The sequence below is a fragment of the Duganella sp. OV510 genome (assembly GCF_900100205.1).
GTDB lineage: Bacteria > Pseudomonadota > Gammaproteobacteria > Burkholderiales > Burkholderiaceae_D > Rugamonas.
On sequence record NZ_FNEQ01000008.1, the window covers coordinates 1 to 55,512 of the forward strand.

General features: G+C 59.5%; 60 protein-coding genes (1 of these 60 only partly in view). 23 read left to right on the top strand and 37 right to left on the bottom strand.

Going from position 1 to position 55,512, the window contains the following annotated elements:
- Positions 1–90 precede the first annotated feature (90 nt).
- The gene (locus tag BLS51_RS29505) at positions 91–525 is read right to left on the bottom strand and encodes a hypothetical protein (protein ID WP_139168739.1); all 435 of its coding nucleotides are present in this window, start codon (positions 523–525) and stop codon (positions 91–93) included.
- Positions 526–720: 195 nt separating this feature from the next.
- Here BLS51_RS29505 and BLS51_RS20145 point away from each other — a divergent pair, with 195 nt between their 5' ends.
- The 3 genes from BLS51_RS20145 (at position 721) to BLS51_RS20155 (ending at position 5,710) form a co-directional block, all read left to right on the top strand.
- The gene (locus BLS51_RS20145; RefSeq protein ID WP_139168740.1) at positions 721–1,941 is read left to right on the top strand and encodes a helix-turn-helix domain-containing protein; all 1,221 of its coding nucleotides are present in this window, start codon (positions 721–723) and stop codon (positions 1,939–1,941) included.
- Positions 1,942–2,280: 339 nt separating this feature from the next.
- On the top strand, positions 2,281–3,456 hold the full coding sequence (locus BLS51_RS20150) for a hypothetical protein (RefSeq protein ID WP_139168741.1): 1,176 nt from the start codon (positions 2,281–2,283) through the stop codon (positions 3,454–3,456).
- Position 3,457: 1 nt separating this feature from the next.
- Positions 3,458–5,710: a hypothetical protein gene (locus tag BLS51_RS20155; RefSeq protein ID WP_090187363.1), complete on the top strand. Its 2,253-nt coding sequence runs from the start codon at positions 3,458–3,460 to the stop codon at positions 5,708–5,710.
- Here BLS51_RS20155 and tnpB (BLS51_RS30630) read toward each other — a convergent pair.
- Positions 5,635–5,817 carry an IS66 family insertion sequence element accessory protein TnpB gene (tnpB, locus tag BLS51_RS30630; RefSeq protein WP_090188424.1) on the bottom strand — a complete coding sequence of 61 codons (183 nt, stop codon included), beginning with the start codon at positions 5,815–5,817 and terminating at the stop codon, positions 5,635–5,637. The genes BLS51_RS20155 and tnpB (BLS51_RS30630) overlap by 76 nt on opposite strands.
- Positions 5,818–5,967: 150 nt before the next feature.
- Complete coding sequence (locus BLS51_RS20165) at positions 5,968–6,855, bottom strand: AraC family transcriptional regulator (protein WP_090187368.1); 888 nt, start codon at positions 6,853–6,855, stop codon at positions 5,968–5,970.
- A gap of 139 nt (positions 6,856–6,994) precedes the next feature.
- Between BLS51_RS20165 and BLS51_RS20170 the strand changes: the two genes are divergently transcribed.
- From BLS51_RS20170 to BLS51_RS20190, 5 genes are all read left to right on the top strand, one after another.
- Positions 6,995–7,738, top strand: coding sequence for an SDR family NAD(P)-dependent oxidoreductase (locus BLS51_RS20170; RefSeq protein ID WP_090187372.1), 744 nt, complete (start codon positions 6,995–6,997; stop codon positions 7,736–7,738).
- A 16-nt stretch (positions 7,739–7,754) separates the two neighbouring features.
- Entirely contained in the window at positions 7,755–8,150 is a 396-nt protein-coding gene (locus BLS51_RS20175; RefSeq protein ID WP_090187376.1) for a VOC family protein, read from the top strand.
- 1 nt (position 8,151) lies between these two features.
- Complete coding sequence (locus BLS51_RS20180; protein WP_090187381.1) at positions 8,152–9,135, top strand: saccharopine dehydrogenase family protein; 984 nt, start codon at positions 8,152–8,154, stop codon at positions 9,133–9,135.
- Positions 9,136–9,144: 9 nt separating this feature from the next.
- Positions 9,145–9,471, top strand: coding sequence for a nuclear transport factor 2 family protein (locus BLS51_RS20185; protein ID WP_090187384.1), 327 nt, complete (start codon positions 9,145–9,147; stop codon positions 9,469–9,471).
- A 92-nt stretch (positions 9,472–9,563) separates the two neighbouring features.
- A complete protein-coding gene (locus tag BLS51_RS20190; protein ID WP_090187389.1) occupies positions 9,564–10,034 on the top strand; it encodes a nuclear transport factor 2 family protein in 471 nt (156 codons plus the stop codon).
- 80 nt (positions 10,035–10,114) lie between these two features.
- Here the strand turns inward: BLS51_RS20190 and BLS51_RS20195 are convergent, their stop codons facing one another.
- The 18 genes from BLS51_RS20195 to BLS51_RS20290 all read right to left on the bottom strand — a co-directional run bounded on the left by BLS51_RS20195 (position 10,115) and on the right by BLS51_RS20290 (position 20,667).
- Entirely contained in the window at positions 10,115–11,677 is a 1,563-nt protein-coding gene (locus BLS51_RS20195; RefSeq protein ID WP_090187394.1) for an IS66 family transposase, read from the bottom strand.
- A complete protein-coding gene (gene tnpB, locus BLS51_RS20200) occupies positions 11,652–12,053 on the bottom strand; it encodes an IS66 family insertion sequence element accessory protein TnpB (protein WP_373994344.1) in 402 nt (133 codons plus the stop codon). Before tnpB (BLS51_RS20200) ends, BLS51_RS20195 begins: the two co-directional genes overlap by 26 nt.
- Complete coding sequence (locus BLS51_RS20205) at positions 12,050–12,424, bottom strand: IS66-like element accessory protein TnpA (protein ID WP_090187397.1); 375 nt, start codon at positions 12,422–12,424, stop codon at positions 12,050–12,052. Before BLS51_RS20205 ends, tnpB (BLS51_RS20200) begins: the two co-directional genes overlap by 4 nt.
- A gap of 79 nt (positions 12,425–12,503) precedes the next feature.
- Positions 12,504–12,599 carry a hypothetical protein gene (locus BLS51_RS30635; protein WP_373994345.1) on the bottom strand — a complete coding sequence of 32 codons (96 nt, stop codon included), beginning with the start codon at positions 12,597–12,599 and terminating at the stop codon, positions 12,504–12,506.
- 571 nt (positions 12,600–13,170) lie between these two features.
- Positions 13,171–13,479, bottom strand: coding sequence for a hypothetical protein (locus tag BLS51_RS20215; protein WP_090187400.1), 309 nt, complete (start codon positions 13,477–13,479; stop codon positions 13,171–13,173).
- Positions 13,480–13,494: 15 nt separating this feature from the next.
- Entirely contained in the window at positions 13,495–13,923 is a 429-nt protein-coding gene (locus BLS51_RS20220; RefSeq protein ID WP_175472637.1) for a hypothetical protein, read from the bottom strand.
- Positions 13,924–14,252: 329 nt separating this feature from the next.
- A complete protein-coding gene (locus BLS51_RS20230; protein ID WP_090187406.1) occupies positions 14,253–14,987 on the bottom strand; it encodes a phospholipase D-like domain-containing protein in 735 nt (244 codons plus the stop codon).
- 27 nt (positions 14,988–15,014) lie between these two features.
- The gene (locus BLS51_RS20235) at positions 15,015–15,362 is read right to left on the bottom strand and encodes a hypothetical protein (RefSeq protein ID WP_090187409.1); all 348 of its coding nucleotides are present in this window, start codon (positions 15,360–15,362) and stop codon (positions 15,015–15,017) included.
- A 248-nt stretch (positions 15,363–15,610) separates the two neighbouring features.
- On the bottom strand, positions 15,611–15,838 hold the full coding sequence (locus BLS51_RS20240; protein WP_090187412.1) for a hypothetical protein: 228 nt from the start codon (positions 15,836–15,838) through the stop codon (positions 15,611–15,613).
- A 38-nt stretch (positions 15,839–15,876) separates the two neighbouring features.
- Entirely contained in the window at positions 15,877–16,080 is a 204-nt protein-coding gene (locus BLS51_RS20245) for a hypothetical protein (protein WP_090187414.1), read from the bottom strand.
- A 796-nt stretch (positions 16,081–16,876) separates the two neighbouring features.
- A complete protein-coding gene (locus BLS51_RS20255; RefSeq protein ID WP_090187417.1) occupies positions 16,877–17,344 on the bottom strand; it encodes a hypothetical protein in 468 nt (155 codons plus the stop codon).
- A gap of 19 nt (positions 17,345–17,363) precedes the next feature.
- Complete coding sequence (locus BLS51_RS20260) at positions 17,364–17,693, bottom strand: hypothetical protein (RefSeq protein ID WP_090187420.1); 330 nt, start codon at positions 17,691–17,693, stop codon at positions 17,364–17,366.
- 81 nt (positions 17,694–17,774) lie between these two features.
- Positions 17,775–18,005, bottom strand: coding sequence for a hypothetical protein (locus BLS51_RS20265; RefSeq protein ID WP_139168742.1), 231 nt, complete (start codon positions 18,003–18,005; stop codon positions 17,775–17,777).
- 8 nt (positions 18,006–18,013) lie between these two features.
- Positions 18,014–18,211 carry a hypothetical protein gene (locus tag BLS51_RS20270; RefSeq protein WP_090187426.1) on the bottom strand — a complete coding sequence of 66 codons (198 nt, stop codon included), beginning with the start codon at positions 18,209–18,211 and terminating at the stop codon, positions 18,014–18,016.
- A gap of 20 nt (positions 18,212–18,231) precedes the next feature.
- Positions 18,232–18,582: a hypothetical protein gene (locus BLS51_RS20275; protein WP_090187429.1), complete on the bottom strand. Its 351-nt coding sequence runs from the start codon at positions 18,580–18,582 to the stop codon at positions 18,232–18,234.
- A gap of 19 nt (positions 18,583–18,601) precedes the next feature.
- Positions 18,602–18,949 carry a hypothetical protein gene (locus BLS51_RS29510; RefSeq protein WP_139168743.1) on the bottom strand — a complete coding sequence of 116 codons (348 nt, stop codon included), beginning with the start codon at positions 18,947–18,949 and terminating at the stop codon, positions 18,602–18,604.
- Positions 18,950–19,309: 360 nt separating this feature from the next.
- Positions 19,310–19,537: a hypothetical protein gene (locus tag BLS51_RS20285; protein WP_090187436.1), complete on the bottom strand. Its 228-nt coding sequence runs from the start codon at positions 19,535–19,537 to the stop codon at positions 19,310–19,312.
- Between the two features lie 458 nt (positions 19,538–19,995).
- Positions 19,996–20,667: a tyrosine-type recombinase/integrase gene (locus BLS51_RS20290; protein ID WP_090187439.1), complete on the bottom strand. Its 672-nt coding sequence runs from the start codon at positions 20,665–20,667 to the stop codon at positions 19,996–19,998.
- A gap of 441 nt (positions 20,668–21,108) precedes the next feature.
- On the opposite strand from BLS51_RS20290, the gene BLS51_RS30640 reads away from it, so the two are divergent.
- A complete protein-coding gene (locus BLS51_RS30640) occupies positions 21,109–21,303 on the top strand; it encodes a TRAFAC clade GTPase domain-containing protein (protein ID WP_373994352.1) in 195 nt (64 codons plus the stop codon).
- A 690-nt stretch (positions 21,304–21,993) separates the two neighbouring features.
- On the opposite strand, the gene agaR is transcribed toward BLS51_RS30640, so the two are convergent.
- Positions 21,994–22,761: a transcriptional repressor AgaR gene (gene agaR, locus BLS51_RS20305; RefSeq protein ID WP_090187450.1), complete on the bottom strand. Its 768-nt coding sequence runs from the start codon at positions 22,759–22,761 to the stop codon at positions 21,994–21,996.
- 340 nt (positions 22,762–23,101) lie between these two features.
- Between agaR and BLS51_RS20310 the strand changes: the two genes are divergently transcribed.
- The 3 genes from BLS51_RS20310 to BLS51_RS20320 all read left to right on the top strand — a co-directional run bounded on the left by BLS51_RS20310 (position 23,102) and on the right by BLS51_RS20320 (position 29,622).
- Entirely contained in the window at positions 23,102–25,024 is a 1,923-nt protein-coding gene (locus tag BLS51_RS20310) for an NPCBM/NEW2 domain-containing protein (RefSeq protein ID WP_090187453.1), read from the top strand.
- A gap of 380 nt (positions 25,025–25,404) precedes the next feature.
- The gene (locus tag BLS51_RS20315) at positions 25,405–28,245 is read left to right on the top strand and encodes a TonB-dependent receptor (RefSeq protein ID WP_090187456.1); all 2,841 of its coding nucleotides are present in this window, start codon (positions 25,405–25,407) and stop codon (positions 28,243–28,245) included.
- A gap of 213 nt (positions 28,246–28,458) precedes the next feature.
- Positions 28,459–29,622, top strand: a complete 1,164-nt coding sequence (locus BLS51_RS20320) for an aldose epimerase family protein (RefSeq protein ID WP_090187460.1) — start codon at positions 28,459–28,461, stop codon at positions 29,620–29,622.
- On the opposite strand, the gene BLS51_RS20325 is transcribed toward BLS51_RS20320, so the two are convergent.
- The 4 genes from BLS51_RS20325 to BLS51_RS20340 form a co-directional block, all read right to left on the bottom strand.
- Complete coding sequence (locus BLS51_RS20325; RefSeq protein WP_139168744.1) at positions 29,607–29,867, bottom strand: hypothetical protein; 261 nt, start codon at positions 29,865–29,867, stop codon at positions 29,607–29,609. The genes BLS51_RS20320 and BLS51_RS20325 overlap by 16 nt on opposite strands.
- Before the next feature lie 84 nt (positions 29,868–29,951).
- Complete coding sequence (locus BLS51_RS20330) at positions 29,952–31,061, bottom strand: serine hydrolase domain-containing protein (RefSeq protein ID WP_217636471.1); 1,110 nt, start codon at positions 31,059–31,061, stop codon at positions 29,952–29,954.
- A 54-nt stretch (positions 31,062–31,115) separates the two neighbouring features.
- Positions 31,116–31,517, bottom strand: coding sequence for a hypothetical protein (locus BLS51_RS20335; RefSeq protein ID WP_090187469.1), 402 nt, complete (start codon positions 31,515–31,517; stop codon positions 31,116–31,118).
- A gap of 77 nt (positions 31,518–31,594) precedes the next feature.
- Entirely contained in the window at positions 31,595–31,960 is a 366-nt protein-coding gene (locus BLS51_RS20340) for an Arc family DNA-binding protein (RefSeq protein ID WP_090187472.1), read from the bottom strand.
- A gap of 273 nt (positions 31,961–32,233) precedes the next feature.
- On the opposite strand from BLS51_RS20340, the gene BLS51_RS20345 reads away from it, so the two are divergent.
- Complete coding sequence (locus tag BLS51_RS20345; protein WP_090187476.1) at positions 32,234–34,927, top strand: hypothetical protein; 2,694 nt, start codon at positions 32,234–32,236, stop codon at positions 34,925–34,927.
- A 12-nt stretch (positions 34,928–34,939) separates the two neighbouring features.
- Positions 34,940–35,539, top strand: coding sequence for a hypothetical protein (locus BLS51_RS20350; RefSeq protein ID WP_090187480.1), 600 nt, complete (start codon positions 34,940–34,942; stop codon positions 35,537–35,539).
- Here BLS51_RS20350 and BLS51_RS20355 read toward each other — a convergent pair.
- Positions 35,477–36,058: a hypothetical protein gene (locus BLS51_RS20355; protein ID WP_229207659.1), complete on the bottom strand. Its 582-nt coding sequence runs from the start codon at positions 36,056–36,058 to the stop codon at positions 35,477–35,479. The genes BLS51_RS20350 and BLS51_RS20355 overlap by 63 nt on opposite strands.
- Before the next feature lie 85 nt (positions 36,059–36,143).
- Here BLS51_RS20355 and BLS51_RS29765 point away from each other — a divergent pair, with 85 nt between their 5' ends.
- Complete coding sequence (locus tag BLS51_RS29765; protein ID WP_175472638.1) at positions 36,144–36,287, top strand: hypothetical protein; 144 nt, start codon at positions 36,144–36,146, stop codon at positions 36,285–36,287.
- On the opposite strand, the gene BLS51_RS20360 is transcribed toward BLS51_RS29765, so the two are convergent.
- The 4 genes from BLS51_RS20360 to BLS51_RS20375 all read right to left on the bottom strand — a co-directional run bounded on the left by BLS51_RS20360 (position 36,284) and on the right by BLS51_RS20375 (position 38,629).
- A complete protein-coding gene (locus tag BLS51_RS20360) occupies positions 36,284–36,946 on the bottom strand; it encodes a DUF2459 domain-containing protein (protein WP_090187483.1) in 663 nt (220 codons plus the stop codon). The genes BLS51_RS29765 and BLS51_RS20360 overlap by 4 nt on opposite strands.
- 65 nt (positions 36,947–37,011) lie before the next feature.
- Positions 37,012–37,275: a TFIIB-type zinc ribbon-containing protein gene (locus BLS51_RS20365; protein ID WP_090187486.1), complete on the bottom strand. Its 264-nt coding sequence runs from the start codon at positions 37,273–37,275 to the stop codon at positions 37,012–37,014.
- A 17-nt stretch (positions 37,276–37,292) separates the two neighbouring features.
- Positions 37,293–37,667: a tellurite resistance TerB family protein gene (locus BLS51_RS20370; RefSeq protein WP_090187489.1), complete on the bottom strand. Its 375-nt coding sequence runs from the start codon at positions 37,665–37,667 to the stop codon at positions 37,293–37,295.
- Positions 37,667–38,629, bottom strand: coding sequence for a TerC family protein (locus tag BLS51_RS20375; protein ID WP_090187492.1), 963 nt, complete (start codon positions 38,627–38,629; stop codon positions 37,667–37,669). The genes BLS51_RS20370 and BLS51_RS20375 overlap by 1 nt, the downstream gene beginning before the upstream one ends.
- A gap of 114 nt (positions 38,630–38,743) precedes the next feature.
- On the opposite strand from BLS51_RS20375, the gene nhaR reads away from it, so the two are divergent.
- Entirely contained in the window at positions 38,744–39,670 is a 927-nt protein-coding gene (nhaR, locus tag BLS51_RS20380; RefSeq protein ID WP_090187495.1) for a transcriptional activator NhaR, read from the top strand.
- Between the two features lie 57 nt (positions 39,671–39,727).
- Complete coding sequence (locus BLS51_RS20385; protein ID WP_090187498.1) at positions 39,728–40,825, top strand: calcium:cation antiporter; 1,098 nt, start codon at positions 39,728–39,730, stop codon at positions 40,823–40,825.
- Here BLS51_RS20385 and BLS51_RS20390 read toward each other — a convergent pair whose 3' ends face one another.
- A complete protein-coding gene (locus BLS51_RS20390) occupies positions 40,826–42,850 on the bottom strand; it encodes a glycoside hydrolase family 43 protein (RefSeq protein ID WP_217636472.1) in 2,025 nt (674 codons plus the stop codon).
- Positions 42,851–42,968: 118 nt separating this feature from the next.
- Between BLS51_RS20390 and BLS51_RS20395 the strand changes: the two genes are divergently transcribed.
- Entirely contained in the window at positions 42,969–43,973 is a 1,005-nt protein-coding gene (locus tag BLS51_RS20395; RefSeq protein WP_090187505.1) for a LacI family DNA-binding transcriptional regulator, read from the top strand.
- Here the strand turns inward: BLS51_RS20395 and BLS51_RS20400 are convergent.
- Complete coding sequence (locus BLS51_RS20400) at positions 43,970–45,511, bottom strand: cryptochrome/photolyase family protein (protein ID WP_090187510.1); 1,542 nt, start codon at positions 45,509–45,511, stop codon at positions 43,970–43,972. The two genes, BLS51_RS20395 and BLS51_RS20400, sit on opposite strands and share 4 nt — an antisense overlap.
- Positions 45,508–46,431, bottom strand: coding sequence for a MerR family transcriptional regulator (locus tag BLS51_RS20405; protein WP_090187514.1), 924 nt, complete (start codon positions 46,429–46,431; stop codon positions 45,508–45,510). The genes BLS51_RS20400 and BLS51_RS20405 overlap by 4 nt, the downstream gene beginning before the upstream one ends.
- Positions 46,432–46,525: 94 nt before the next feature.
- On the opposite strand from BLS51_RS20405, the gene BLS51_RS20410 reads away from it, so the two are divergent.
- The 5 genes from BLS51_RS20410 (at position 46,526) to BLS51_RS20430 (ending at position 51,488) form a co-directional block, all read left to right on the top strand.
- Complete coding sequence (locus tag BLS51_RS20410) at positions 46,526–46,978, top strand: hypothetical protein (protein WP_139168745.1); 453 nt, start codon at positions 46,526–46,528, stop codon at positions 46,976–46,978.
- A gap of 66 nt (positions 46,979–47,044) precedes the next feature.
- The gene (locus BLS51_RS20415; RefSeq protein ID WP_373994346.1) at positions 47,045–47,329 is read left to right on the top strand and encodes a DUF3649 domain-containing protein; all 285 of its coding nucleotides are present in this window, start codon (positions 47,045–47,047) and stop codon (positions 47,327–47,329) included.
- Positions 47,326–48,930, top strand: a complete 1,605-nt coding sequence (locus BLS51_RS20420) for a PepSY-associated TM helix domain-containing protein (protein ID WP_090187522.1) — start codon at positions 47,326–47,328, stop codon at positions 48,928–48,930. The genes BLS51_RS20415 and BLS51_RS20420 overlap by 4 nt, the downstream gene beginning before the upstream one ends.
- Entirely contained in the window at positions 48,927–49,304 is a 378-nt protein-coding gene (locus tag BLS51_RS20425; RefSeq protein ID WP_090187525.1) for a DUF3325 domain-containing protein, read from the top strand. Before BLS51_RS20420 ends, BLS51_RS20425 begins: the two co-directional genes overlap by 4 nt.
- Positions 49,305–49,331: 27 nt before the next feature.
- Complete coding sequence (locus BLS51_RS20430) at positions 49,332–51,488, top strand: TonB-dependent siderophore receptor (RefSeq protein ID WP_090187528.1); 2,157 nt, start codon at positions 49,332–49,334, stop codon at positions 51,486–51,488.
- Here BLS51_RS20430 and BLS51_RS20435 read toward each other — a convergent pair whose 3' ends face one another.
- The 3 genes in view from BLS51_RS20435 to BLS51_RS20445 are tightly spaced (at most 9 nt apart) and all read right to left on the bottom strand, a layout consistent with a single transcriptional unit that may run on beyond the window.
- The gene (locus BLS51_RS20435) at positions 51,489–52,766 is read right to left on the bottom strand and encodes a M20/M25/M40 family metallo-hydrolase (RefSeq protein WP_090187532.1); all 1,278 of its coding nucleotides are present in this window, start codon (positions 52,764–52,766) and stop codon (positions 51,489–51,491) included.
- 9 nt (positions 52,767–52,775) lie between these two features.
- A complete protein-coding gene (locus tag BLS51_RS20440) occupies positions 52,776–54,980 on the bottom strand; it encodes a hybrid sensor histidine kinase/response regulator (protein WP_090187535.1) in 2,205 nt (734 codons plus the stop codon).
- Positions 54,981–54,985: 5 nt separating this feature from the next.
- On the bottom strand, positions 54,986–55,512 hold the 3' portion of the coding sequence (locus BLS51_RS20445) for a pyridoxal phosphate-dependent aminotransferase (protein ID WP_090187538.1). It continues 628 nt past the right edge of the window; only the last 527 of its 1,155 coding nucleotides appear in the window; its start codon lies beyond the right edge, outside the window; the stop codon is at positions 54,986–54,988.

Genomic DNA, 55,512 nt, shown 5'->3' on the forward strand with positions numbered 1-55,512 from the left:
AACTGGATACGGCCGCATCAGTTCAACCAGGGACTGGCACCGGCCGTCGTCGAAGAAAAACTTAACATAGTGTCCGGGATGGGTTGACCACTACACTGGGATCAAGATGACTTCTTGGTTCCACGTCACCGCACACCTGAGTAGCACCGTCTTGGTCAGCTCAGGCAACAGATTTCGGCACTCGGGTGGCACGGCATAAATCTCTTTTTCCCTTTTTAGTTCGATAATGCTGGTCAGGAATGTCCACTCATTCGATTCATGCACCTTAAAAAACTCATCCTTGCCCGGCTTACGAATCTGCACGCGGTTCAACACTTCGGTAACACCAAATTTGGCGCCAAAACTAGGAGCTAGGCGCAGCCTATTGATATCTAGTTTGTTGATTGAACGACTGGGGGGCGCAATCGCAGGTTCGTAGCGGGAACTGAGCACTTCGTTAGGGCCGGTCGTGCCCGCTAAAACTCGCTGATTTAATTGCTGAGGGATTGTGGTGTATCCTTCTGAGGGTTTTTTTCGTTGATCCATGGTGATATCTATATAGGTTGATGTGTATTCGCGACAGTAAGGTGTAAAAAATATTTACCGCTGCGGGATGGACACAACTGTAGGGGGTTTCGAAGAGATGGATCAGCGGCGAAATTACGAGATCAGTAAACTTTTTAGGAATCGATGGTGCAAGAGATACGGACACAGTCAGCTGCGCATGGTGTTCTGAAGGCAATGGAAAAGCCGCGCAAGCCCTTCATTTCCTACATGGCACAAGTTAATGATTTTTCGACTATGCTTGCGTACGAAACCAGTGCCAGTTCCACCGCTCATGGCTACATCAAAGATGCGATCGCTAGACTCGATCAAGCGGTTATATCGCAGGCCGGGACAGCAAAGCCTGTGGCATTTATTGAGTCTGGCATTGGTGGCCATGGAGTTATCTTCGGCAATCGGTCGGTTTGGTCTGTCGTGACAAAGTTCTTGGACCCTGCACTTAAAAGGCTCTATGCCGAAATCTCTCTCTTAGAGCGATCTGAGGATTTTTCGCTCACGCCGATTTCTCTAAAAGATCGATTGGTTTCAAGGGATTCTGCGCGCCATATTGCGAACATGCTACTAGCGCACCAGAAATTTATGGCAAGGCTCTTTGAAGATACTGCGTGCAATGACAACCTAAACTTAATCAATAGGCATGGTGATAGTTTCCATGCTGTCGCATCGATCCTCGATGGTGTGCGTAACATTGTTGGAAGAGGACCAGCGCACAACGATGACTTGATTTCTTGGTGCCAATTTTGCTTTCGTCGAGCGGGCGTGAAGGGTTTGTACTGTACTGTTCACTCAGCAAATGATGGGGTGGGTGGACATACTGAATATGACGCCGGGAAACGAATTCGCGCGCTTGGCGACGGAGAATTTGCGCAGCCTTGGGCAGTCATCAGGTCGAAGAGGCGAGTGATGCTGGACAGCTTTAGACTGGTCTCTAGTCCTGAGGACATCACCGCTTGGGAACTTGAAGGAACCGGCGAGCCATGCATGAATGTTACTCGCGACCTTCGAGATTTTATGTTTCAAACCAAGCATGGGAGCTGGATTAGTATTGCAAAACACTGGGATGCCTTCCTGCTCCAATTTTGTCCTGCGGTCGCAAAAGTGTTGGAGGCAGATGCCAGTAGTTTCCTCTCCTGGCATGCTTTTGTTGAGCACGCTCTACGGCGCCTCGACAATCGATTCGAGGGTACTGTCGAGCCGTTCTGGATCTTTTACATGCTGAAGGAAGCTGATGATTGGCTCAGTGCTGAGTCCAAGTTCAGAGACGCGCGACGAACTGATAAAGCCGCAGAAATCTTTCGGTTACATGCCGAAGGTTTGAAGCAGGTGCAAATCGCCGAGAAGTTGAGTCTCTCGAAAGGGTATGTGTCCCGAATATTGAAAAGTGGACCTGGAACGTAACAGAGGAACTCAGCCGGTTAGAGCCACAACATATATTTATAGAAGACATATAAGACAGGCGGGTGTTATAGGACTTAACCGCCGGTGGTTAAAATTTTTGACAGCAGCTGCCTGTTCTCAGGGACGTCAAGGCCGGCGAACGTGGCCCTTCTTACGCGTTAGCCGCCAGGTTTTTCAAACCAGTGGGCCAGCTTCGCGCATGTAAGGTGAAAAGTGCATGCATAATGGAAATCTTTTGACTGTTTGGATAGATAAATGGACAATGGGCCCAAATCGTGAGTCTGTTCTCATTCGCAACCATACATTTCGCTTAGCGACATATCGACGATTACCGACAAGATGCTGCGCTTCCCAAGTAAAACCGCTCCGCTAATACTTGAAGACTTTCTCCGCGAAATTCGGTTGGATGAGGCCGCCTCGCTAAGCTTGCCGATTAAGCTCGATATGGGGGGCGCTCTGGGCGCGGCAAACCTAGCAGTCCAAATTGTTGCAACCTGGGCTCGTACACGCTCTGCCAGCACGACGCTCAATCTTAATCGGGCGTTTGCTGAGAATGAAGCGACTCGAGCGCGCTTCGCTTCTACCTTGCCAGGGATGGCGGCACTGTACTTCGCTGAGTCGGTAGAGTGCGAACAACGCACGATGGACCGGTTCCATGCGCTAACCGCAGTCGTGCCTTACGTCGAGGCCATGCAGCAGGAAGATTACGCGAATACACTGCGCGGTATCGGCGCGGCGCTTTGCTGCTTCGCTGGCGCTCGAAACGAGTTCCTGAAGCCGCTCTACGCTGTACCCGCACCGCAAGGGGTCAATTCAGAATCGGTCTTTCGCGTTCTCATCCCGCGCATGCTCGAAGCGCTCAACAGCGGCCGAACCTTCGCAATCAACGAGGGGCAGTTGGACTATCTGAGCGCCATGGTGTATCAGCTCTTTTTAAATTCAGACCAGCACGGGGCCTATGACATCCGAGGTGGCAGATACAAAGTTGGGATGCGAGGAATTTCTGCACGCCTGACTTCGCTTCAGGACCTTCCTACTATTGTCGCCAATGCCGGCGATGATCCACACCTACGTTCCTACCTGTCACGCGCTGCGTCAAAGTCAGCCATGCCGGCTGCCAAGACGATCAAGTCCGCCCATCAACAGATGCAAATTTTGGAAATTTCAGTCTTCGACACGGGACCTGGACTGGCGCTGCGGTGGTTAGGAGACAAAAAAGGGGCAACAAGATATGACGACTTCTCTCTCGATGAAGAATTAGAAGCAGTCCAAACCTGCTTTGAGAAACATACTTCAACTAAGGCGGGTAATCTGTACGGGCAAGGACTTCCCGTTGCGTTACGTGCTTTGCAGCAGCTCAAAGCATTCATGACACTCAGAACCGGCCGCCTTAGTTTGTATCAGGACTTCTCCCACTCCAAGACGGCGGACTTCGTCCCGCAGCGTCGTTTCCAGGGCAAGGACCTTGCTGAGATTGCTGGTGCAACTTACACCATCTGGTTTAGGGTGAGATAGTATGCTGGGAAACGCAGGTTACTTCCGATATCAGTTCCCGGCCGTCGTTTCGGTTGGCGAATTGCGCTTTAACGTCATCTATAAGCCACCGGGCGTGGTCCGCAGCGATGTCCTTGAAGACTTGGTCATCGACGTCTGTGGTGGGCCGTTAGTTCCGGATGCGTTGGTTTTTGTGAGCTTGTTCGAGGACGACTACGGTTCACTGCCACAAGTGCTACGTGGACCTGGCGGACACGCGGCCCGCACTCGGTTAGCACACCGCATCCCACTGGTGTGTACGACGTTCTCCCTGATCACTGGTGCGGTCGTCGCCGAGGTAATCAATGATGGATTTGCTCAACAGGTCCGTAAGAACATCACCGACGAGGTCAAACGCCAGTTTGATGCTATTTTAAAGGCTGGACTACCGGCCGCGTTCCCAGAAGAGCATGTCCTACTTTCTGCGCCTCCAGGGTACTCCTACCAAAAGCCGTCGGGCGCTAGGTATGACACCTTCCTCAAGCCAGAGATGGGCTTGACGACCTCTGCAGCAGTCGGCTTTGTTGCCCTGCATCTGTTTAACGAATTCTTTGGTGGGCGACTCGCTCGGTTGAAGCAGCTTCGCACCATCTACGTGGATACCATGGCAATCGCGCCGCTAGCATACGGGATTCGGGAGCTGATTGTACTTAGTGGCCATCGCGTGATGGCATCGATAGAGAGCTTTCACTCATATGAGGGTTTCGACAGCGTCGCACGACCATTGCGCGGCACGTCCATTTGCCTGATTTCCGCGTCCTCGTCCATGGCCCTGCATCGACGCTGGGTCAACGAGAAACTGGTTGATCATTCCGATGTCGTGACGCTTTTGACGTTTGAAGCGGCGCCCAACCAGACACCGCCTGGCGCGTTGTTGGCCATTCCACGACCGGGGAGTAGGGCATCAGAAGGCCCTCCCCAGTTGGTGATCCGCATCAAGGGTGAGACGTTTCAGGCGATTCAGGAGCCGGACAAGAAAGTGTTGTTGCGCGAGCAGATCCACGGGGCGAGGAAAGAAGTCAAACTATTCCGTGAACTGGCGGGAAAAGGCATCTTCGACCTTTGGCGTCGCCCTGGATCCGCAAATTCGAAAATACGTGCACTGTACGTCGATGGCACAGTTCTCCTGCAGCACAAACAATTCCAGGATTGGCTAGCACTGCATTTACCGCGTCGGGTCCGGGCATCGACCACTCAGATCATATATCAGTCCGATGCTGCCTCGCGTACCATGGCTGAATACGTCGCTGGATACTGCGCCAACATACTGCATTTGAAGCCCACTCCTGCCACGCTTGATGCTGCGGCCCTTAACAGTATTCGAGAAATCACATCCGACAATCTGATCATTTGCGCTGCGGTTGTAGGGAAGGGATCGCAATTGCTGGATATCAGCCGAAATCTGCGTGATATTCACGATGGCTCTCGTCTCTACATGATTGGTTTTCAAGTCACCGAAACGCGCAGTGAGTTGGTCAGCTTGCCCGCGAATTTGCGTCACGACGGTGTGCTGCCGCACGAAGTGAGCCGATTCGGAGAGGCGGCTATCGGCACGCAACTCGCGGCTAGCTACCATTTAGAGCGAAAGCGTCTATTCCCCGGGGATCAAGATCGCCGCACGATGCCTGACCAATTAAGGGAGCGAAGCGAGCGATTGGGTGAAACTTTGCCCATCCAGTCGCAAGCGTTGCTTCCGCACGGCGCCAATGTTGACCAAGCGATGCAAATCAGGGAAGGGTGGGCATTCTGGGCCGGCGGCAAGTATCAACCCGGTCCTTACCACGCAGAAGTCTGTGCGACGACAGCAGTTTTGCTGCAGCGCGCACGAGAAGATACGAAGACTGTCCCCGAAGAGCACAGTCTGGGAAGCCGAACGTTCCGCCATGTGGTACTTGATCCAGAAAATTTCGCGCGGTTCAACGATGGCATCCTTCAAGCGGCGTTGCTGCGATGCGCGTTCGCTTCCGAGCTGGACTTTCGAGCGGACCTGGCAGCCTCTGACTTTATGAAGTCGCTGATCATCCGAGCGCTGCAACGTTCTCCTACAACTGATGGTGAAGCGGTCTTGGAGTTTATTGCCGCGCTTGCCAGCCAGAAGTTGCAGCTGATGCCCGATCACCAGGCAGAAGTCTATGCGGTGGCCGAACGGGAAACCCACGCTTACCCCGCATTGCATGGCGTAGTGCTGCATTTATTACACGGTCCTAAAAACTCAAGTGGTAGTTCACCGATTTGAAGATGAAGGTGTTTTGGCGCGCTAGCTTGTGGCCAGACGAAGCGCCCGCGCTCAAACCGCTTGGCTAACAGGCACTGGTCATCATCTGTCCACCACAGTAAATTGATGAGGTCGCTGCGTCGCCCTCGGTGTAAGCGTCAGCCCTGTACCGTCTTGATCCGACCGAAAAATTGCTTTCCGGGAAGCTTCTAGGGCAAGCTTCTTAAGTCGCCGAATCGATGAAGCGTTCGGCCTGTCCACGATGGTCAGCACAGTCACTATGCACCCCGGAGTTTCTGCGTGGCTTTTAGAATATCCCTGGAAGGCGGCAGGCCGAACAGGCGAGCATATTCCCGGCTGAACTGATTCGGGCTTTCGTAGCCGACGCTGAATGCGATCGACGTCGCGCTGCCTTGGCCGGCGATCAGTTGTGAACGCGCGTGTAACAAGCGGATGCGCTTCTGATATTGCAGCGGGCTCAACGATGTCACCGCTTTGAAATGACGATGGAATGCTGAAACGCTTAATGCCGCCATCTCAGCCAGTGCGTCCACCCTCATCTGTTCGGTAAAGTTGCGACGTATCCAATTGATGGCAACACCGATACGCGCGAGCGCCGTGTCCGGCGATGCGATGTCTCGCAGCATCCAGCCGAGCGGCCCCTGAAGCACGCGGAATAATATTTCCCGTTCATAACAAGGCGCGAGCACCGCGATCTCGTCAGGTCGTTCGATTAGCCTGAGCATTCGAATCCAAGCATCGAGAAGCTCGCCACTGACCGGCGCAACCGAAAATCCTGATCCGAACAGCGTGCCGCAGACCTCAGACGGCAAGTCGCGGATTAACGCCGCGACGATAGCGGAGTCGAGAGTCAGGCTCACTGCAAGATACGGCTCGCCCGTGGCGGCGGGATGAACTGACCCGACGGCGGGAAGATCCACGGACATGACGAAGTAGGTTGCCGGATCATAGTGAAAGCTCCGGTCACCAACGGTCATGGTCTTGGATCCCGTGAGAATCAGGTTGACCATAGGAGCATAGACGGCGGCGAGCATATGCTCCGGGATTTCACCCTGGACCATTGCGACACGCGGGATACCGGTTTCCGTGCGTTTGTTCTCGGCCCTGGAGGCCAGCGCTCTCAGTTCTTGCAATTGCTGTTCCATCGTCCGACATTAACAGATCTTCGCCCAGACATGCAATGCGAAAGCAGAAATAGGCAAGCTTGGAGGAAGATTGGGTGAGTGCGGCGTCGGCGGCACTCGTATCATTGCCCTCACCATACAGACACACAGGAGAGTCGTAATGAAGATTGTCATCGTGACCGGGAGCAGCCGTGGCCTTGGCGCCAGCACCGCACTCGAATGCGCCAAGCGTGGAATGGGCGTGATCGTCACCTACAACAGTAATCCAGAAAAGGCGGAACAGGTCGTGAAAGACATCACCGGGATCGGTGCGAAGGCGGTCGCTCTGAAACTCGACGTTGGTGACAGTCGATCGTTTCCCGATTTCCGAAAATCGGTTTCTGCACAGCTCAACGACGTGTGGAACAGGGAGACCTTCGACTTCCTTGTCAACAACGCTGGGTACGGGCTGTATGCGCCGATCTCGGAGGTAACCGAGGAGCAATTCGAAGGCTTGTTTAACGTCCACCTCAAGGGGCCGTTCTTCCTGACACAGACGCTGCTGCCGCTCATCGAAGTCGGCGGCCACGTGATCAACGTCACCAGCGCCACCAGCCGCGTTGCCACTGCGGGCGTGGCGCCTTACGCCGCCTTCAAAGGCGGTCTGCAGGTTCTAACGCGCTACATGGCCAAGGAATTCGGCGAACGCCGAATTCGGGCGAACTCGATCGCGCCGGGCGCGATCCGCACTGAGCTTGGCGGTGGATTGAGCGAGGATTTCGAGGCGATGCTTGCGGATCAGACGGCGCTCGGCAGGGTTGGTGAGCCGCAAGAGGTCGGTGGCGTCATCGCCGCCTTACTGTCCGAGGAGAACCGCTGGATCAACGCCCAAAACATCGAAGTAGCGGGCGGCTACATTATCTGAATCAGGAGAAAGCATCATGCTCGACCACGTCTTCATATCCGTCAGCGATATTGATCGCTCGATCGACTTCTATGAAAAGGCACTCGCACCGCTTGGGATTGCCCATGCGCTTGATTACGACGGCCGGCAAGGCCCTGCCGGCCACCCCGATCTCAAGGGGTTCGGCGCGAGCGGTCGCGTGTTCTTCTGGCTGCGAGAAGGTACGGTAGAGGGCCGCGCCGCGCATGTGGGTTTCGTCGCGAATGACAAGAGCGCGGTCGATGCGGCCTTCGCGGCGTCAATGGCTGCAGGTGCCACCGAAATCCATCCGCCCGGACCGCAGCTTCACTATGACCCGCGCTACTACGCGGCTCAGGTTCGCGACCCGGACGGCTATAGCCTGGAATTCGTCTACAAGGAATGGCAGCATTAATATGAAGAAACTGATGATTTATGGCGCGACGGGCTACACCGGTCGCATGGCGGCGGAACGCGCCTCGGCAGCGGGCACGCCGCTCATCCTGGCAGGACGCAACGAGGCTGCGCTCGTATCGCTCGCCACAAGCCTCGATGTCGAATACCGGGTCTTCCCGCTCAAAGACATTGCCGTGATTGATCGATCACTGCGCGGCGTCGCCGTCCTCCTCAATTGCGCGGGGCCATTCGTCAGGACCGCCGATGTCCTGATGAGAGCCGGCATTCGCAATGGCGTGCATTATCTGGACGTCGCTGCGGAACTTGACGGCTATCGACTGGCCGAAGTGCTCGACGTCAAGGCCAGAGCTGCAGGTGTGATGCTTCTGCCAGGCAGCGGTGGCAGCGTTGCGATGCTTGGTTGCCTTGCCGGGCACACCGTTGCGAGAACGAGTAATCCATTGAGCCTTAGCGTGGCCATGCATGTCGCGGGTGGTCTATCGAGAGGCTCAGCCGTCAGCGCAATGGGAAGCGTCACCGCCGAAACGCTAGCACGCGCCGACGGCACGCTCGTTGCCCAAACTGCCGGAACGATCCGGAAACTCGACTTCGGCAAGGGGCCCGTCGACTGCTTCCAGGTGACGCTTCCCGATCTCATCACGATCTGGCGCTCGACCAACATTCCTAATATTGCAGCGTTCGTCCACCTGTCAGGTATCGGATTTCCACAAGGTGATCTCTTGGCGCTTCCCGATGGACCGAGTGAGCAGGAACGGTTGGCCAATCGGTATCAGGCCGTTGTCGAAGTCACCAGTTCCGACGGCAATGTCGTGCGATCGGTTCTCGATACGGTCAACGGCTACACGTTCACGGCAAGCGCTGCGGCGGAGGCAGGCCGCCGCGTTCTCGCCGGTGAGAATCGTCCGGGCTTCCAGACCCCTGCGATGCTGTTCGGCAACGGCTTTGCCGGGACGATCGCTGACACCACCATCGTCGACTTCTGAGGAGCAACCATGGAGAAGCTCGTTGCTACATTCATACAAACCGTCAACGCCTTCGACGTCGAAGGCGCGTTAGCCATGTTTAAGTCCGATGCAGTCATCGACGACGTTTCGGTTGGGCGCGCCTTCGTCGGCGCCGATGGGATTCGCCTTTACCTTGAGCAGTTCTTCGTAGGTTATAAAACCGTCAGCAAACTTCTGTCGCTGGAGCCGCTGGACGATTTCGCAGCAATTGTTCGCGTCGATTTCACCGGCGACTTTGGCCACGAGACCGGGTCTCTGAGAATCAAAATTAGCTCTGACGGTCTGATCGAACGCATCAAGGCCAATCTCGACTAACGACCACAGAAAACACCAAATTGCGCTTGCAAGAGCGCGAATGCCGGAGATGGCTTCACTTTGCAAGCCTCCGGAACACCAAGGGAATACTTATGACCATATCACCATCTCTCACCAACGAGGCCGCAGACAAGCTTGCGGTCGTCGACGCCCTCTATCGTTTTGCCGCTGGCATCGATCTTCGCGACAAGAGCCTTCTGTCGTCCGCTCTTGCAGAAAACGCTGTATCGGACTTTGGTCCGGCTGCGGCCAAAGCCGGGTTTGAATATCCGGTTATCGAGGGCCGGGATATTATTGTTGCGACCCTTACAGCGTCTCTCTCGAAATTGGATACGACGCACTCTGTGACGAATCCGCGTGTCACTATCAACGGTGACACGGCGCGCTTGGACGCACTTGTGGAAGCCCAGCATGTCTCCCGGGATGATCATACCCTCAGCTATCTCATGAAGAACCGTTACGATGTCGAGCTTGTAAGGATGGGCGACGGCTGGGTCATCACGCGTAACACGGTCGACAACGTCTGGCGTTCTGGAGATATTTCTGTTCTTTCTGCCATATAGACGTAGCCGCACTCCCAGCGCTGTCTTGATCGGCCGAGCGAAAAGCCAGATGATGCTCGCACAACGCTGGGAAGCGGAATTTAGCCGGCGAGCTTGGCGGCACAGTTCCAAGGTAGAAAGACGTGCACCCGGTTGACGGGATGCTCTGCGATGCGCTCTAGCACGTGGCGCAGCCAAGCTTCGGGGTCAACCCCGTTCAGCTTGGCGGTGCCGATCAGCGAGTAAACCGCTGCGGCCCGCTCGCCGCCACTGTCGGCGCCGGCGAACAAGTAGTTGCGGCGGCCGATGGCAATGCCGCGTAGCGCCCGTTCGGCTGCCGAGTTGTCGATCTCGATGGCGCCATCATCGCAGTAGCGTGTCAGTGCCGGCCACAGATTGAGCGAGTACAGAATGGCTGCCGAGGCATCGGATTTGCGCGACAGCTTCTCAAGCGCGGCGCGTAGCCAGCGTTCAAGGTCGTCGAGCAAGGGTCTGGCCCTGGTTTGCCTGGCTTGTCGTCGTTGATCGGGAGGCTTGCCTCGGATATCGGCCTCGATGACGTAGAGCTCGGCGATTCTGCGTAGCGCTTCCGTCGTGAGCGCCGAAGGCCGCGCTTCATGCAGGTCATAGAATTTGCGCCGGGCATGAGCCCAGCATGCGGCTTCGTGGATCGCGCCGTTTTCGTAAAGCGCGTTGAAACCGGCATAGGCATCGGCTTGCAGCACGCCACTGAAACCAGTCAGGTGGGTTTGTGGATGGACGCCTTTGCGATCCGGCGAGTAGGCGAACCAGACAGCGGCTGGCGCCGTGTCGCCGCTTGGCCGGTCATCGCGCACGTACGTCCACAGCCGCGCAGTTTTAGTTTTGCCATTGCCCGGAGCGAGCACCGGGATCGGCGTGTCGTCGGCATGCAACTTGGTGGCGGCCAGCACGTGGCGCCGGATGGCATCGACCAACGGGCGCAACAAGGCGCTGGCGGCACCAACCCAGCTTGCCAGCAGTGCGCGATCCAGATCCACGCCTTCCCGTGCATAGATCACGCTCTGGCGGTAGAGCGGCAAGTGGTCGGCGAACTTCGCCACCAGGACATGTGCCAGCAAACCGGGGCCGGCGATGCCGCGTTCGATCGGGCGGCTCGGCGCCGGCGCTTGCACGATGGCGTCGCAGCAGCTGCAAGCAAGCTTGGGGCGCACATGGCGAATTACTCGGAAACTGGCCGGTACATATTCGAGCTGTTCGGCCACGTCCTCACCCAAAAAGCGCAGTCCACCACCGCAAGACGGGCACGCGTCGGCGGCGGGCAGATGGACCTTTTCATCGCGAGGAAGGTGGTCAGGCAGCGGCTTGCGTACAGGCTTGTTGCGTGGCGCCCGGTCAGTTTCAGGTATCGCCTTCACCACTTCGCCTTCATCGGCTTGCAGACCTTCCAGTTGCAGTTCCAGCTGCTCGATCTGGTGGTCCAGTTTCTCGGACTTGCGGCCGAACTGCATGCGCCGCAGCTTGGCGATCCACAGCTTGAGATGCTCGATCTCGGCGGCGCGCGTGTTCAACTGCGCTTCCAGCCCTGCGACTTGGTCATCGCGCTCTTGAACGCGACGTTCGCTTGCCAATAGCAATGCCTTCAGGGCAGCGATATCGTCAGGGAGGTCGGCGGCAGTGAGCATGAAGCAAGTTTACGCGAGGCCGATGACGTTTACAAGGCCGACGTCGGCCGCCAGGTGCGCTCTGGTCGGCGCCAGTCGATTCCCTCCAACAGCATGAAAGCTGGGCTTGCGTCAGTGCCACGCTACCGCTGTCGGCCTGCGGCCAGACGAAGCGTCCCCGCTCAAGACGCTTGGCCAGCAAGCACAGGCCATCGCCAGTCCACCACAGCACCTTAATCATGTCGCCGCGCCGGCCACGGAACACGAAGACGTGGCCGCTGAAAGGATCTTCGGCCAGCGCAGTCTCCACCTTGGCCGCCAGCCCGTTCATGCCAGCGCGCATATCGGTGATGCCGGCGGCGAGCCAGATCCGGGTGCTGGCAGGAAGGCCAATCATGCGCGCAGGCTTTGCAGTACCAGCCGCAGCAACGCCGCGTCCGCGCCGGCGCAGACTCGCACAGTGGCATCGGCAATGGTGATCTCGATAGCACCCCCGCGAGCGGCGCCGCTGGCCGGCTTTGCTGCCGGTGAAGACGGCTTCAGCAATACCGGCAGCAGCTTGGTTTCACTCGTGGCCGGCCCGGTCAGCAGGCCGGCGCGCAGGTCGCGCCGCCATTTGAACAGCATGTTGGTGTTGATGCCATGATCCTGGGCCAGTTTCGATACCGAAACGACAGGCTCGCATGCCGCCACCGCGAGTCGATGTTTAAACTCGGGCGAATAGTTTGGCCGTCCTCTACGATTGCCCGACTCCACTTCAGTGTCCACAGTAGTTCCCGCTAAAAAAGTAACGGGAACTACTTTGGCAGATGCTACTCGCTATGAACAGACGGTGCAGGGCCGACGCTTACCCCTCGGTGCGCAAAAACACGTTATCGCTGAACGGATCGTCCTCCAGCGCCGTCTGCACTTTCGCAGCTAGGCCATTGAAGCCGGAGCGCATGTCTGTGATGCCGGGCGGCGAGCCAGACTTTATTGCCGGCGGGGAGGCCGATCATCGCAGCACCCGGTCCAACACCTGCGCCAATATGGACCTTCGATCCGAACGCGGACCTCGCCCAACTCAAACACGATATTGCCGCCGACATCGGAGCTGCTATTGCTCGGTGCAGGCCGTTGGCGCCAACACCACCGGCAACAGGTCATCGTCTCGCATCAATGCAGGTACGCCAAGGCGTCCTTGTTGATACAGCCGACGCCAGCTGATGACTCGGTTATTGATTTGCACGAACTTTTGACCCAACCTCAGTCATAGATTTGCATCGCCGGATGCGCCATGCAAATAGGTGCGCAGAGCATCCCTCGCCAAGATTGGCGGCTAGAAGGTGGGTCAATCATGCCGGGTCAAATCGGCGCGCAAACGAACATACAGGGTATCTTCCCGGCTACTTGATGTACGTTGGTGGTGGTCCGTATTTAGCCAGCAGTTCGGGCTTGCGATCTGCGGGGGCAAAGATATGCGTCGGCGCCTGCAACTCGCTATGGCATTTTTGGCAGTACCCCAGCGCCTTGCTTTATCGAGAGCAGAACCTGGCCCACGCCGCTTCAAATTTCGGTTGAGTGCCATCGTCAATCAAGACCGTTCCCTTGGATACTATGAAGCGCCGAAACCCTACATAGGCTCCAAAACTATTTTTACCATTGAACTCGCCGCAGCTCATCGTGGAATCTTCCGGAGAGGTGCGCTCGTTCCTGAACTTGAGTGAGTCCGTGTCCTTGCTTATCGCACGTAACTTGGCTCGGGCGCTGGGCTGATCTGCGCCGACAGCGATACCAGTGATGCCGAGGAAAAAGACAGTCGCAATCAGGGATGGAATTTTCATACTATTTTCCGTGGTCTATGCCAGAAAGCCGTAGAGCTGCGCGTTCAGCCGCACGCTACAAGCAGTAAATCGATCCGCCGCGTCGTTAATCATTTCTACTGACCAGGCTGCGCCATGTCGGAACAATCGCTGACCACCATCGGTATCGGTGCCTGGCTTACCGTGCATCAGTTCGTTGCGGTCTTCGACCAATGCCTCAAAATCTTTAGCTGCGGCCAAGAGGTCCGCTTGGTGAGTGGACGACGGCATCCCCTCTGCGAGCTTCACAAAACGCTTAGCAATTGCCCCCGCTGTCTTGGCAGGCAGGGTATTGATAGCGCCGGGTGCTATACGCTCGCAACACCAAACGGCGTTCCATTCAAGGGTGGCAAACGCGTAAGTGGCTAAGCCGATAGCATGCACGTAGACATCATCTACCGGCACTCTAAGTCGATCATCTCTCATGATTTTCCTTGATCCTAACGTCGCTGACTAGCGGGTTGGTAAGGAAGCTGAGGCGTTGTAACTCCAGCTTGCGCACACTCTTTCGAGCGAATAGACATCCACTCGTCGTACTTAGCGCGGTTTGACGCTTTGCCATATGCGTCTCCGGTAAGATCAGCCATTGCGCACCGATCCATCTGGTCCTTAGATTCATCGTACTTTTGCGCAAAATGTCGCGCATCGGATTCCGGTCCATAGTTCCAAAACGCCAGCGCTGCAATCGCCACTAACGCGAGTAGTGCGAACGAGATCATATTGTTTTTCGACAGCATAGATTTCCTAAGTATCGTTCATACAATCGGGGAAGCGCTGTTCCAAAGCAGTTCATACGCGCCAATTTTCAGGTCTGCCGTTTCGTCCGCTTTTATAATTTCTGCAGGCGATCGCTTAGCGAAATCTTTTAGCGACTGCGTCAGGGTCCACGCGAACTTTTCATCGATGAAGATTGCCCTGTCATGGAGTGTGCGCGCCGGAGAAAGGCGAACACTGAGCGGTCGAGTCTGCGCATACTGAGTTGTCCATTTAACTGATGCTGGCCGCAACGTGGGCTTGCACGCTGTTTCATCAGCAAGCAATCTGAGTGTCACCCCGTCCGGTACCGCGAGTCCAAATTCAGTAAGCGCTGTCTCGTCCATGTACGGGTCCACAATAAAAACATCCCTTTTCGCGGTTTGGAAGATCTTGGACAGTGCTGCATAGGCATCAAAACTGCTGCCGACCGGGATAAAAGAGCCGGCCGCTGCACTTGGGACTTTCAGTTCGCAGTGCGCCAGAGCTCTATGTAAAATGGTAAAGACCTGTTCGAGTCCATTGCTATAGACACCTGCTGGTATATTCTTGACCGCCGTGGTGTACTCGATTGCATCCATTCCTGTTGCTACTCCGACCTCAGTAACCAGAGCATGGCCTCTTGCGAGCCATTGCTGGCCTGCTGGCGTCGAGAACTGCTTACGGTCATTGATATCAGGCGCTGTTTCGAGAAGGCGTCCAAGTTGTGTGTAAAGGTACTGGTAATCCTTGCTCATCAATTGTTTTCCTATTTCATTACGATATTACTTCAGCCGATTCTTGAACCAATAGATGTCCAACAGCACCCATGTTCCATCTATGTTCTTCTGAATTACGCAACTAAAATCGGAGCGTAACATCGCACCGTAGCTATTTTGGGAGTCCACCCAAGAAATCGAATCCCAAACATTCGGTTTTCCCTTCCAGCGTTTATCTGTGGAAAGCTGAGCAGCTGCCTCTGCAACTGGCTCAAACCTCGCGGTCGCCGGCGACTTCAACTCGCGAAGTGCGAAGTCCTGACACGCCGCTTTAGCTGCTTGGTGATCATCCGCCCATGCCGTCGACGCGATTAGTAAGAGCAGAAGGACGACGAGCGGTCGTGCCTGATTCATATAGATTTTCCTATTTAGTCTTCTGCGAACGCCGCTCTATCTTAAACATCAAAATAGCATTTGCAACCTTCACCGAAAATATTGCGTAGCCTATCGCCAGACCTGCCACCGATAGCCAAAATTTCAGAGCACTCAAATTCGTTGGTTCGACGCTAGCAACATGCAGCAGGTATGTGCCTAAAACCGCACCTACGAGAGTTCCCAAAGCGTCCAAAACTGCCTTTGCAAATGCGCTCACAATTATCCTACTAGGTAGGATTGTTGAAGGGCTTGCGTTGGTCGCTGCCTGGCAACTGAACTTTAAACGGCACCTTTTTAGCATCCAACATCACCTGTACCGCTTGCCACTCCAGATCGGACAGAAGGCATTCGAATACATGCTCTCGGCCGGGAGTCGGGCCGCCGGCTCCGATTAGAGCATACGGCTGATAGTCCAGAGCGACGGCATAGGGTAGCTCTAAAGCGATTAGCGACATGGCTTTTCCTTATAAACCGTTTATACGGTATTTTCCGGTTACAGCCGCTTCGGCTCCATACGAATTTGCTCAAGCGGCGACTTAACCACATTGCGCAGTATTCGCGCCTGGCGGCGAGCTTCTAATTCATCGGCGGCACCAGGTACTCCAAAGCGCACCTTTTGACGGAGTAGCTTTATTTGCTTGAGATCTTCACGAGATTTCAACATTGCTTTCCGTTGTTCAGTCATTTTCTTGCTCATGGTTTTCCTATTCATCCCTTGATTGCAAAAATCCGGAGAAGTCCAGTGATAAATCGCTGTGGATAAATTTACCGGTGACCCGTACCTCAGATTGAGTGTGGTCTTCCACGGTGAATTCGACTCTCGCTCGAGCGTCGACTTTTAACGCACTGCCGTCCTCGCATGTTAACCCTATCCAGGGCGAACGATAACTACGGCCCGACAACAATTCCGCAACGCCCAACAAGCGGGTTGTCAACTGGCCTGGTGCTGTACTGACCAAATCGAAAAGAACCGTGTGAGAATCGATGAAATCAAACCGGCTTACAACCGATCCAGTTCGGAGGGTTTCGTACGAAATCGCCCCGCGATATCGCAACTGTTTTTGAGCCATATTTATCCTCGCTAGCCAACATCGCGCTGGCCATCTCAATGCATCAAGCCCATCAATGCGGGCCGTGGGTGCTGCTGTGTACAGATTTTCCTATTGGTGCAAACTACCGTGCACATCCGGGTTGTAACTCGGCCTCAACCCGGCATCCTTTGCAGCCGTGAACTGCTTCAGCATTCGTTTGTAGCGCAAAAGCTGGAGGTAGGCTTGAGAGAATTTATCGAAGCCGTGTCCCAGCTCATCGACATCGCGCTTGCGCCCTCAATACCAGCCTGCAAGTGCAGCTTGCGGAAGAGCTGGCTGAGGCTGTCGCACGAATAGCTGATCGCACCCGTTCCGGTACGCCTTGGCGTCAATTTGTACGGCTCGCCTTCGTCAGTTAGAAAAATCGGGGCGTCTGGGTCCAAACTTCTGTACGCAGTTTTCCTAGAAGAAGACTTTTTTGGTGACTTCCCATTCTCGCTTTAATAGTTCTCGTCCCAGCCTAACCGAGTTGTCGGCGAGAGCACGCCAGCTGGTACCTGGCAAAGCACCGGGATCCAGCAACTTCCACAAGCTGGTCAGAAATTCTTTGTCATCATCTTCAAATTTGTTTTTGCGAGGATTTATTCGCAATTCGATTCGATGTAGGATGATTCTTGCCTCGTTAGACAACTTCTCCGAAGCAGGGGCCAGTTGCTGGCGTTTGTCATGAGGAGCTTCGTTAAGTTCGTTTCGTGCAGTCATCCAACGATCCGCCGCGCCAATGTAGGCAGCGATATCGGCGCGTAATTCGTTGATCCATTCCTGCCTGAACTCAGAAATCTTTGTCCTGCGCGTCAACCATGCCGCGACGATTGCGCCCAGCCCTATCGCAACCCCGCTCCAAATTGCAAGTGAAAGCACATTGTTCATATTCATTTTCCGAGGACGTTCAACCAAGTTTCTTCTTATCGTTGTCGGAATAATCCCAAGAGTATGGGATACCAATTTCATCCAAGTCCGTAGCTAGTAGCTGTAACTTATCTTCAGACAGCGGTACGACAACATCAGGAGTGGAATCTTGTGGTGAGACAGTGGAAGTGATCAGGGTGCCGTCTGACATCACGCCGATGTGGATGGATACATCCCCATACTCCAGCTTGATTGGAAGACCTTCGCCTGGAGGAACCGATTTTCCACGTGGAAGGTTTTCGACAGCAGCGACAAGTTCGTCCTGCGACTTGCCGTAGATTACGAGGCTGCGCATATTTTGAGTTGCCATTTTTTATCCGCTTCAAAGCGGCCTTTCAATTCGCTGGCTTCCGGCCAGCACGGTACGCCAAGCGGCGCGGGATTTTACTCGTTAAAGCGGCCCCGCATAGAGCGGCTGATTGTCACTTATGAGAGCCAACGCTTTTGCAGCCTTGCAGCCGCCTTCGGTTGTGATGTAACACAAGGTTAGCAGATGCAAATACCGCGATTCACGGCGCGGTTCTAACAGGTGCTGCTTTAAGCTCGTTTCAATGGCATCGACTGCGCTTTGCGCGTCAGCGCCTCTCATGTCGAGCCGGTAGCGAAGCATGAACTTGCGCATGTGCATTCCTATTCATCAGCGGTCATGATAGGGATGACCACGCAAATCACGGCGATAGCTGCAAGCACGAGACCGGGAATCATAGCCGCTCGCTCAGACCAGCCAAGCTTGGCGCCGAGAGCGGTGACAAATACACCTACAACGACGGCAAGGACAAAACAGACTAGTGACCGCCGCTCCCAAACTTTCTCGTTTTCGCGCGTCATGATTTTCCTTGGGTCCGGGGTTAGCAAGGATTGGCCGGCTTGCGCGGCATCGGAACCATGAAAATCAGGTAACCGTCTGCCGTATAGGTGGCCACCTCCGCTTGCGGTTCACAACCAGACATGTTCATGTCTTCGCATCCCTTATAGATGCTCCAGGAAGTTTCGAACTCGATCTCGACTTGTGTTGGGTAATCTGGATCGATACTGACTGTTTCGATATCCACGGAATGGATATCCGCCCGATCATCATTGTGCTCGACGAGTAAAGCATGGGCGACCTCTTTTAATTTCATGCCACTGCCCTGGCGAAGCAAAGCCTTAATCTGCTCATCTCCAAGGCTAGGGCCGACATAAACCTTCAATTCACGCATCGCTTATTTTCCTTGAGGGTCAGCCAGGCAGTTCCGTCTCCGCAAATTCGAGCGTACCGGCCAGCATTTCTGCGAATGCGATGCGGTATTCGCCGGAGGCAGGCCAAACGTGCTTCACACGCTCGGAACCAGGTACTTCCTGCTCCCAAATGAAGTTCATATGCACCATGTTTTGCGAGTTCGGGATACTAGCGCTGAAATCCGGCGTGATATTCAAAGCCGCGCCTTTTGGGGCAATAAAGAACCCGGCTTGGATAGAAAATTCCGCTGGCCAGTCCAGATTGCTCACAGGCTTGGGACCGGGAATAACAGCCGAGGCTGCGCCGCTACGACCATTAAAGCCGAGGTGTCGAAACTGTAATTTCATGGTAATCCTATTTTGGTCGGCAGCGCGCCGACCTTCTTAATCCCAATGCCAGCTCTTGGCTGGCATCGGTCCTACTATTGGCGTTTTTCCGAGTCAAGTACGCTTATTCGGAGGAAATCCAATGGGTGCCTTCTCGGTGTGCCCGCAGTGCTTGCAAACGTAGGTCAAGTTGGTTGAGGAATCTCGATCTTCACCGTCACCATATTCGTGATCGTAATCCTTTCCGCACGTTCCTATTTTCAAAATCTCTTTAACTATCGACATATATGATCTCCTTGTCCGACACCACTGGAGCCGGCCTGTCAGTTAGCTGGCTGCCGGCCAGCACGGTGCGCGGGGTAGCGCTATGTTTTCCGAGGGTTAGTCTGCGCCACCAACGGGGCCATAGACCTCGCCGACCAATTCCTCGTCGTCCGGTGCCCCAGGTCCACGTTCGTCTGGACGCCACGTCGGGTTCAGTTGCTTACCCCGATTACCCTGTGCCTTGTCATAAGTGACATTGGTTCCTGGAGAACCAATATTCGCGTTCGCCATATCGGACTCGTTCTTGTTGCTATAAATCTCGCCGAGCAATTTTGTGAGGTCCATACGTTCTTTCACCTTACGGCTGCCGGCCGTCTCGGGGTGCTATTGCCACCTGTTAATTTTCCGAGTTAGTTGTCGTTCAAAACTGGCACGCTCACGCCGCCTAAAGTTCAACTCTCCAGCGGCAGCGCTCATGGCCGCGATGAAGTTGGCCTCCGTCGCGCCATGCGTTGCAATGTCTGGATTGGATTGCACCACGGTGAGCGATGCTAGTTACAGTTTTTGAAGCACATCCAAGGAGGGCACGAAGAGTCCACAACCACCGCAGCGGTTTTCGTAGTCCTTCTCAGTCAAAATTGGGTCGCCCATATTTTCCTGATTGATGCTGGGCCACCTTGCGGAAGCCATTTATAGGATTCGGTTTCAAGTCTTAGCCCGAAACCGTCGCCTTGCCAATGAAGTGTTTCCAAATAGAAAGAAGAATTTTATATTATTTGTAATGTATTGAATCTCACCAAATATCACAACACGTCGGCGAATGCTTCACGAAGTTGTGCAGGAGATACGTCCAGATACGGGTCGACGTGGTCCAGCTCGGCATGGCCCAACATCAACTGCACGGTGCTCAGCTCGACGCCGTTGGCTAAGAGCCGTGACGCCATAGTGCGCCGACCACTATGCGAAGTACCGCCCTTGATCCCGGCATCCCGGTACAACTTCGTTACGTGCGCTTGCAGGGCATCGCAGGCTGCGTAATCGACTTGCTGGCCAGCCTGATTGATTCGGCGCTTGGTGTTCATGGAGTAGCGATAGCCCTTGAAGGTGAGCACCAGCGCGCTATCTGGCCGCAGACCACGATACCGCTTCGGATCCTCGCTCATACGCAAGCGCCGCTCGACGCGCAGCGCGAGGTAGTCATCTATCGCGGCGACCAGATCGCGGTTTGTGGGATAGATGCAGCGCTGCCGCAGCCCCTTCGTGATGCTTGCCCGGAGCGATACCTCTGACCGGATCGCCCCGGATGGAAACAGCACGTCGCCGACCTCGATCTGAGCGATTTCGGACACACGCATCCCTGTGTGGATGCCCAGCAGTAGGACAAGAACATCGCGCTCTGGATCTCGGCTGGTGGCTTTGGTGACACGGAGAAGGTGCCGGTATTGGCCCGACTTCAAGACTGCGGCTTGCGGCATGGTGGTCCTCTGAATAGGGTTGAAAACGGCTTTATTCAGAGTGAGAACCCGTCAGGCTCTTTTTCGAGTGTAGCACCGCATGAACCCTCGCGTCCTCGGAAAAGCTAGTCGCGCCTATTTCCGAAACAGTCGCATTAATTTCGGATAGTCACATCTGAGGCTGCAATCGGCAGGCGTAAGCCGCCGCTCGGAGTACGCCTCGCATCAGAACATGCCATTTTTAGGTGGCGGTTTGGCATGCGAATCACTGGCGGGTCTGCGACGCTAAACGGTGGTGACCGCGAAGAACAATCCGATGCATTGACGGAGCTTCAAGAGTTTGGAAGTCTTGACTTAGGCGCGGCCGCTTTGCGGTCTCCAACGGAGTTGCCTACCTTGGCTGCGAGTCGCACGCTAGGAATTTCTCAGGCTAACGCCATGATGGAATCAAGGCCGACTTGTATGGTGGGCATTGTGGGCCTGCCGGGTGCCGGAAAGACGGCATGTCTTGTCAGCGCATATTTGTTGTTAGCCAAGGGGCAATTCGAGGGGTTCAGTTTTGCGGATAGCGATACTCTACGTGCCTTCGAGCACATTTCTCGAGGCAGTCGCATGTGGGTGAAAGGCAATCCGAGCCCGTTTCATAAGCTTAAGTGACACTTTCCCGATTTCGTGTTGGAGCTGAGTGTAACCCAGATGTTGGAACCTGAAATTTGGGAACACTTTTGGGAACACTCCAGCCCAGCTAGGCATATCTCAGATCATCAATTTCCGACAATATGGGCGAAAAGTCGGCTATAAGCGGGCTGGAAGCCCTGGTGGGGCAAGTTCGAAACTTGCACTTCCCACCAAGAATTCTAAGTGAAATCAATCACTTACCGCGAAAGCCGATCTTTAAACAGATCGGCTTTTTTGTTGAGTGTAATTTTCCAGTGTAATTTAATTTTCCCCTAACAACTGCGAGAGCTTATCCAGAGCGGCGCGTTGAGCGTCGACCTGGAGGTGCGCGTAGCGCTGCTTCGATTGCCCATTAGCGTGGCCGAGGATCTTGCTGATAGTGTACCCGCGTCGTACTGATAGCGGCGATCGTACTCGACTGTCATGTCGATAAAGTGCCACGCGTCGCGGCGCGTCTTCTCGCTGTAACCCGTTACCCATCGGCCGTAGGCGTAGAGGTCTCGCGCGCCCAGATAGATGAGTAGCACATCGGACCGGCCTGCGGTCGCTGTCAGGTGTAATCACGCTGATCCAGGTGACGGGGCCGGTTGCCAGCATCCTTTGCCTAATTTTGGCTCAGGAGTGTCTACAATAATCGTGGCGATTCAACCGAAACTTCGGATCATCGGATCAGTCTGCGATAAGTAGCTCAATACCGGCATTGACTAGACCATCCCGGTATTCGTCACTGATGCGTGCGTCGGTGATGACAGTATGCACGCGGTTGAGTTGAATGATGCGGTGCAGGCTGACGCAGCCGAACTTTGAGGCATCTGTCAACACGATGACTTTCCTGGCGCGTTCCACCATCTTGTGATTCAGGGTCGCTTCAGCCTCGTGGTGGGTGGTCACGCCAAACTGCAGGTCGAAGCCGTCAACGCCGAGAAAGAGCTTGTCGAAGCTATAGGCTTGCAGGCAGGCTTCCGCCTGCAGTCCCTGTAGCGAGAGCGATTGCTTGCGCAGCAAGCCGCCGGTAAGGATCAAGTCAACGCCGGGCGCTTCTGCCAACTCCCACGCGATGTTCAGTCCGTTCGTCATCACCGTGACATTTTCCGCGTCGCGAAGGTGGCGCGCCAGCGTTATGGTGGTGGTGCCAGAATCGATGATGACGTTGTCACCGGGCTTTACCATGGTTGCGGCAAGCGCGCCGATACGCTCCTTCTGGTCATGGTTGATAGCATCTCTCTGCGGAATCGCGTGCTCGGTCGGCGGCGTCCGGGCCGCAGTGGCACCCCCATGGCTGCGAATTGCCAGCCCCTGCGACTCAAGCTTGCAGAGGTCGCTGCGGATCGTTACTGCGGAGACACCCAATTGCCTGACCAGTTCATTGACTTGCACCGAGCCGTGCTCGGTGAGTGCTTTCATTATCATAGCGCGGCGATGACCGGTCTTTGCCATGGTTGGGCGATATTCTTTAACAAAACAGCATCTTAACAGATGTGGTACGAGCCCAATGCAGTACAGCTCTTCCAGGTAGATTGCGTGGTAGGTAACAAATAACGAAAAGAAAAATACTTTCGAATACTTTCTTTATTTGTCGTTTTTTACGCATATTTTGCCTATCGGCGAAAATTCATGTGAAAATCCTCACAGTCACCCAATTTTTTGCTTCTCAATTCGATTCTGCCTAGCCATTGTTTCCTTTTGGCATATGTTTCGACAATGAGGGTTTGAGTACAACAAGGAGATATGTATGCCATACAGGCGGTTCAGCAACATTACGCGTCATCGATCTGCGATGATAAACAGCCTCGTCACGGCGGCACTGCTCGTGTTCGCCATGCCGACTGTCACCCACGCGGGCACAGATCCGCTGGCGGCAGCGGGGCGGTGGGAAGGCAATACGACTGGCGGCGCCCGGACGCCGCCGATGGGCTGGAATAGCTGGAACGCGTTCCGCACGGAAGTCGACGAGGGCAAGGTGATGGGCGCGGCAGGCGTGCTGGTCGATAGCGGCATGGCCCGGCTCGGCTACAACCACGTCAATATCGACGACGGCTGGTGGCTCAAACGCCGCCAGAGCGACGGGCGCTTGCAGATTCGCACCAATATATTCCCGTCGGCAGCGACCGGGGGGGCGGCCGGCAGCAGTTTCAAGCCCTTTACCGACAAGCTCCACGCGATGGGCCTGAAAGCCGGCATCTACACCGACATCGGCCGTAATGCTTGTTCGCAAGCCTACGATCTGCATTCCCCCAATCTGCCGCAGGGCACAACGGCAGAGCGAGAAGTGGGGCTCGATGGGCATGTTACGCAAGATATCAATTTGTATTTCAAGGAGTGGGGTTTCGATTACATCAAGATCGACGCTTGCGGACTTGCCGATTTCACACCCGGCTCCAAGCTGGTGAAAGATCAGGATTATCGTGCGCTGGCGCCGCTGATTGATCGCAGCGCCATCAGTCGCACCGACATCAACGCGGTGCGCGGCCGCTACGAGGCAGTCGCAGCGGCACTCAAGGCGGCCAGGCCCGCCAACGACTATGTGCTGTCGATCTGCGCGTGGGGCATGGCAAATGTTCGCTCCTGGGGCAAAGACGTCGGCAACCTGTGGCGCACCAGCAGTGATATCACGCCGAGCTGGACCAGCATGCTGCATAACTTTGACAGCGCGGCGAAACGAGCGCTGTACGCCGGCCCCGGCCATTGGAACGACCCGGACATACTGCATATCGGCCACGGCGAGTTTGATGCGGACCATCTGGTCGAGGCCCGCTCGCACTTCAGCTTATGGGCGATGATCAATGCGCCGCTGCTGGTCAGTTATGATCTGCGCAACGGCCCGCCGGCGCTGCTGGAGGTGCTGCGCAATGAAGAGCTGATACGGGTCAACCAGGACCCGGCCGGGCATCAGGGCATCGTCACGTACGACTCCGACGACGCGCAAATCATTGTCAAGACGTTCGGCGACGGCAAGCGCAAGGCGGTGGCGTTGTTCAACCGTGGTGCGGCGCCGGTGCCGGTCATTTTGCTGGCCAGGCACCTGAAGCTGGCGGACGGCGCGCCGATCGTCCTCAGGGATCTCTGGTCGAAGAAAACCCTGACATTCACTGGCGAGCAAGCATTCACGCTGGCGCCGCATGAGACGCTGGTGTTTGAAGCGACCGGCAAGCGCCTGCTTGAGAGTGGACTCTACCTTTCGGAAATGCCCGGCGCAGTGAATATCGCTGTCGACGGCACCCGGCGCCCGGAACTCGATCCCACCATCCACCGCATGATCGATCCCTGGAGCCTCACGCGCTCTGCCGGATCACGGGCGCAATACGCCGGCTGGGGCGGTGCACAGGCCGACGCGACGCCGTTCGGTCAAACTTTGCAGATCGCCGGGCAAGCCTTCGATTCGGGCATCGGCGTGCTGTCGAATTCCCGTATTCAGGTCATGAACGCGCCAGCCCATGGGCAGCTGAAGGCAAGCGTGGGCGTCGATGATACGGCCGTAGAGGCAGGCCGGGCGGTGCGTTTTTACGTCTACGGCGATGGCAAGCTGCTAGCCCAAAGTCCGCAGATGACATTGGGTAGCAGGGCGCAACAGATCACGGCAAACATCAAAGGCAGCAAGGTCATCGAACTGGTGGTGCGCGAGGTGAAAGCGGGAAGTGCCACGCCTGTGGTGGCAACATGGGGCGACGTGCGCCTGGTCAGCGACGCCGCCGCGCGCTGACGCCGCCCGGCAGTAAAGAAGGCGCTGGGCGACTGTTCATGCGAAACCGTTTTTCTGAATAACTTTCGAATGAAAGTTAAAAGCCAGTCAGATCACAAAAAAACAACATGTAAATACGAAAAACGTAAGATTTAAACGCTGGCGTAAGGTTTCGATATAGACTTAATAACGCTTCAACCATAGACAACGATCCACGGGCTTTCGATTTATTCGAACGCATTAGCCAGGGGTTTTGGATACTCCAATATGAAAATATCCGAAAGTTCGAAAACCCATCAGCGGGATGCCGGCTTTGTGCGAGACGGGTTATCGCACCGGCCGACCTTCTCGGTTACTGCAGTGCTTGTGCTTCACCAATAACTTATAAAAGGAACCGTTTCATGAGAGAGCTGCAACGCCGTCCGCGCACTAAATATCCCCAACTTGTGCTGCATCCGCTGACCTCGGCCTGCTTGCTTGCGCTAGCTACTTTCGCTACGCCGACACGTGCCCAAGATGATCTAGCCACGGCAGATGGCGAGCAAGTTTCCAAGGTGGTCGTCACCGGCACGCGTGCAAGCTTGAAGGAGGCCTTGGCGCTCAAGCGCAATTCCGCTGTGGTGCAGGATAGTATTAGTGCGACCGAGCTCGGCCGTTTCCCCGATAACAACGTGGCGGACTCGCTGAGCCACATTACCGGCGTTTCGGTCAGCCGTACTGCCGGCGGCGAGGGGCAAAAGGTCAGCATCCGCGGACTGGGTCCGGATTATACGATTACGACGTTCAATGGCCGCTTGCTGGGCACCGACAGCGCGGGCCGCTACTTTGCTTACGACGTGTTGCCGGCTGACGTCATCAGCGGCGCCGACGTTGTCAAGTCGACCCAGGCGCAGCTGATCGAGGGTGCCATCGGCGGTTTGGTGAACCTGCGCTCCGCCAGCCCGTTCGACCAGAAAGGCCAGCACGGCCTGATGCGTGTGGAGGCCGACCGCAACCAGCTGAGCAGCCTGAACGGCAAAAAGCTGTCAGGCACTTACAGCAATACCTTCAATGACCAGGTTGGCGTGCTGCTCGGCGTGGTGTACGCCAAGCGCGATGTCCGCACTGATACGGCCGGCAACGATGGCGGCTGGTCTCGCAACCCTATTCCAAGCGACCCAAGCCAGTTCTGGGAGTATGGCAATACCTGGGGCGGCGCCATCGATCCCAATGGCAACGGCATACTCGACCGCAACGAAGAAGGCCTGATCGGGCCGGGACAGTTCCGCTTCGGCTCCATCATGGAGAAAAAGGAGCGCATGGCGCTCTCCGGCAAGGTGGAGTGGCGTCCCAGCAGCGACGTAAAGATTGTGGTCGACGGTTTCAAAACTCGGCTGGACTCGCCCCAGGTCGGCTACCAGCTTTCGTTCTATCCGCTGTACTCGCCGGGCCGCTGGTCCGATATGAAGGTCAACAACGGCGTGGTGACCGACCTGACCTTGTCCAATCCAGACCCTGAGATGCGGCTCAATCCCGAGGTGCTGAATAAGACCGAGTATCGCGTGGTGGACACTGCGATGTACGGCGCCAAGGGGGATTGGAAGATTTCGCCCACGTTGAAAGTGACAGGCGACGTCTATCTGTCCACGTCAAAACGCAACTCCGGCGGTAAAGACAGCTATGTCGTGCTGCGGATGAATCAGCCCAACGTAACGCGTGTCCAGCTCACCGGCGCTGCCGTGCCCGACGTCAAGACCACCCTGGCCGACGGCCGCGACCTGCAAAGCGGCCTGGCTCAGGGCCTGTTCAAAGACAGCGACTTCAATACCCACTTCTACAGCCGGGCGGGCGATAACATCGACGATCGTATCGGCGGTGCAAGCGCGAATGCCGAATGGAAGCTGGACCGTTTCAATATCGATCAGTTGAAGTTCGGCCTTGGCCAGACCAATCGCAAGAAAAAACGCGACATGATCAACAACGCGTTCAACGCCGGCCAGGATCACTATTCCGGCGAGAACGCGATCAATGTGGGCGCCCTCGGCGGTAACGTGATCAACCAGACGTTTAGCCCGAGCGGCTTCCTGTCTGACGTGAGCGGCAACTTCCCGCGCAGCTTCCTGGGTTTTGATGTCGACAGCTACGCGCAGGCGTTGAAGTCCTACGACGGCAAGCCACGCCCTGGGGGCGGCGTCTACAGTTCGGCCTTGTCTGCGCCCGCCTGGAATCCATTGGAAAGCTATCGCGTAACCGAAAAGACCACTACCGCATTTGTGCAGGCCGATCTGGCCGGCGATAGATGGAATGCCGACGTCGGCGTGCGCCTTGTGAACACCAAGACCACGGCGCAGGCTTGGGACGCGAAGATAAACGACATCATACAGAACGGCGCGTTCAACTTCACCGCCGTCTACGCCGATCCGTCCGTCGTGCAGCAGGATGCCAGCTACACCTTCGGGCTGCCGTCGGCTAACTTCAGCTACCAGATTACAGACACCCTGCAGCTGCGATTGGGCGCCGCCAAGACGATGGCGCGACCGTCAGTGGACAAACTTGCGCCGTCGAGCACCACAGCCAGCATATCGTGGGGCGACTTTACGCAGATTTACGGCGGCAATGCCGAGCTCAAGCCGTACACCGCGCGCCAGGCTGACATCTCGCTTGAGTGGTATTACGCCAAGAACTCTGCACTAACTTTTGCTGTCTACCAAAAAAACATCAAGAACCAGATTACCACCCTGTGGCTGACTGGACAGGACATTGGGGCCCCCGGCGGCCGTCTGTTCAACGTTCAGCGTCCTATCAACGGCGACAGTGCCAAGGCGCGCGGTATGGAGATCGGCCTGCAGCACCTGTTTGATAACGGCTTCGGCGTGCGAGCGCAGTACACGCGCAATCTGTCGAGCAGCTGGGTTAACGGCGTCGAACGCCCGCTGGAAGGCATCGCGCCAGCAACCGCGTCGGTGGGCTTGCTATACGAGCGCGGTCCATGGAGCATGAGCACCACGGCCGACTATACCGATGCCTTTGTCACCGCCACCAATGTGATCGGCTCCGGCTTCAACGAGACCGCCAACGCCATGACCTGGCTGACAGCTCAGTTCGCGTATGAGGTGAACAAATCGCTGCGCATCAGCATCGAAGGCAATAACCTCACCGATGCTGTGCAGAAGCCCAAGCTGGGCAACGGCTCCATCAGTCTTCCCAACGGCTACTATCGCTACGGCCGTTCCATCACCCTGGGGGCAAGCCTGAAGTTCTGATGCCTGCCGGAGCGATTACCGCAGGGGCCAGTTTCTGATCAGCTCTTACTGCGCAACCGTCACCGGCTTTCTTGCGAAATTGTTGTACTCTCCTTGGCCGCCAGCTATTCGGGCGGCCTTTTTTTCTGGGAGCTTCAGGGCGATCCCAACGCCATCTGGGCTGTTTCAAGCTATGCTGCCAGAAACAGACTGAAAACCAAACATGGATACACAATGAGACACATAAAACTCTTCTTGCTTACCACATTACTTGGACTGACTGCCTGCAGCCAATTGTCGCATCGCGCTCCGGTGTCATCCGGGTTATCAGTCTCGCGAACCGGCTTCGGTACATTGTCGAATGGTGCCGATGTGGATGCCGTCACATTAAAAAACGCCCATGGGATGTCGGTCACACTGATCTCGTTTGGAGCGACAGTGCAAAGTCTGCGTTTTCCTGACAAACATGGCAGCGTCGCCGACTTGGCCGTGGGTTATGACACATTGGCCGGTTACGAAACCACACCTGGCTTTACGAATGTTACCGTTGGCCGTTACGCCAACCGCATCGCCAACGGCAATTTAGTGCTGGACGGTCAGAAATACGCATTGTCGCTGAGCGAGCCGCGCAACACGCTGCATGGTGGCAGCATCGGCTGGGACAAGCGCAACTGGACGGTAAAAACAGTGGAGCAGACTGCGGACAAGGTGTCGGTCACATTTACGCTGACCTCGCCGGATGGCGACCAAGGATTCCCCGGCACTGTCGTAGCGGATGTGAAGTATGAGCTTGATAATAATAACGATCTGTCGGTCAGCTACGGCGCCACTACCGATAAGCCCACGGTGGTCAACCTGACCTATCACAGCATGCTTAACCTGTCGGGCATTCCTGCCAAGAACCTTGCCACGGATGCGGAGTTGACGATCGAATCGGACGCCTTTCTGCCGGTGAACGAGGTGCTGATTCCCACCGGTCAGCCGTTGCCGGTGGCTGGCACGCCGTTCGACTTCCGCACTCCCGCCGGCGTTACCCAACGCGCCCGCGCCACGCACCCGCAGCTTGCACTGGCCAATGGCGGCATCGACCATAACTACATCATTCGCGGAGGCAAAACAGCGACGCCAAAGCCCGCCGTCACTTTCGAGGATCGCCAGTCCGGCCGAGGACTGAAAATCGCGACCACCGAGCCGGGCATGCAGGTGTACACCGGCAACTTCCTTGATGGCAAAATCGTTGGCAAGGCGGGGCAGCGCCTGACCAAGTACCAGTCCATTAGCTTCGAGGCGCAAGGCTATCCCGATAGCCCGAACCAGCCGGCATACCCGTCCACACGCCTTGACCCGGGCCAGGCTTACGCCCAGACCACCGTGTTTCATTTCTACCTGCTGCCCTGACGCTGCGCGTTGCAGAACGCGAAATACTGTGCCAGACCTGCCAGCCATTCCGCCATGTTGGCGCTGCGTGAGCGCCGCACGGCGTACGCCGGTTCGGTGATTTCCGCGCGCACGTAGCGGCGGTGTTTCTTGCGTTGCGTTAGCGTCTCGCATCCTGGCGCGCGATGACCTGATGTCAGGCCGGCTGGTGCGGACTTTTCGGTGACGGGATATCCGACCACCTTGTTCTTCGACGCCAATGGCACGCTGGTATATCAACACATGGGGCCGCTTTCGGAGGCGGCGCTGCTAAGCCGGTTGGAAAGCGTGTTCCAAGCGGTGGCTGCCGACTACCGCACGCTTTCCATGGATTCCACGGTGTCGAAAATATGCGCCAGCGCGCTTTCCATGGCGTCGGCAGTGGCGTCGCCGCTCTGGTTGGTGATGATGAAGACGCCCAGCTGATATTTAGGAACGACATAGGCGTAGCTTTGTGCGCGCGGTACGCCGCCATGGTGCACATAATGCGTGTCCAACTGGCGATTGGTGCCAATGTTCCAGAAATAGCCAATGCTGAAGTCGTCCTGAAAGCGTACCAGCGGCTGGTGCGATTCGATCACGGCGGGTTTGCTGCTCAATTGCAGGCGCAGGTACTTGGCCATGTCCGGCATTGTCGACTTCAGGTTACCGGCAGCACCCCAGGGCAGTGGTGGCATCGGTGTCGTGATGACGGGGTTGTCGCTGTGGTAGCCGGGCGCTAGCCGGCCAGCGTCCTTGGCGGTGATTCTCAGCTTGGTATCTTGCATGCCGGCTTCGCGCGCAACAAATTGCGTGAGCAGGACTTCATACGGCATTCCGTAGATTTTTTCGAGCGTGTGCGCAATCAGTTCGGTGCCGGCGCTTGAATAGGCGTAGTCCTTGCCAAGCGGACCTTTGATGCTGACTGTGTGCAGGTCCTGCCAGAATTGCGGCTGTCCGTAGTTGGCGTAGGCCGCATTGAGCTTTGCAGGCGTGGTGTGGGCGGTGAAATCGTTTAAAACCGTGTTCACCTGCAATGGCAGCATGCCTGGCATATTGCTGGTGTGGGTGACCAAATGGCGGAGGCGAATTGGCTGTCCCTGCGACTGCAGGTTCGGGTAATCGGCGGCCAGGTACTTTTGGATGGGATCGTCGAGCGCCGCCTTCCCGTCCAGCACGGCATTCGCCAGGAGCAGGCCAGCAAAAGTCTTGCTGACCGAGCCGATTTCATAAAGCGTAGTGTCGTTCGGCGGATTGGCTTTGCCGGTTTCCAGCTCGCCTTGATGCAGAATGAATTGCTGGTCGCGATACACCACAGCAATCGAGGTCGCGTGTAGCAGTTTCGATTGCAGCAGGGTGGTCGCGGTTTGGCGCATAGCGGCCGGAATGTCTTGCGCGGTTGCGGTGGCTGCCGGCTTGCAGGCCGCCAGCCCGAGTGTCATTGCCGTTATGGTTGCAGCGAATTTTGTCATCACGCGCACTAAGCAGCTACTATGTTAATGCTTGGGGGCAGGTTCGGCGATGGTGATGACGCCCAGCAGGGACTCGCCAGCGACATATTGCGCATGCAGTTCCTCGAAGGTATAGGATTCCTCGTATTTGTAGCGAATGCAGGCGGCATTCAGAAGGCGCCAGGCACTACGCAATGCATTTGCCTTGCCGCCCATGTTGAACGTGCCGATCCACGCCAGCGAGGCAGTGCCGACAAAGGCAACCACCCTGATCGATCCCGTCAGCGCTGCATCCGTTCCGACAAAGGTGGCAACAAACAGCGAGCAGGACACACTTAATGCTCCCAGCAGCGCATACAGACGCGTGAGCCGCACTGCCATGCGGTCCCATTCGTGCAGTGCGACTTTCATCTCTTCAGGTATCGATCGATTGTGCGGCTCGGTCATCGTACGTCTCCAGTAGTGAGCGGTGCCGATGATAATAGAACGAAATTATTGGTTTCGCAATGAAAGCCGCAAGGATGCTATCGCTTTGACTTGGTGGCGCGAAGGACATTCGAGTCCTGCGAGCGGATCAGGTCCGCCATCGCCTCGCTTGGCTCGGTACCCAGCGTCCATTGACCCGCCACAATCTCGGCCGGGCGCTCATCAAGCTGGCCGCCGAAATTGACGCCGAAGCTGTAGCGCATGTCAGGGTTGCGCGCGGAGAGGCGTTCCAGCGCCTCAAACAGGATGCGCATGTCGATTTCATTCGAGCTTTCTGCCAGACTACGTTCTAGTCGGGCCACCAGCTCGGCATTGGCACTGCGTTTGGAACGGCCGGCCTCCAGCTTCAATTTCTCGAAGAGCGCGACAGGCATGCGGAATTGGCTGCGGTAGATATCGGACATTCCATTATATTGTCACTTACCGAACCAACTGGCTAGTGACTGAAAACAAAGAAATAGTGACAACCTGATGTAATCGGTACCATTTTCGATGCCAGCAAGCAGCATCCGAACGGTTGGTGGTGTCGGCAAATTTGACATTGCCCGCCCATCCGGTGTGCCGGCACACGCTAAGCCCCTGATTTCAAAGCAAGCGCAACACATGGCATGAGTCATGCGACACAGCGTCGCGTATCTGCCCTGTGCGGATTCCTGTTCAGCCGGAAAGGATATCGTATGCGCACTGCTTTATCGTTGTTGCTGGCGTCGCTGCTGCTGCTCGTCAGTCTCCCAGGTAACGCCTTCTGTCCCAAGAACGGCTTTGTCTGCTACATCACGTCCAAGTCGGGCGGCAGCCTGACGCACCAGGACATCACCCAGCGCGGCATCGAGGAACTCGACAAGCGCTATTTCGCCGTGCCGAAGCTGAGCGCGTCGATGCAAAAGGCGCTGGACCAGATCATCGAGGCCAACGCCAAGGTCGACGAGGATCAAACCAGCTCGGCCAAGCATTTCGACGGCGAAAACGCCGCTGGCGCGCAGCTGCGGCTGGCGACGCTGAAGCAAAACATCCTTGACGCCTTGCGCAGCGAACCGATGAATGTCATCGGCGCGCGTGACAATCTCGGCAGCGCCTTGCACACCATCCAGGATTTTTACTCGCACAGCAATTGGGTCGAGCTGGGCAACAGCAGCGCCCACCCTGGCGTCGGCCGGCCTGGCGCATTGTCGTTTTCCGGGCCGGCGGCAACCAGCTGCTCGGGCTACACCGACACCGGCCTGACCTGCGCCAACTCGTCCAATCTGGTGGGAACCTTGCTGACCAGCGGCTATTACGGCGGGGAAGACCGCGTCAAGCCGGGCGCCTTCAAATGCAGCCACGGCGGACCACTGGACAAGAGTTCGCCATCCAGCGATCCGATCGGCTATTTCCGCGAGGGCATCAACAAGGACACGCGCTACTGCGACATCTCGCCGCACAGCGCGGATCACGGCACGGCGGCCGGCGCCGCCATCGCCGGCACCCAGCAGTTTGTCGAGGATATCAAGGCGGAAATCACGCAGGCGCAGCTGAAAGCCTTGCTCGGCGCCGGTCCGACACTGGCGTTCTCGATCGACACCACCGGCAGCATGGGCGGCATCATTGCCGGTGTGCGTGCTTCGGCCACCAGCATCGTCGATGCGCGGCTTGGCACCGACGAGGAACCGTTGCAATATGTGCTGGCGCCGTTCAACGATCCCGGCACCGGGCCGACTACCGCCACCAATGATGCCGTGCTGTTCAAATCGGAAATCGCCAGCCTGTTCGCCACCGGCGGCGGCGATTGCCCTGAACTGGCGATGACCGGCATGTACAACGGCTTGTCGCTGGCCGATCCAGGTGGCGATTTGTTCATGTACACCGACGCCACCGCCAAGGATGCGTCGCTGGCGGGCGCGGTCATCAGCCTTGCCAAGAGTAAGGACATCAAGATTTATCCGATGTTGTTTGGCAGTTGCTCGCCGCTGACGCCAGGCTTCCTGCAAGCAGCGGCGGAAACCGGCGGCCAGGTATTCTTCCTGTTTGGCAGCGAGGCCGGCGCCGTCACCCAGCTGGCGGACCTGGTGGGCCGCAACAACGTGGTGCAGATCCTGTCCACGGTCGATACTTTTAGCAGCAGCCGCAGCTATACGGTGCCGGTGGATGGCAGCCTGACGCGCCTGACGGTGTCGGTCAGCGGCACGCTGGCCGGCGTGCAGCCGACGGTGACGCTGACGCGGCCGGACGGCGTGGTGGTCAGCGATGCGACTGCCGCGACGTATTTGCGCTTGTCCAGCGGCACCATCATTTCTGTCGATACGCCGTTGCGCGGTGCCTGGAAGCTGGAGGTCAGTGGCTCGCCGGACGTCACCTATGTGAATGTCAACGGCATCGCCGATCTTGCCTTTAATTCGTTCAAGCTGGCGCGTTTCGGCGCCATGCCACCGCATCAGGGCTTGATGACCATCGATGGTGAGCCGGGGCCGGGCCAGGTGCTGTACGCGATCGCCGCCCTGACTGGCATCGCCAGCGCACCGCAGTTCCAGCTGCGCCGCAAGAACTTCGATGTGCTGGCGCCGCTGGCGCTGGAACAGGACCAAACCGATAACGGCAAGTTCTTCGGCGCGCTGACGGTGCCCAATGAACCGTTCGTGGTCTACGCCAGCGGCACGGACAGTTCCGGCTTTGCGTATCAGCGGCTGGTCAGTGTGATGGTGACGCCGCAGACGGTGTCGGTCACGCCGCCATCGCGCCAGGATTTGCGTCCCGGCGTCAGCACGACGCTGGTGTACCGGGTGCGCAACGATGGACCGGCTGATGTGTTCACCATCAGTGCCACGGATGACCGGCGCTACATCACCTCGGTATCGCCGTCCACGCTGACGCTGGCGCATGGCGCCAGTGCCGATGTCAGCGTGACGCTGACGCCGCCGGCGGACGCCCGCATCGGCAGCGCGGACAGCCTGACCGTCACCGCGCAAAGCACCGGCGTGGCCACGCTGCACAACAGCGCCTCGCTGACCGTGCTGGTTACAGGTGTCGCGCAAGCGCCGGGACGGCCGGACTTCGCCACTGAAATCGTTGGACAGGAAAACGTCGCGCCTGGCGTGATCGGGCTGGATGTGCGCTTCACCAACACCGGCATCGGCACCGCGCGCGACATGCGCCTGGGCTCGCTGGCGCTACGCACGCTGGCCGGCAGCGGCGCTGTGACCTTGAATACGGCGTTGTCGCCGCCGCTGCCGTTGGTGACGCCGAATGTCGATGTCGGCAGCTTCTTTACCGTGCGGCTGACCTTCAATGTGCCGTCCACGGTGAAGCGCTTCAGCCTCAGCGAGAGCGGCAATGTGACCGACCTCGCCGGCGTGACTTACGCCTATTCGCAAGCACAATCGATTATTCCCAAATAAGGAGCAACGACCATGAAACGCCGATTTTTGCGGGCCATGCTGGCCTTGTGCTTGAGTGTGCTGATGCCATTGAGCGCCATGGCGCTGCCGTTCACTTTTACGTTGACGGCGAATCCCGCCGGCGGCGGCATCAGCGGTCTGCCTGGAGAAACCGTCGGCTGGGGCTATGCGCTGGTGAATACCGACAGCAGCAACTGGTTCGTGCCGACGCTGCTGAATGCGTCATCGTTCAGCCTCGGCTCGCCGGACGCCAGCTATTTTGACTTCCCGGTGCTGGCGCCGGGCGCCACGGCGAACGCGTCGTTCGATGCGTTGCTGCACACCGGCTTGTATGGCGTGCAGCTATTCCCGTTCGTACTGCCGGGGCAACGCGATAGCGGTTTCTTCACCTTGTCGGGCGAGTGGTGGAGCGGTGATCCGCTGGCTGGCGGCACGTTCCTGCAAGTGTCGGATGCGGTGCAGGTGGCGCTGACGCTGGACGTGGCCGGCGTTGCCGCCTTGCCGCTGCCGGGCAGCCTGCCGTTGCTGGCGCTCGGCCTCGGGCTGGTGCTACTGCTGGCGCGCCAGCGCCGCCGACAGGAAGCTGCGCAGCTCGGCCTCCGCCTGGGCTGACGGCGCGGTGGGCCGCAGCTGCATATAGCGGCCCGGCCCGGTGCGGCCCAGCAGTTCGAAGCGCTTGCCGGCGTATTCGGTGGGACGCACCTGTAGCACGGTCAGCCGCGTCCCGCCGCCGTCGGCTTCCAGGTGCAGGATGAACTGGCAACTGAACTGCCGGCCTTCGGCTGGCCAGTAGTGATCGATGTCCGGCGTTAGCAGCACGTCGTGCCGGCGTTGCGCGGCCGGCAGGGCAAGCCAGCCGGCAAGCGTGGCGGACAGCGGTGGGTTGGCCAGATCGGCCTCTGGCGGGAACAGCGGCGCACCATAGGGCAGGGCCATGCGGTAGCGCCGGTGTTCCTCGCTTTGCGGCGCAATTTGCCCGACGGCGCGCAGGACTGCCTGTTGCGCCAATGGCGGCGGTATCGGCACGGTGAGCGATGGCGGCGTGGCGGCGCTAGTGCACTGAAAAGCAAGCAACAGGCCGCAGCAAGCCACGCCCAGGCGCCAGATCTGCAGATTGTGCAGTGTTATCATGATTGCCCCCTTGGCATCACTGTAGCACCCGGTGGGCGTTGCGGGAGGAGGGTATGCTCATACAATTGCGGCCCTTGGAGTGTTTTTGCCCGCATTATTGCCCAGACCGCGCAATGCGTATGTGTCGGCGCTGATCGAGTCGGTCAAGGGCAAGGCTCAGGCCGCCGACGTTGAAAAACCGAAAAAACCGCGCGCCCCGCGCAAGCCGAAAGCAGCGGCCGCCGCCTAATTCGCGCCAGCTTGCTGTTGCAGGGCCGAGATCCGCTCGGCCTGCTCGAAGACGCCGCGCGCCGTCAGGTTGAAGCTCGATACCGGCAGGCCGGCGGTGCGTAAGGCGTCGCTCATCCACGAGTTACAGTTGTTGAAAACGCTGTAATTGCCGGTCGCGCGATAGAAGCGGTCCGGATGTTCTCCCGGCGTGCCGAGGTAAATCGGCTTGCCGCCGGCATCGGCGGCGATGCTGCGGTCGATATATTCCACCAGTTGTTGATAGCCGTGCTCGGTAATCGCCAGCGCCACGATGTCGCGCGCCTGCGCGCCGAGCGGCGGATTGGTGCTGCGTTCGCCCACCTGCAAGGCTGGGTAGTCGGACGCCACCAGCGCCTTGACCGCCTTCGACCAGGGCGCGTGTTCCGATACAAAATATTCGCCATCGCCCCAGCCGACCAGCAGGTAGCGCGTGTCATGGAAATCGGCGGCCAGTTTTTTGCTGTGTGCCAGCGCCGAGGCGCCGTCCAGCAGCAAGGCGGTGTGCCAGCCATATTGCACCAGGTAGATCGTATGCGGCGTTGGGCCGGCCGGCAGGTCGGCGCGGCGCGGGACGCCGGCGCAACCGGCAAGAATCAGGGCAAGGACAACAATGACAAGCTGCTGGACGACGGATTTCATTAATTTCCGGAAACATGGCTAGGGCCGGCAATTTTACCTGACCGGCCCGCCTGGCATGCCCAGACTCAAAAATCGAAGATATCGCTGAGGAAGCTTTCGCGTTTCTTCTTGTGCTGCGGATACTGGCTTTGACTGTGGCCGGGCTGCTGCTGGTAGCGCGGCTCCGGCGCGCGTTGCCGTGGCTGCTCGGTGGCAGCGGAGCGCTCGATGATCTTGTCGAGCTCGCCACGGTCCAGCCACACGCCGCGACAGCCCGGGCAGTAATCGATCTCCACGCCCTGGCGCTCACTCATCACCAGGCTGACATTTTTGCAAACTGGGCAATCCATGTTTTCTTCCTTTACAGTTAAGCCCACTTGGCGCGGGCGCGGCTCAGCAGCGTGACTTCGGCCTCGGCCAGCACGCCGTCGGCGTTGGCGATCTGCCACAGGGCGCGCAGCAGTTGCTGGCACAGCAGCGGATCGCGGATTTCGTCGAGCAGGGCGTCAATCACCGCCGGCGGCAGTTCGACGTGCAAACCCTGCCCGGCGCTGGCCAGCATGTCCTGGCACAGCTCCTCGACCAGTACATGAAAGGCATCGATGTCGATATCGATGTATTCCAGCAGGCGCGAGTGCTGCAGCGCCCGCAGCTCGGACGGCGACAGGTTGCCGTCCACCACCATGCACAGGGCCACGATGCGCCCAGCGGCGCTGGGGCTGTCGGTCATATAACTACGCATTACTTTTTCTCCTTGCGGGTCGAGTACAGGCTGGCGATGACGCTACCAGCGATCAGCGTTGCTACCACGGTCAGCGAAATGTGCACCGGAATGTGTATCCACGGCAGCAGCAGCATCTTCGCGCCGATGAAGCACAGCACCAGGGCCAGGCCGTATTTGAGCAGGTGGAAGCGGTCGGCGATGTCGGCCAGCAGGAAGTACAGCGCCCGCAGGCCAAGAATTGCAAACAGGTTCGACGTGAACACGATGAACGGGTCCTTGGTGATGGCGAAGATAGCCGGGATCGAGTCCACCGCGAACACCACGTCGGTTGCTTCGATCAGCACCAGCACCAGCAGCAGCGTGGTGACGTAGCGCTTGCCGTTCTTGACGATGAAGAATTTCTCGCCATGGTCGCCTTCATCCACCGGCAGCGTGCGGCGCGCCAGCTTCAGTACCGGGTTGTTCTTGACGTCCGGTTCCTCATCCACCGCCTTCAGCATGCGCACGCCGGTGTATAGCAGGAAGGCGCCGAACAGATACAGTACCCAGCTGAATTCGGTGACCACCCAGGCGCCGGCCAGGATCATGATGGCGCGCATGACGATCGCACCCAGCACGCCGTAAATCAGCACGCGGCGCTGGTATTCAGGCTTGACCTGGAAGGCCGAGAAAATCAGCAGGAAAACGAAGACGTTGTCGACCGACAGCGCTTTTTCGATCAGGTAGCCGGACAGGAATTCCAGCGATTTCTGCTCGGCGATCTCGGGGCCTGCTGCGCCTTTCAGATACCACCACAGGCCGAAGTTGAACAGCAGCGCCAGCGAGAACCAGCCGAGCGACCACATCCCGGCCTCCTTGACCGACACCTTGTGCGCTTTATTGCCGCCGAAGACCCACAGGTCCACCGCCAGCATCACTAGCACGAAGGCAATGAATCCGGCCCACATCGGGCCGGTTGCCATGCTCTCTAATCCATTCATTGTCGCTCTCCAGGCTTTTTGAAAATAATGGGGCTATGATAGGGAGGCTCAATTCATCGCACAATTCGAATATACTTGAATAAGTCATCCAAAAAATCGATGTAAAGGCTGTGCATGTCGAATCTCAACTACAAACATTTGCGGTACTTCTGGATGGTGGCACGCAGCGGCAGCATCGCCAAGGCCGCTGAACAGCTCCATCTGACGCCACAATCGATCTCCGGTCAACTGACCGAGTTTGCCGACACGCTGGGCGTGGAATTGTTCCGCCGCGTCGGCAGGCGGCTGGAGCTGACCGACACCGGCAGTCGCATCCTGCGCCACGCCGAGGACATCTTCAGCGCTGGCGATGCCTTGCTGGATGTGGTGCGCGACCAGGCCGCCACGCAGGTCAGCGTGTTTCGCGTCGGCGTGTCAGATTCGGTATCGAAGGCGGTGGCCTGCCAGCTGGTGGCACCGGCGCTGACGCTGGATGAACCGACCCGGCTGGTGTGCCGCGAAGGCCGTTTGTCGGCGCTGCTGGCGGACATGGCGGTGCACCGGCTGGACCTGATCATCACCGACCGTGCCATGCCCAGTCACCTGAGCGTGCGCGCCTACAGCCACCTGCTCGGCGAAAGCGAACTGGGCGTGTTTGGCACGGCGGCGCTGGCGGCCACGCTGGACGGCCCGTTCCCCGAATGCCTGAACCACGCACCGCTGCTGTTGCCGGGCGAGGATGTGGCGGTGCACGCCAAGCTGATGCAGTGGCTGCATACCCATGTGCCGCGCCTGCGGGTGGTCGGCGATTTCGACGACAGCGCCATGATCAAGGCCTTCGGCCAGTCCGGCGCCGGGCTGTTCTTTGCGCCGGCGGCGATCGCCGACACCATTTGCGCGCAGTACGACGTGATCATGCTTGATACCATACCGTCGCTGCGCGAGCAGGTCTACGCGATCACCACCGAGCGGCGCATCAGCCATCCGGCCACGCAGGCAATCCGCGAGGCGGCGCGCGAAGCGCTGTCGTCGGGAACGATGGTGGCCACAACCATAACTTAAATGTTTTCATAAGATTCATGTGGTATCGTCCCGCTGTTACCAGAGAGATAAGAGCCCATGAAAATACAAAACTCCCTGCCGGTGTGGACCATTGCCGCGCCTGTTCTTGGTTGGCTGGCCCTGGGCGGCAAGTCGCTGATGGGCGGCGACGGCGCGCCCGGCCTGCTGTTGCTGATCGTGCTGGCGGCCTGCCTGTTTGGCGGCGTGCTGGCAGCGGTATTCCATGCCGAACTGGTGGCGCACAAGATCGGCGAGCCGTTCGGCACGCTGGTGCTGGCGGTGGCGGTGACGTCGATTGAGGTGGCGCTGATCGTCTCGCTGATGGTGGCCGGCGGCGCCGAGACCACCGGCCTGGCGCGCGACACCGTGTATGCGGCGGTGATGCTGATCCTGAACGGCATGGTCGGCATCTGCCTGCTGGTCGGTGGCCGCAAGCACGGCGAGCAGAGTTTTACCGCGACCGGCGTGTCGGCCGCGCTGGCGACGCTGGCGGCGATCTCGGTGCTGACCATGGTGCTGCCGAACTACACCACCACTACGCCCGGCCCGTCCTATAACACCAGCCAGCTGATTTTCATCGCCGTCATCTCGCTGGTGCTGTACGGGACCTTCGTGCTGGTGCAGACAGTGCGCCACCGCGACTACTTTCTGCCGGCGCAACCGGTCGCCGACGAGGATGACCATGCGCCGGCGCCGCCGGTGCGCATGGCCTGGATCAGTGGCGCGCTGCTGCTGGCCTGCCTGGGCTGCGTGGTGCTGCTGGCGAAAGCGCTGTCGCCATCGCTGGAAAAAGCAGTGCTGAGCATGGGGGCGCCGAAGGCGCTGGTGGGGATTATTATCGCGGCGGTGGTGCTTCTGCCGGAGGGGATTGCGGCCTACCAGGCGGCGCGCGCCAACCGCTTGCAGACCAGCCTGAACCTGGCGCTCGGCTCGGCGCTGGCCAGTATCGGCCTGACGATACCATGCGTGGCCATCGTGGCACTGCTGAATGGCTGGACGCTGACGCTGGGTATTGACGTCAAGTCGACCGTGCTGCTGGTGCTGTCGCTGATCGTTGCCTCGCTGTCGTTGACGGGCGGGCGCACCACCATCATGCAGGGCACTGTCCTGCTGACCATCTGCGCGGTCTACCTGTTTGTCACCATCGTGCCGTAATCAGTTCTGGGCGGCGGCGCTCCAGATGAAGCGCACGCCGTCGCTGCGGTCCGGGATCGGGCCGGGGCTGTCGGCCAGCAGCGCGCCGCTTTGCGGATGCACGCGCAGGTAGAAGTTGGTCAGCAGCGACATCAGCAGCAGTTCGCCGGTCGGCGTCTCCATCCACTGGAAGCTTTGGGCAATGCCCGGTCTGGCGGGCTGTAGCGTGGCGCTACCATCCAGGCCCACGCTCAGATAGTTGTCGCCGGAGCGCAGCGCGATCCGACCCAGGCCCATGTCCTGCACGGTGAAGTTCAGTGGCAGCGCGGGTGCGCGCCCGGCGGCGGCCTTGAGCACGATGCGCTCGTCGTATGGGATGGCGCGCATCAGGCCGCGCGGGTAGGGCTGGTGGATGTCGATGCTGTCGAAGTCCGCCATGCCGCCTTGCTGCTTGCCGGTGTTGTAGGCGAACAGTCCATAGCGCACGCCCTGGAAGGTGGTCAGCTGGAAGATCATCGTGAATTCCGCGCCGATGGCCTGGAAGGTCTGGCCGTCGGTCGAGTAGCTGAAGCGCGCTTTCTCCGTCATGAAGTCGCATTCGGCGCGCAGCCATACGCGGGTGGCGTTGAGCGCCACCCGCGTGGTGCTGTTGCGCGCCTGGTCGAACAGCGCCAGCGACAGCTTGCTGTCCTTGCGCTCGACGCCCAGCGTGGCGTAAGGCAGGTTCAGTAACGCCAGGCCGGCGACGTCGTTGTTCAGCAGACCGGAGGCGTCCAGCACCACCGTCGGCGACGACTGCGGCCCGATGGCGCGCTGCGTCAGCGTATTGCGCGCCTCCCAGAACGAAGGGGCGGACAGCGCCTGCAAGCGCAGATAGCCGGGACGTTCGGTCAGCGACCATTTATCATCGACCGGCACGTGGTTCCATTGCCAGACCGGTTTCAGCGACGGTTCGGTGAAATCGTCGCTGCGCGTGAATGGCACGCGGATCTGCTGCGCCTCCTTGACGCGCGGCTTGACCCAGGTGCGCGGATTGCGCAGCAGGTTGCCGGGCAGGCCGAAATATGGCCAGCCGTCTTGCCAGGTCACCGGCGCAAGGCTGAGCAGGCGGCCGACCGAGTTATAGTCCATCATCGAAAAGCCCCACCATTCGCCGGCCTCGGTCAGTACGATGCCCCCCTGGTGCATGGCGGTGGCGTCGCGCGAGGCGGGATTCGGCGGCGACACCTCAAACGGATACTGCTTGTTGTTCAGCCGGTAGCCGCGCACCAGGCCGAACCCTTCGTCCTTGCTGATCGCCTGGTTGACTTCATACGGGCCAAACACATGGCTGGCGCGCGCAGCCGGCATGCGGAAGCCGCCGGCGTAATTGGCGCTGAGGATGTAATAGCGGCCGCCGATCTTGTAGAAATGCGCGCCTTCGCCCATGCCATCGGTCTTGGAAAACAGCACCTGCTCGGTACTGGGGACGATGTCCAGCAGGTCGTCGGTCAGTTGGGCGATGTGCATGTCCTGATGGCCCCAGACCGCGTAGGCCTTGCCATCATCGTCGAACAGCACCGACAGGTCGTGCAGGCTGCGCTTCATCTCCCAGTGCGTCCACGGGCCGCGCGGATTGAGGGCGGAATAGATCTGCGTGCCGCGCCCATTCACATTGGTGAAGATGTAGAACACGCCGTTGCGGTAGCGCAGGCTGGGCGCCCAGATGCCCTGGCCGTAGATGTTCTTGCCGTCTTCCAGCCGGTAGGCGGGGCCGAAATCCAGGCGTTCGGCGGCGTAGCTGAGGAATTCCCAATTGACCAGGTCCTTGGAGCGCAGCACCGGCAGGCCGGGCATGGCGTGCATGGTGGTGCCGGTCAGGTAAAACCACTCGCCGACGCGGATCAGGTCCGGGTCCGAGAATTCATCGTAGAACAGGGGATTGGTGAAAGTGCCGTTGTTGTTATCCGGCGTCCAGGTGCGGTGGGAAAGCGGCGAGTCGGTGCGCGGTTCTGGCTGTGCCGCCGCTGGTAATGCCAGCAAAGCGAGCATGGTTGCGGCAAACATGGCATTCTTCATCGCTTCCCCTGTCTGTAATGTCCAGCGATTGTACCTGTGTGCGGCAGTTGTGGTGTGAATGTCAATTCGATAGAATGATTACGCTATCAACATCCGGAAAGAAACAATGGCCGCAACCCCTGTCACCCTGATCGATGTCGCCAAGGCGGCGGGCGTGTCGCCGATTACCGTGTCGCGGGCGTTGAATGAGCCGCAACTGGTGAAGCCGGCCACGCTGGCCAAGGTGCAGGAGGCGGTCAAGCGCACCGGCTACGTCAAGAACATGCTGGCTGGCGGCCTGGCGTCCAGCCGCAGCAAGCTGGTGGCGCTGGTGCTACCGACAATTTCCACGCAGACGTTTGCCGACATGGTGCAGGGCGCCACCGACCGCCTGACGGCTGCCGGCTACCAGCTGCTGCTGGGCATTGTGGGTTATGAAACCTGGCGCGAGGAGATTCTGGTTGAGACCATCCTCAGCCGCCGTCCCGACGGCATAATCCTGACCGGCGCGCTGCACACCGACAGCACGCGCCAGCGGCTGTTGCAGATCGGTACACCGGTGGTGGAGGCATGGGACCTGACACAGCACCCGATCGATATGGCGATCGGCTTTTCGCACGAGGAAGTCGGCCATGCGTGCGCCCAGCATCTGCTGAAGCAGGGCTATCGGCGTTTCGGCATGCTGACGGCCAACGACCCGCGCGCCAGTCAGCGTTCGCAGGGCTTCCAGGTGGCGCTGGCCAAGCAGGGCGTCAACGTGATCGCCTCGCATGTGGTGCAGGCGCCGGGCGCGCTGCCGCTGGGACGCAAGGGCGCGGTGCAGCTGCTGGACGCACATCCTGAACTGGATGCGATCTTTTGTAGCTCAGACACGCTGGCGCACGGTGCGCTGATCGAGGCGCAAAGCCGTGGCCTGCGCGTGCCGCAGGATTTGGCCTTGATGGGTTTTGGCGATCTGAATTTTTCGGAGTACACCAATCCGCCGCTATCGACCGTCAAGGTGGATGGCGCCCGGATCGGCGCGCTGTCGGCGCAAGCCTTGCTGGACCGCCTGGCTGGCAGTGCCGCCGAAGCGCCGCCGGCACGCGTTCTCAATACCGGCTTTGAGCTGATCCAGCGCGGCAGCACCTAAAGTTCCGCGACGCGGGCACGCAAGTCCGCCGCCCGTTCGCGCAACGCGGCCAGCGCGCCGTCATCCATGCGCTGCAACTGCTGGTAGACCATGCCGAGGCGCTGATTGCCCTGCAATTTGTCCCGGTTCCTGTCGAAGAAATCCCAGTACAAGGCGTTGTACGGGCAGGCCCGTTCGCCCAGCCTGGCCTTCTTATCGTAATGACAGCCCTTGCAGTAATCGCTCATGCGTGAAATGTAGGCGGCGCTGGAGACGTAGGGCTTGGTGGCCAGCAGGCCGCCATCGGCAAACTGGCTCATGCCCAGCGTGTTGGGCAGCTCCACCCATTCGAAGGCGTCGATGTAGATCCCCAGATACCAGCGGTGCAGCTCCTGCGGCGACAGGCCGGCCAGCAGCGCGAAGTTCCCGATCACCATCAGGCGGTTGATGTGGTGGCTGTGCGCGTGTTCCAGCGACTGTCCGATCGCCGCCGCCACGCAGCGCATGCGCGTCTGGCCGTCCCAGAACCACCAGGGCAGCGGTGTGTGGTGATCGAAGGCGTTCAACTGGTCGTAGCCCGGCATGCGGTGCCAATAGACGCCACGCACGTATTCGCGCCAGCCGAGAATCTGGCGGATGTAGCCTTCGGCCGACTCCACCGGCACGGCGCCGTCGCGCCATGCGGCCTGCACCCGCTCGACCACGGTGCGCGGCGACAGCAGCTTGACGTTCATGGCGAACGACAGCAAGGAGTGGAACAGCCGCCAGGCCTTGACGCTCATCGCATCCTGGAAGCGGCCGAAGTGGGGCAAAGCCAGTTCAACGAAGCGTTCCAGCTGCTGCAATGCTTCCTCATGGTTCAGCGGCCAGGCGAAGCTGGCGGCGTTTGGCTCGCCGAAACTGCGCGCACCGGAGGCCTGGATGGTGTCCCACAGCGCGCTGTGGTCATGTTTGAAGCGGATGTCTGCGGACTCCCACGGCATGCCGCTCCAGGCTTCGCGGTTGTCGTGGTCGAAGTTCCACTGGCCGCCAGCTGGCTTGCCGGTGGCGGACATCAGCACGCCATGCTTGCTGCGCATGCGGCGGTAAAAGTGCTCCATCAGCCAGTGCTGGCGGCCTTCGAAGATGCCTGCCGCTTCATCGCGCGCGGTGTAGAAATGTTCGGTGTCGTCCATCCAGGCCGTAATGGACAGGCCGGCAGCGTAGTCGGCCAGTTGCCGGTCCAGCCGCCATTCGTCCGGCGCCTGCCAGGCGAATTCGCTGGCGCGGTAATGCGTCAGCAGATAGTCAAGGTTGGCGGGCAGGGACTGGCGGTTGTCGGCGTCGTCGATCGCCAGGTAGTGCACGCGGTGTCCCTCCGCGCGTAGCCGCCGGGCGAAATCGCGCATGGCGGCAAAGATGGCAATGATCTTTTGCGCGTGGTGCAGCACGTAGTCGGTTTCCTGCCGCACCTCCATCATGACGAAGACCTGGTCTTCATCGGGTTGGACGAACCAGCTATGTTGATGATTGAGCTGGTCGCCAAGTATCAGTTTGAGTCTCATTGCTTCCCATGTCATTTGACTGGCATGGGGAGTCCCTCCGCGTATGCCAGCCGTTCCAGTGCGTCTTCCATCATCATGCGCGCGTGACCTGCGCTGCGCGCCAGGTCTTCGTGCATGGCGGCGTCCATCGCGTTGCGGTTCGCGCATTGGGCGCTGTAGCGCTCAAAGCTGGCCAGTATCATCAGGATGTCGGCCAGGTGGCGCGGGCATTCGCAGTTGATGCTGGTTGAGGCGTTGGCCAGCGCCGCCAGTTCCTCATCGCTCAAGCGGCGCGGCGTCGCTGGCTGGGTGGGGCCCGGCGGCGGCAGCGAGGTGCCAGTCAGCGCGGTATTGCACAGCACCGCGACCTCCGAGGCGTCCGACGGCGAACGCGCCACCAGGCAGCCATGCTCACGCAGCCGCCGCACAGTGGCGCTGTCGCAGAAGCGGTACAGCACCACCACCGCCTTGGCTGGCACGGCGCGCCGCAAAGCCTGAATCTGCGGCATGGCGTCAGCCGTCATTTCCGGCGCTTCGATCAGCAGCACGTCGGCGCTGGCGCCGGCCAGCGTGCCGGCGGCATCTTGCAACTGCGGGCACACGGCGACGATCTCCAGCAACGGCGCGGTACGCGTGGCGCCAAGCCGCTGGGCGAGGGCGGCGCCAACCACCGCCAGCTTCAGTGCTTGCACACCGGTGGCGACCGGCGTCCCAGCCAATGCCGCCAGTTCATCAACATCCAGCCGGGCGACAGTGCCGATGGCGTGGCCCTGGTCCACCACGCGCTTGATCAGCCCAAGCCGGTGCACCTGTTCTGCGGAGTACAGCCGCTGCCCATGCGGCGATCTGTCCGCCTCAGATACGCCATAACGGCGCTCCCATACGCGCAGTGTTTCCACCGGCAGTCCGGCCAGGCGCGCGGCAACGCCGCTGCGATAACCTTTGATCAATTTCATTGTAACGAGTCCTCCCGGCCAAAATGCTAGCATGAACCGGGAATGAACCGGCCTTGTTACGTTTCTTGCCGGATCGCGCCGATATACTCCGCGCATGAACGCTATTTCTTTTCATGTGGCGGTGGTCGGCGCCAGCAGCGCCGGACTGGCGTGCGCACAGCTTCTGCGGGACTGCGGCGGCAGCGTGAGCATGTTCGATCCGGCGCAAGGCGCAACCATCCTGGATATCTGGCACGACGAGGGCTGGCGGCTGGCCTCACGGGAGCAGGGCACGAGTACCGGCCGGCATGACGCGCTAGTGCTGGCGCTACCTGCCATGAAGGCGGTTGAGTTGCTCGAACCGCTGTTGCCGATGACGGCCATGCGGGCATTCACCATGGCGCCTTCGCGTGACAACTGCCTTTGGCTGCCCGCTGTGCATGTGGGCCTGTGCGGCGATTGGCTGTGTTCCGGGAAGGTGCGGGACGGTGCACTGAGTGGCCGCGCGCTGGCTGCACGGCTGCTGCATGATCGCGCAACCTTGACAACTTCGTCATCATACAACTAGAATGAGAATAATTATCAATTACATTTAAGCTTACCTTCCCCCGCCGGCAATCAGGTAGCTCCCTCTATGATGCAAATCCTGATGAATTACCGCCTGGGCGTCGCTTCACGCGCGCTGGCGGCAATTGGCGGCGGCTACGCTGTCTCCGCGCTGGCAGTCGCCGCCCTGGCAATCTGCTTGCCGGGCCGTGATGTCGACCGCGTGGTCACCGCCACGCTGACCGGCCTGGTGGTTTATCCCTGTGCCGTAATGTGGTGCTTCGCTACCAGCAGCGCCTGGCGCGCCTGGGCCGGCCTGCTCGCAACCGGACTGTTGCTGGGCGCTGTCATTTTTGCCGGAGGCCAGGCATGAAAGAGGGCTTCCGCCAATCCATGGCGTGGCTGCACACCTGGTCCGGCCTGCTGGTCGGCTGGGTGCTGTTCATGGTGTTCGCCTGCGGCACCGCCAGCTATTTCCGCGATGAGATCACACTGTGGATGAAGCCCGAGTTGCACCGGGCTTCGCACACCGTGGTCGACCAGGGCGTTGCCACCGCGCAGATCCAGAAGCTATTGGAGCAGCGCGCGGCGCACAGCCCGCGCTGGTTCATCACCTTGCCGAACGAGCGCGAACCGTCGGTGCGCGCCAGCTGGGCGCCGCCACCATCCAAGCAGGAAGGCAAGCCACGCGGCCGCCGTCGCTTTGAAAACGCCAGTGTTGATCCGGTCACCGGCGAGGAACTCAACGCGGCGCGCGCCACGCGTGGCGGCGACTTCTTCTACCGCATGCACTTCGACATGCACTACATGCCGGTACTGTGGGCGCGCTGGATCGTCGGCGCCTGCGCCATGTTCATGCTGGTGGCGATCATTTCAGGCATCGTCACGCACAAGCGCATCTTCAAGGACTTCTTCACCTTCCGCCCGAACAAGGGCCAGCGCTCCTGGCTGGACGCGCACAACGCCACCGCCGTGCTGGCGCTGCCGTATCACCTGATGATTACCTATACAGGCCTGGTGACGCTGATGTTCATGTACTTGCCGCAAGGCTTGAGCGCGGTATATCCGGAGCGCGATGCCTTTTATGCGGACCTCAACGGCGGCCCGAAAGCGGAAGCCAAGGCCTCCGGCGTACATGCGCCGCTGACCCAACTTGCGCCGCTGGTGGCGCAGGCCAGCCAGCAGTGGAACGGCGCACCGGTCGGTCGCATCGCCGTCAGCTTGGCGGGCGACAGCAACGCCACCGTTACCGTGACGCAGCAGGAGGGCGGGGGCCTGAACAGCAGCCTGCCGACGCTGACCTTCGACGGCGTCACCGGCAAGCTGCTGACGGAAGCCGACAAGAGCGGCGCCGCAGTCGAAACGCGCGGCGTCATGGTCGGCCTGCACATTGGCCGCTTCGCCAGCCCGCTGCTGCGTGGCCTGTTCTTCCTGTCCGGCCTGGCCGGCTGTGCGATGGTGGCAACCGGCGTGTTGCTGTGGGCGGTCAAGGAGCGTCCCAAGCACCTGAAAGCCAGGGCCAATGGCCGCATAGGTTTCGGCCTGCGGCTGGTGGATGGCCTGAACCTGGGCGGCATCGCCGGCCTGCTGATCGCCATGAGCGTGTTTTTCTGGGCCAACCGCTTGCTGCCGGTTGGCTTGCAAGGGCGGCCGGACCTGGAAATCCAATGCTTCTTTACCGCCTGGGGCATTGCCGCCTTGCTGGCATTGGCCTTCCCGGCGCGCTGGATGTGGCGCATCCAGCTGGCGGTGGCCGGCCTGCTGTTCGCGCTGCTGCCGATAGTGAATCCGCTGACCGGCGGCTCGGGCCTGTTCGCCAGCATGGCGCAGGGCTTGTGGCCGGTGGCCGGCTTTGACCTGGTGTCGCTGCTATTGGGCTGCACCTTCCTGTGGGCCAGCAAACGGCTGGGGACTGTCAAGTCCTCGGCCAAGGCGCCAGCCAAAGTGAAAACCGAGAAAGAGGTGGCGGCATGATGGCCCTGATGAACACCATGGCGATCGTTGCTGCGTTGTCCAGCGCCGCCGGCGGCTTTGCCGCGCTTAGCCTGGCGATGGACCGTCACTGGGAAAGCCTGCATGGCCGGGGCAATCTTCCCAGCGGTCGCACGCGCAATATGCTGCGCTGGTCGGGTGGCGGCGGACTGCTGCTGTCGCTGCTGGTCTGCCTGGCTGTATGGGGCGCATCCCAGGGCTGGGTCGCCTGGGCCGGCATGCTGACCGCTGCGGCGATCAGCCTGGTGCTGCTGCTCAGCTATGCCGCGCGCGCGATTGTGCGCGTGAGCTGGGCTGCCGCCGGTGTCAGCGTCGCCGCTATCGCGCTCGGGCTGTTGAGCCGCGCCTTTATTTAAACCCTTACTTATCAAGGAACCCTTACGATGTTACGTCGTTGCCCTCGCACGTCCCTGCCACTTACCGCCATCATGTTTGCCGTCAGCCTGCTGGCGCATGCCGAAGAAGATGACAAGCTGATGCCAACCGTGGAAGTTGTCGGCGCCGCCGACAATTCCTTCGCCGCCAAAAAAGCCAGCGTTTTCAAAGGCGTCGATTCGATCCGCGATATTCCGCAGCCGGTCACCGTGCTGACGCGCCAATTCCTTGATGACCGCCTGCTGCCCGATCTGCATGATGTGATGAAGAACACGCCGGGCGTCACTGTCGACTACACCGACAGCGAACGCGTAGGTTACTACTCGCGCGGCTTTTCGATCGATGCGCTGCAAATTGACGGCTTCACCATGAATCAGGGCGGGTCGATCTTCGTGCAGCCGGATACGGCGGTGCTGGAGCGCGTCGAGATCCTGCGCGGCGCCTCGGGCATGCTGCGCGGTTCCGGTAATCCGTCGGCGGCGGTCAACCTGGTGCGCAAGCGCCCGACCAAAACCTTCCAGGCCAACCTGAACCTGATCGCCGGCACCTGGGACCGCAAGCGTGGCGAGGCCGATATCTCCGGCGCGCTGAACGAGGCTGGCACGCTGCGCGCCCGCGCGGTGGTGGTCAAGGATAAAAAGGAATTTTTCCAGCAGGCCCGTAACGAAGACCGCGAAGTGATGTACGGCGTAGTGGAAGCCGACCTGACGCCACGCACGCTGCTGACCGCAACGCTGCAGCATACCGACCTGGATTCCACCGGCGCCTGGGGCAACCTGCCACCCAACTTCGACGGCACCTCGCTGAACATGCCGATCGATACCTATCTGGGTGCGACGTGGAACCGCTGGAACCGTTATAACGACCAGGCCTCGCTGGAGCTGGAACATCGTTTTGACAACGACTGGAGCGTCAAGCTGGGTGCCGCCTGGACCGGCCTGCACATGAAGCCGTGGGGCTTCAAACAGACCTCGTTCTCGCGCACCAGCACCACCAATCCCTACCTGGTCAACGTCAGCGTATCGGCTTATTCCGGCGACACCAGCAACCAGCGCGTGCTGAGCGCCACCGCCAATGGCCCGTTCCAGCTGTTCGGCCGCAAGCACGAGGCGACCTTTGGCGTCGAGTCGCAGGAAGTGGACACCATCGGCACCTCGGGCTACTTCGGCCTGGGCGTGATGACCAACGTCGACATCCGTAGCTGGAATCCGTACACCGTGGCGGAACCGGAAGTTGGCCCCGGCTCGGGCACAGCTTACGCGGCGGCAGGCAACAAGACGCACCAGCAGGGCGCCTATGCCACCACGCGCCTGTCGTTGGCCGATCCGCTGAACGTGTTGCTGGGCGCGCGCCTGAGCTGGTGGGACTATCAGGTGCCCGGCGCGCCGGCCAGCAGTTACAAGGTGACGCGTGAAGTGACGCCATTCGCTGGCGTCACCTACGACATCACCAGGCAAATCAACGCCTATGCCAGCTACACCGAGATCTTCACGCCGCAGAACTACAAGGACACCAGCGGCGCCATCATCGCGCCGGTGCGTGGCGAAGACTATGAGGCCGGCTTCAAGGGCGAGTTCTTTGGCGGCGCGCTGACCGCGTCGCTGTCGGCCTTCCGCATCAATAACAACGGCAAGGCGGCACTGGACACCAGCACGCCGAATCCGTGCATGCCGTACTACCCGACCAGCTATTGCTATACCACCGGTGGCAAGCAGCGCAGTGAGGGTTTTGAGGCGGAGATCAGCGGCGAAGTGCTGCCAGGCTTGCAGCTGACCGGCGGCTACACCAATACGCGGACCAAGTACCTGAGCGACAGCAGCGCCGCCAATGTCGGCCAGCCGCTGCGCAGCATCGATCCGCGCCACCTGTTCCGGGTGTTTGCGACCTACCGGCCGGACGGTGCGCTGCAAGGCCTGAGTATCGGCGGCGGCGTGCAGGCGCAAAGCGAAACCTTTGTGAAGTCGGGCGCGGTAACGGCGAGTCAGGGCGGCTACAGCATCGTCAACGCGATGATCGGCTACCGCTTCAACAAGACTTATGCGTTGCAGGCTAACGTCAACAACCTGTTCGACAAGTTCTACTTCGCGAAGTATGCGGCCACCGGCTTTGGCAACTACTACGGCGATCCGCGCAACGTGCAAGTGTCGCTGCGCGTCACGCTGTAATTACTTCGCCAGCGGGGCGTCCAGGCCGCGCACGCCGACCAGCCCAAGCACCGTCAACATGGCGTTTTGCGGGCCGGTGTGAGCATTCTGCGGCGCCCACCATTCCAGTTTTTCCGAATGGTAGCCGCCGGAAGTGCCGCCACCGGACATGGTAACCGCCGGAACGCCAAGGCTCATCGGCAGGTTGGCGTCGGTCGAATGCGCGGCGTCCAGCAGCGCCGGGCGGCCTTGTACCTTGGCTGCCGCCAGCGCGGTGCGGACGATTACGGCGTCTTCCGCCATCTTGCCAGCCGGGCGGTCGCCGATCAGCGCCACATCGGCGCTGATCGCCTTGCTGTTCCAACGCTGGTTGGTGTCATTCACACCTTGCTGAATGGCGTCCTTGATCTGCTGCTCAACCTTGGCCAGCAGCGCCGCGTCGGCGGAACGGATATCGATCAGCAGCGAGGCTTCGGCCGAGATGCTGTTGACCGATTGCCCGCCTTGAACCACACCCACATTGAACGTCACTTTAGGCTGCGCCGGGACGCGCACATCGTCGATGCGTGCGATCACGCGGCCGGCCGCATGCACCGCCGAAGGCAGGCCAAAGCTCTCGTAGCTGTGGCCACCCGGTCCGTGGATGGTCACCTTGAAGCGGCGGCTGCCGGCGCCCATGTAGGTTACCGGATCGCCATGTGTGCCAAGTGCCGGCTCCAGGCCGACAAAAGCCTTGATGTCCTTGCGCTGCCTGAACAGATGCTTGACGCCTTTCAGGTCGCCCAATCCTTCCTCGCCGACATTGGCGACAAACAGCACGTCGCCCTCGGTCTGCACCTTGGCGTCGCTGAGCGCCTGGGCGATGGCCAGCATCGCGGCCAGCGAACGGCCGTTGTCGGCGATGCCTGGCGCGTACAGCCGGCCGTCCTTTTCGCGCACGGTGAGATCGGTGGCGGCCGGGTAGACGGTGTCCAGGTGCGCGGCCAGCACCACGGTAGGGCCTTTGCCGCTGCCGCGCCAGAAGCCCAGCACATTGCCTGCTTCATCGATGTGCACGTCGGCCAGGCCTGCCGCTTTCAGGCGCTGTTCGTAGTCGCGGGCGCGCGCAGCCTCGGCAAACGTTGGCGCCGGGATGGCGTTAATCGCCAGCATATTCTTCTGCGTCAGCGGCTCGTTCTTTTCAATGTAGGCCAGTGCCTGTTTGACGGCCGGCTGCGCGGCGATGCGCGCCAGGGCTTGTTCTTGCGCCTGTGCCGGCAGGGCGGCTGCGATGGCGAGGCAGAGTAGCAGGTGTTTCATGAAGCTCCGTCAGGGAAGCCGGGCGATCAGCGCCAGCAGCGCGTCGACATCGACTGGTTTAACAAAATAGTGGTCAAAGCCCGCCGCCGTGGCCTGGTCACGATCCTCGCGGCGGCCGTAGCCGGTTACCGCCACCAGCGTGGCGTGGGCGGTGTGCGGCAAGGCTCGCAAGCCGCGTGCCAGGTCGTAACCGCTGATGTCGGGCAGGCCGATATCGAGCAGGCACAGTTCCGGCGATCTGGCCTGGGCGATCTCCAGCGCCGCCAGCGCGGTATGCGCCACGCTGACGTGGTGGCCGCCGGCCTCCAGCAAAAGCTGCAGCGTTTGCGCGGCGTCGATATTATCGTCAACCACCAGCACGCGCAACTTGCGCGCCGGCGCGGCGGTGTGGCCGGGCAGGACGGCGGCCGGCTGCTGATGCGTGGCGGGCAGGATGATGGTGAAGGTGCTGCCCTGCTGCTCGCCTTCGCTGTCGGCTGCCACCGCACCGCCGTGCAGCTCCACCAGCGACTTGACCAGCGCCAGTCCCAGCCCCAGGCCGCCTTGCGAGCGATCCGGATTGCGATCCGCCTGCGCGAACAGTTCAAACACGCGGCTGCGTAACTCCGGCGACATGCCGATGCCGTTGTCGCTGACGATCAGCTTGACGTTGCTGCCTTCAGCACGCGCGGTCAGCCTGATGGCGCCGCCGTCCGGTGTGTATTTGGCGGCGTTGTTCAGCACATTGGCCAGCACCTGCACCAGCCGCTTATGGTCGCCAGTCACCATCAGCGGCGTTTCTGCCAGCACCACTTCAAGCCGGTGCTGGCGCGATTTGAGCAGCGGATCAACCTGTTCGATGGCGTCGGCGACGATCCTGCTCACGTCCAGCGGCACCCGCATCAGCGTGACCAGGCCGCGCGTGACGCGGGAAACATCCAGCAGGTCATCGACCAGTCGCGTCATGTGGTGCACCTGGCGCACGATGATGCTGGCGGTGCGCTGCACGGCGGCGTCACTGGCATGGCCGCTTTGCAGCAGCTGCGCGCCGGCGCTGATCGGCGCCAGCGGGTTGCGCAGCTCATGTGCCAGCATGGCGAGAAATTCGTCCTTGCGGCGGTCGGCTTCGCGCAACTGCTGTTCGGCGCGCAGGTGTTGCAGTTCCTTTTCCTGTAGGGAGGCGGCCATGGCGTCGAGTGCGCGCGCCAGTTCGCTGATTTCCTCCTTGCCGTAGCTGATGCCGCTGCGCGCTTCCAGCGTGCCGGAGGCGATGCTGTTGGCGGTGCTGGCCAGCCGTTTCACACGACGCAGCACCAGCACGTCGCCGACAAACCAGGCGGCCAGCACGGCCAGGCCAATGGTGGCAGCCAGCGCCAGGAAGTCCAGCATCTGGTCGTTGCGCGCGTTGGCGGTGATGTCGTCCGCCGGTATGCCGATCGTTAGCGTATAGTCGGACAGGCCATTGGTGCCGACCCGCGCAAAGCGGTGCAGCCGTTCGACGCCGTCCGGCCCCGTCAGCAGCACCGGCTTGCCTGGTTCGGCGGCCATGGCCAGTCGCATCTCGGGCCATACCGGCTTGCCGAACCACTGCTCCGGATTGGGCTTGCGCGAAATGATCTGGCCTTCGGAGTCGGCGGTCAGCAGCAGCGATCCTGGCGGCAGCTTGATGTCGGCGACAAAGCGATCCAGCTTGGTCAGGTCGAGCGCGGCGAATACCACGGCGCGCACCTTGTCTTCGTCATCCAGCACCGGATAGGTCAGATTGACGGTGTGCTTCTGGATCACGCGGCCGAAGATGTAGCCGCCGGCGACAAAGCGCTTCAGGTGCACGGCGCGGCGGAAGTGCGCGCGGTCGGCCAGATTGACCGGCGCCTTCGACGGCACGGCGCTGCAGGTGACATCGCCATTCAACTGAATCAGCCCGAGGTTGACGTAGTCCGGATTCTGCCGCTGTATCCGCGCCAGCAGGCGGCTGCATTGCGACTGGTCGCCCATCAGGTCGGGAATGCTGGCCAGGTCGCGCAGCAACTGGCGCGCGCCGGCGATCGACTGCGCCTCGTTGGCGGCGGCCAGGTTGGTCAGGCGTTGCAGATTGTCTTCCGCCACCTCGACCGCGTGCGCGCGTTCGCGGGCGCCGTTAATCATGGTCATGATGGCGCTGGGTGCGATCGCCAGCATCACCAGCAGTATCAGGCGGCTGCGCAGGCTGTTCAGCTGGAGGAGCAGGAAGGCCACGGCGTCTATCGGGTAGCGTGGTACATGGCGTTGCCGAAGCCGATGATGGCTTGCACGCCACGGCGCAAGGTAGCGATATCGTCTGAAATATAGCCGATGCGGATGTAGCCGGGCACGCCCAGCGCATCGCCCGGCATGACAGCAACGGCGCATTCGGCCAGCAGCTTTTCGCTGAAGTCCGCCGTGTCCATCGTCAGCGGCGAGACGTCGGCCCACAGGTAAGGTCCGGAAGCCGGACAGCGCATGCTCAGCCACGGCAGGCCGTGCACAAGGTCCAGCACCAGGTCGCGGCGCTGGCGGTAGTCGGCCATCATGGCGCGCGGTTCGCCGGATTCGAAGGCTGCTGCCATGGCCAGCTGCATCAGCATCGGCACGGCGGCGGTGATCGGGCCTTGCAGCGTTTCCATCGCTGTGACCAGCTGCGCGGGCGCCACCGCGAAGCCGGCGCGCCAGCCCATCATGGCGTAGCTTTGCGAGGTCGAGAACAGCGTGACGATGCCCAGTTCACGCCAGTCCGCCCGCGCTGCAAGGC

Coding starts and splice junctions, on each gene's coding strand:
- BLS51_RS20320 (WP_090187460.1), top strand. CDS start 28,459: ATGAGACACATAAAACTCTTCTTGCTTACCACATTACTTGGACTGACT.
- BLS51_RS20175 (WP_090187376.1), top strand. CDS start 7,755: ATGCTCGACCACGTCTTCATATCCGTCAGCGATATTGATCGCTCGATC.
- BLS51_RS20335 (WP_090187469.1), bottom strand. CDS start 31,517: ATGACCGAGCCGCACAATCGATCGATACCTGAAGAGATGAAAGTCGCA.
- BLS51_RS20310 (WP_090187453.1), top strand. CDS start 23,102: ATGATAAACAGCCTCGTCACGGCGGCACTGCTCGTGTTCGCCATGCCG.
- BLS51_RS20425 (WP_090187525.1), top strand. CDS start 48,927: ATGATGGCCCTGATGAACACCATGGCGATCGTTGCTGCGTTGTCCAGC.
- BLS51_RS20220 (WP_175472637.1), bottom strand. CDS start 13,923: ATGAGAGATGATCGACTTAGAGTGCCGGTAGATGATGTCTACGTGCAT.
- BLS51_RS20350 (WP_090187480.1), top strand. CDS start 34,940: ATGAAACGCCGATTTTTGCGGGCCATGCTGGCCTTGTGCTTGAGTGTG.
- BLS51_RS20390 (WP_217636472.1), bottom strand. CDS start 42,850: ATGTTTGCCGCAACCATGCTCGCTTTGCTGGCATTACCAGCGGCGGCA.
- tnpB (WP_373994344.1), bottom strand. CDS start 12,053: ATGATTGGCCTTCCTGCCAGCACCCGGATCTGGCTCGCCGCCGGCATC.
- BLS51_RS20385 (WP_090187498.1), top strand. CDS start 39,728: ATGAAAATACAAAACTCCCTGCCGGTGTGGACCATTGCCGCGCCTGTT.
- BLS51_RS20285 (WP_090187436.1), bottom strand. CDS start 19,537: ATGGACCTCACAAAATTGCTCGGCGAGATTTATAGCAACAAGAACGAG.
- BLS51_RS20170 (WP_090187372.1), top strand. CDS start 6,995: ATGAAGATTGTCATCGTGACCGGGAGCAGCCGTGGCCTTGGCGCCAGC.
- BLS51_RS20370 (WP_090187489.1), bottom strand. CDS start 37,667: ATGCGTAGTTATATGACCGACAGCCCCAGCGCCGCTGGGCGCATCGTG.
- BLS51_RS20230 (WP_090187406.1), bottom strand. CDS start 14,987: ATGAGCAAGGATTACCAGTACCTTTACACACAACTTGGACGCCTTCTC.
- BLS51_RS20260 (WP_090187420.1), bottom strand. CDS start 17,693: ATGGCAACTCAAAATATGCGCAGCCTCGTAATCTACGGCAAGTCGCAG.
- BLS51_RS20360 (WP_090187483.1), bottom strand. CDS start 36,946: ATGAAATCCGTCGTCCAGCAGCTTGTCATTGTTGTCCTTGCCCTGATT.
- BLS51_RS20215 (WP_090187400.1), bottom strand. CDS start 13,479: ATGAAAATTCCATCCCTGATTGCGACTGTCTTTTTCCTCGGCATCACT.
- BLS51_RS29505 (WP_139168739.1), bottom strand. CDS start 525: ATGGATCAACGAAAAAAACCCTCAGAAGGATACACCACAATCCCTCAG.
- BLS51_RS20165 (WP_090187368.1), bottom strand. CDS start 6,855: ATGGAACAGCAATTGCAAGAACTGAGAGCGCTGGCCTCCAGGGCCGAG.
- BLS51_RS20400 (WP_090187510.1), bottom strand. CDS start 45,511: ATGACATGGGAAGCAATGAGACTCAAACTGATACTTGGCGACCAGCTC.
- BLS51_RS20375 (WP_090187492.1), bottom strand. CDS start 38,629: ATGAATGGATTAGAGAGCATGGCAACCGGCCCGATGTGGGCCGGATTC.
- BLS51_RS20405 (WP_090187514.1), bottom strand. CDS start 46,431: ATGAAATTGATCAAAGGTTATCGCAGCGGCGTTGCCGCGCGCCTGGCC.
- BLS51_RS20410 (WP_139168745.1), top strand. CDS start 46,526: ATGAACGCTATTTCTTTTCATGTGGCGGTGGTCGGCGCCAGCAGCGCC.
- BLS51_RS20330 (WP_217636471.1), bottom strand. CDS start 31,061: ATGACACTCGGGCTGGCGGCCTGCAAGCCGGCAGCCACCGCAACCGCG.
- BLS51_RS20340 (WP_090187472.1), bottom strand. CDS start 31,960: ATGTCCGATATCTACCGCAGCCAATTCCGCATGCCTGTCGCGCTCTTC.
- BLS51_RS20145 (WP_139168740.1), top strand. CDS start 721: ATGGAAAAGCCGCGCAAGCCCTTCATTTCCTACATGGCACAAGTTAAT.
- BLS51_RS20365 (WP_090187486.1), bottom strand. CDS start 37,275: ATGGATTGCCCAGTTTGCAAAAATGTCAGCCTGGTGATGAGTGAGCGC.
- BLS51_RS20185 (WP_090187384.1), top strand. CDS start 9,145: ATGGAGAAGCTCGTTGCTACATTCATACAAACCGTCAACGCCTTCGAC.
- BLS51_RS30635 (WP_373994345.1), bottom strand. CDS start 12,599: ATGCGCTCCGGCTTCAATGGCCTAGCTGCGAAAGTGCAGACGGCGCTG.
- BLS51_RS20235 (WP_090187409.1), bottom strand. CDS start 15,362: ATGAATCAGGCACGACCGCTCGTCGTCCTTCTGCTCTTACTAATCGCG.
- BLS51_RS20275 (WP_090187429.1), bottom strand. CDS start 18,582: ATGCGTGAATTGAAGGTTTATGTCGGCCCTAGCCTTGGAGATGAGCAG.
- BLS51_RS29510 (WP_139168743.1), bottom strand. CDS start 18,949: ATGAAATTACAGTTTCGACACCTCGGCTTTAATGGTCGTAGCGGCGCA.
- BLS51_RS20195 (WP_090187394.1), bottom strand. CDS start 11,677: ATGCTCACTGCCGCCGACCTCCCTGACGATATCGCTGCCCTGAAGGCA.
- BLS51_RS20240 (WP_090187412.1), bottom strand. CDS start 15,838: ATGTCGCTAATCGCTTTAGAGCTACCCTATGCCGTCGCTCTGGACTAT.
- agaR (WP_090187450.1), bottom strand. CDS start 22,761: ATGGCAAAGACCGGTCATCGCCGCGCTATGATAATGAAAGCACTCACC.
- BLS51_RS20155 (WP_090187363.1), top strand. CDS start 3,458: ATGCTGGGAAACGCAGGTTACTTCCGATATCAGTTCCCGGCCGTCGTT.
- BLS51_RS20430 (WP_090187528.1), top strand. CDS start 49,332: ATGTTACGTCGTTGCCCTCGCACGTCCCTGCCACTTACCGCCATCATG.
- BLS51_RS20415 (WP_373994346.1), top strand. CDS start 47,045: ATGATGCAAATCCTGATGAATTACCGCCTGGGCGTCGCTTCACGCGCG.
- BLS51_RS20420 (WP_090187522.1), top strand. CDS start 47,326: ATGAAAGAGGGCTTCCGCCAATCCATGGCGTGGCTGCACACCTGGTCC.
- BLS51_RS20290 (WP_090187439.1), bottom strand. CDS start 20,667: ATGCCGCAAGCCGCAGTCTTGAAGTCGGGCCAATACCGGCACCTTCTC.
- BLS51_RS20315 (WP_090187456.1), top strand. CDS start 25,405: ATGAGAGAGCTGCAACGCCGTCCGCGCACTAAATATCCCCAACTTGTG.
- BLS51_RS20345 (WP_090187476.1), top strand. CDS start 32,234: ATGCGCACTGCTTTATCGTTGTTGCTGGCGTCGCTGCTGCTGCTCGTC.
- BLS51_RS20150 (WP_139168741.1), top strand. CDS start 2,281: ATGCTGCGCTTCCCAAGTAAAACCGCTCCGCTAATACTTGAAGACTTT.
- BLS51_RS20395 (WP_090187505.1), top strand. CDS start 42,969: ATGGCCGCAACCCCTGTCACCCTGATCGATGTCGCCAAGGCGGCGGGC.
- BLS51_RS30640 (WP_373994352.1), top strand. CDS start 21,109: ATGGTGGGCATTGTGGGCCTGCCGGGTGCCGGAAAGACGGCATGTCTT.
- BLS51_RS20245 (WP_090187414.1), bottom strand. CDS start 16,080: ATGAGCAAGAAAATGACTGAACAACGGAAAGCAATGTTGAAATCTCGT.
- BLS51_RS20355 (WP_229207659.1), bottom strand. CDS start 36,058: ATGATAACACTGCACAATCTGCAGATCTGGCGCCTGGGCGTGGCTTGC.
- BLS51_RS20190 (WP_090187389.1), top strand. CDS start 9,564: ATGACCATATCACCATCTCTCACCAACGAGGCCGCAGACAAGCTTGCG.
- nhaR (WP_090187495.1), top strand. CDS start 38,744: ATGTCGAATCTCAACTACAAACATTTGCGGTACTTCTGGATGGTGGCA.
- BLS51_RS20435 (WP_090187532.1), bottom strand. CDS start 52,766: ATGAAACACCTGCTACTCTGCCTCGCCATCGCAGCCGCCCTGCCGGCA.
- BLS51_RS20180 (WP_090187381.1), top strand. CDS start 8,152: ATGAAGAAACTGATGATTTATGGCGCGACGGGCTACACCGGTCGCATG.
- BLS51_RS20255 (WP_090187417.1), bottom strand. CDS start 17,344: ATGAACAATGTGCTTTCACTTGCAATTTGGAGCGGGGTTGCGATAGGG.
- BLS51_RS20265 (WP_139168742.1), bottom strand. CDS start 18,005: ATGCGCAAGTTCATGCTTCGCTACCGGCTCGACATGAGAGGCGCTGAC.
- BLS51_RS20270 (WP_090187426.1), bottom strand. CDS start 18,211: ATGACGCGCGAAAACGAGAAAGTTTGGGAGCGGCGGTCACTAGTCTGT.